This window comes from Ensifer sp. EB106-03-01-XG145 (genome assembly GCF_058792075.1).
Genome location: NZ_JBYTEC010000018.1, coordinates 53,097 through 98,798 on the forward strand (window position 1 = coordinate 53,097; position 45,702 = coordinate 98,798).

Annotated in this window: 53 protein-coding genes and 1 riboswitch; of the genes, 32 read left to right on the plus strand and 21 right to left on the minus strand. The window is 62.6% G+C overall.

Annotation, left to right across the window (positions count from 1 at the left end):
• Positions 1–168 precede the first annotated feature (168 nt).
• Positions 169–384, plus strand: a riboswitch (cobalamin riboswitch).
• Between the two features lie 105 nt (positions 385–489).
• The 9 genes from AC3WWH_RS28265 (at position 490) to AC3WWH_RS28305 (ending at position 10,887) form a co-directional block, all read left to right on the plus strand.
• Positions 490–903 (plus strand): DUF1636 family protein, encoded by a 414-nt coding sequence (locus AC3WWH_RS28265; RefSeq protein ID WP_057254035.1) that lies wholly within the window; start codon positions 490–492, stop codon positions 901–903.
• A 76-nt stretch (positions 904–979) separates the two neighbouring features.
• On the plus strand, positions 980–1,786 hold the full coding sequence (locus tag AC3WWH_RS28270) for an ABC transporter ATP-binding protein (protein WP_058323492.1): 807 nt from the start codon (positions 980–982) through the stop codon (positions 1,784–1,786).
• On the plus strand, positions 1,783–2,736 hold the full coding sequence (locus AC3WWH_RS28275) for an ABC transporter substrate-binding protein (RefSeq protein ID WP_058323459.1): 954 nt from the start codon (positions 1,783–1,785) through the stop codon (positions 2,734–2,736). The genes AC3WWH_RS28270 and AC3WWH_RS28275 overlap by 4 nt, the downstream gene beginning before the upstream one ends.
• Positions 2,737–2,739: 3 nt before the next feature.
• A complete protein-coding gene (locus AC3WWH_RS28280) occupies positions 2,740–3,807 on the plus strand; it encodes a FecCD family ABC transporter permease (protein ID WP_082640982.1) in 1,068 nt (355 codons plus the stop codon).
• Between the two features lie 228 nt (positions 3,808–4,035).
• Positions 4,036–4,596 carry a DUF924 family protein gene (locus AC3WWH_RS28285; RefSeq protein WP_058323460.1) on the plus strand — a complete coding sequence of 187 codons (561 nt, stop codon included), beginning with the start codon at positions 4,036–4,038 and terminating at the stop codon, positions 4,594–4,596.
• Positions 4,597–4,722: 126 nt separating this feature from the next.
• Positions 4,723–7,536 carry a mechanosensitive ion channel family protein gene (locus AC3WWH_RS28290; protein ID WP_373419908.1) on the plus strand — a complete coding sequence of 938 codons (2,814 nt, stop codon included), beginning with the start codon at positions 4,723–4,725 and terminating at the stop codon, positions 7,534–7,536.
• Between the two features lie 167 nt (positions 7,537–7,703).
• Positions 7,704–7,982, plus strand: a complete 279-nt coding sequence (locus AC3WWH_RS28295) for a hypothetical protein (protein WP_057254041.1) — start codon at positions 7,704–7,706, stop codon at positions 7,980–7,982.
• A gap of 396 nt (positions 7,983–8,378) precedes the next feature.
• The gene (locus tag AC3WWH_RS28300) at positions 8,379–9,935 is read left to right on the plus strand and encodes a caspase family protein (protein WP_058323461.1); all 1,557 of its coding nucleotides are present in this window, start codon (positions 8,379–8,381) and stop codon (positions 9,933–9,935) included.
• A gap of 190 nt (positions 9,936–10,125) precedes the next feature.
• On the plus strand, positions 10,126–10,887 hold the full coding sequence (locus AC3WWH_RS28305; protein WP_058323462.1) for an MBL fold metallo-hydrolase: 762 nt from the start codon (positions 10,126–10,128) through the stop codon (positions 10,885–10,887).
• Between the two features lie 234 nt (positions 10,888–11,121).
• Here the strand turns inward: AC3WWH_RS28305 and AC3WWH_RS28310 are convergent, their stop codons facing one another.
• Both AC3WWH_RS28310 and AC3WWH_RS28315 read right to left on the minus strand, forming a co-directional pair.
• A complete protein-coding gene (locus AC3WWH_RS28310; protein ID WP_058323463.1) occupies positions 11,122–12,531 on the minus strand; it encodes an adenylate/guanylate cyclase domain-containing protein in 1,410 nt (469 codons plus the stop codon).
• 156 nt (positions 12,532–12,687) lie between these two features.
• Positions 12,688–13,104 (minus strand): nuclear transport factor 2 family protein, encoded by a 417-nt coding sequence (locus tag AC3WWH_RS28315; RefSeq protein WP_057254051.1) that lies wholly within the window; start codon positions 13,102–13,104, stop codon positions 12,688–12,690.
• A 189-nt stretch (positions 13,105–13,293) separates the two neighbouring features.
• Between AC3WWH_RS28315 and AC3WWH_RS28320 the strand changes: the two genes are divergently transcribed.
• The 6 genes from AC3WWH_RS28320 to AC3WWH_RS28345 all read left to right on the plus strand — a co-directional run bounded on the left by AC3WWH_RS28320 (position 13,294) and on the right by AC3WWH_RS28345 (position 18,762).
• Positions 13,294–13,704 carry a GFA family protein gene (locus tag AC3WWH_RS28320; RefSeq protein WP_058323464.1) on the plus strand — a complete coding sequence of 137 codons (411 nt, stop codon included), beginning with the start codon at positions 13,294–13,296 and terminating at the stop codon, positions 13,702–13,704.
• 141 nt (positions 13,705–13,845) lie between these two features.
• Entirely contained in the window at positions 13,846–14,919 is a 1,074-nt protein-coding gene (locus AC3WWH_RS28325; protein WP_058323465.1) for a cyclic nucleotide-gated ion channel, read from the plus strand.
• Between the two features lie 184 nt (positions 14,920–15,103).
• A complete protein-coding gene (locus AC3WWH_RS28330) occupies positions 15,104–15,949 on the plus strand; it encodes a response regulator (protein WP_057254056.1) in 846 nt (281 codons plus the stop codon).
• Positions 15,950–16,256: 307 nt separating this feature from the next.
• Complete coding sequence (locus AC3WWH_RS28335) at positions 16,257–17,525, plus strand: GGDEF domain-containing response regulator (RefSeq protein WP_063891512.1); 1,269 nt, start codon at positions 16,257–16,259, stop codon at positions 17,523–17,525.
• A gap of 123 nt (positions 17,526–17,648) precedes the next feature.
• Positions 17,649–18,125 (plus strand): VOC family protein, encoded by a 477-nt coding sequence (locus AC3WWH_RS28340; RefSeq protein ID WP_057254061.1) that lies wholly within the window; start codon positions 17,649–17,651, stop codon positions 18,123–18,125.
• Positions 18,126–18,321: 196 nt separating this feature from the next.
• Positions 18,322–18,762 (plus strand): DUF805 domain-containing protein, encoded by a 441-nt coding sequence (locus AC3WWH_RS28345; RefSeq protein WP_063891510.1) that lies wholly within the window; start codon positions 18,322–18,324, stop codon positions 18,760–18,762.
• Positions 18,763–18,792: 30 nt separating this feature from the next.
• On the opposite strand, the gene AC3WWH_RS28350 is transcribed toward AC3WWH_RS28345, so the two are convergent.
• Complete coding sequence (locus AC3WWH_RS28350) at positions 18,793–19,392, minus strand: YdeI/OmpD-associated family protein (protein WP_058323468.1); 600 nt, start codon at positions 19,390–19,392, stop codon at positions 18,793–18,795.
• 150 nt (positions 19,393–19,542) lie between these two features.
• Entirely contained in the window at positions 19,543–20,547 is a 1,005-nt protein-coding gene (locus AC3WWH_RS28355) for a GlxA family transcriptional regulator (RefSeq protein WP_057254457.1), read from the minus strand.
• Positions 20,548–20,625: 78 nt separating this feature from the next.
• Between AC3WWH_RS28355 and AC3WWH_RS28360 the strand changes: the two genes are divergently transcribed.
• Positions 20,626–21,219, plus strand: a complete 594-nt coding sequence (locus AC3WWH_RS28360; protein ID WP_245299210.1) for a hypothetical protein — start codon at positions 20,626–20,628, stop codon at positions 21,217–21,219.
• A gap of 195 nt (positions 21,220–21,414) precedes the next feature.
• Here AC3WWH_RS28360 and AC3WWH_RS28365 read toward each other — a convergent pair whose 3' ends face one another.
• Together AC3WWH_RS28365 and AC3WWH_RS28370 are read right to left on the minus strand one after the other, a co-directional pair.
• Positions 21,415–21,618, minus strand: a complete 204-nt coding sequence (locus AC3WWH_RS28365) for a hypothetical protein (RefSeq protein ID WP_057254070.1) — start codon at positions 21,616–21,618, stop codon at positions 21,415–21,417.
• A gap of 99 nt (positions 21,619–21,717) precedes the next feature.
• A complete protein-coding gene (locus AC3WWH_RS28370; RefSeq protein WP_057254072.1) occupies positions 21,718–21,996 on the minus strand; it encodes a hypothetical protein in 279 nt (92 codons plus the stop codon).
• 112 nt (positions 21,997–22,108) lie between these two features.
• Here AC3WWH_RS28370 and AC3WWH_RS28375 point away from each other — a divergent pair, with 112 nt between their 5' ends.
• From AC3WWH_RS28375 to AC3WWH_RS28390, 4 genes are all read left to right on the plus strand, one after another.
• Positions 22,109–22,999, plus strand: coding sequence for a LysR substrate-binding domain-containing protein (locus tag AC3WWH_RS28375; RefSeq protein ID WP_057254074.1), 891 nt, complete (start codon positions 22,109–22,111; stop codon positions 22,997–22,999).
• A 74-nt stretch (positions 23,000–23,073) separates the two neighbouring features.
• Positions 23,074–23,721, plus strand: a complete 648-nt coding sequence (locus AC3WWH_RS28380; protein WP_058323470.1) for a VIT1/CCC1 transporter family protein — start codon at positions 23,074–23,076, stop codon at positions 23,719–23,721.
• Between the two features lie 164 nt (positions 23,722–23,885).
• The gene (locus AC3WWH_RS28385) at positions 23,886–24,317 is read left to right on the plus strand and encodes a VOC family protein (RefSeq protein WP_058323471.1); all 432 of its coding nucleotides are present in this window, start codon (positions 23,886–23,888) and stop codon (positions 24,315–24,317) included.
• Between the two features lie 719 nt (positions 24,318–25,036).
• On the plus strand, positions 25,037–25,273 hold the full coding sequence (locus AC3WWH_RS28390) for a hypothetical protein (protein ID WP_082640988.1): 237 nt from the start codon (positions 25,037–25,039) through the stop codon (positions 25,271–25,273).
• 212 nt (positions 25,274–25,485) lie between these two features.
• Here AC3WWH_RS28390 and AC3WWH_RS28395 read toward each other — a convergent pair whose 3' ends face one another.
• Positions 25,486–26,142: a GntR family transcriptional regulator gene (locus tag AC3WWH_RS28395; RefSeq protein WP_058323473.1), complete on the minus strand. Its 657-nt coding sequence runs from the start codon at positions 26,140–26,142 to the stop codon at positions 25,486–25,488.
• Between the two features lie 250 nt (positions 26,143–26,392).
• On the opposite strand from AC3WWH_RS28395, the gene AC3WWH_RS28400 reads away from it, so the two are divergent.
• The 8 genes from AC3WWH_RS28400 (at position 26,393) to AC3WWH_RS28435 (ending at position 32,844) form a co-directional block, all read left to right on the plus strand.
• Positions 26,393–27,817, plus strand: a complete 1,425-nt coding sequence (locus AC3WWH_RS28400) for a M20 family metallopeptidase (RefSeq protein ID WP_058323474.1) — start codon at positions 26,393–26,395, stop codon at positions 27,815–27,817.
• A 33-nt stretch (positions 27,818–27,850) separates the two neighbouring features.
• The gene (locus tag AC3WWH_RS28405; RefSeq protein WP_058323475.1) at positions 27,851–28,570 is read left to right on the plus strand and encodes an ABC transporter permease; all 720 of its coding nucleotides are present in this window, start codon (positions 27,851–27,853) and stop codon (positions 28,568–28,570) included.
• The gene (locus AC3WWH_RS28410) at positions 28,570–29,292 is read left to right on the plus strand and encodes an ABC transporter permease (RefSeq protein ID WP_058323476.1); all 723 of its coding nucleotides are present in this window, start codon (positions 28,570–28,572) and stop codon (positions 29,290–29,292) included. Before AC3WWH_RS28405 ends, AC3WWH_RS28410 begins: the two co-directional genes overlap by 1 nt.
• A gap of 2 nt (positions 29,293–29,294) precedes the next feature.
• The gene (locus AC3WWH_RS28415; protein ID WP_058323477.1) at positions 29,295–30,071 is read left to right on the plus strand and encodes an ABC transporter ATP-binding protein; all 777 of its coding nucleotides are present in this window, start codon (positions 29,295–29,297) and stop codon (positions 30,069–30,071) included.
• A 70-nt stretch (positions 30,072–30,141) separates the two neighbouring features.
• Positions 30,142–30,999, plus strand: a complete 858-nt coding sequence (locus AC3WWH_RS28420; RefSeq protein WP_058323478.1) for a transporter substrate-binding domain-containing protein — start codon at positions 30,142–30,144, stop codon at positions 30,997–30,999.
• A 112-nt stretch (positions 31,000–31,111) separates the two neighbouring features.
• Entirely contained in the window at positions 31,112–31,450 is a 339-nt protein-coding gene (locus AC3WWH_RS28425) for an ArsR/SmtB family transcription factor (protein WP_057254095.1), read from the plus strand.
• 64 nt (positions 31,451–31,514) lie between these two features.
• Complete coding sequence (locus tag AC3WWH_RS28430; RefSeq protein WP_058323479.1) at positions 31,515–31,982, plus strand: SRPBCC family protein; 468 nt, start codon at positions 31,515–31,517, stop codon at positions 31,980–31,982.
• A 376-nt stretch (positions 31,983–32,358) separates the two neighbouring features.
• The gene (locus tag AC3WWH_RS28435) at positions 32,359–32,844 is read left to right on the plus strand and encodes a BA14K family protein (protein ID WP_082616076.1); all 486 of its coding nucleotides are present in this window, start codon (positions 32,359–32,361) and stop codon (positions 32,842–32,844) included.
• Positions 32,845–33,061: 217 nt separating this feature from the next.
• Here AC3WWH_RS28435 and AC3WWH_RS28440 read toward each other — a convergent pair whose 3' ends face one another.
• Positions 33,062–33,373, minus strand: coding sequence for a hypothetical protein (locus AC3WWH_RS28440; protein ID WP_057254099.1), 312 nt, complete (start codon positions 33,371–33,373; stop codon positions 33,062–33,064).
• 148 nt (positions 33,374–33,521) lie between these two features.
• Here AC3WWH_RS28440 and AC3WWH_RS28445 point away from each other — a divergent pair, with 148 nt between their 5' ends.
• Entirely contained in the window at positions 33,522–33,977 is a 456-nt protein-coding gene (locus AC3WWH_RS28445; RefSeq protein ID WP_245299211.1) for a hypothetical protein, read from the plus strand.
• 32 nt (positions 33,978–34,009) lie between these two features.
• Here AC3WWH_RS28445 and AC3WWH_RS28450 read toward each other — a convergent pair whose 3' ends face one another.
• From AC3WWH_RS28450 to AC3WWH_RS28485, 8 genes are all read right to left on the minus strand, one after another.
• Positions 34,010–36,082, minus strand: a complete 2,073-nt coding sequence (locus AC3WWH_RS28450) for an ASKHA domain-containing protein (protein ID WP_058323480.1) — start codon at positions 36,080–36,082, stop codon at positions 34,010–34,012.
• A gap of 154 nt (positions 36,083–36,236) precedes the next feature.
• Positions 36,237–36,569: a hypothetical protein gene (locus AC3WWH_RS28455; RefSeq protein WP_057254103.1), complete on the minus strand. Its 333-nt coding sequence runs from the start codon at positions 36,567–36,569 to the stop codon at positions 36,237–36,239.
• Positions 36,570–36,709: 140 nt separating this feature from the next.
• Complete coding sequence (locus AC3WWH_RS28460; protein ID WP_057254106.1) at positions 36,710–37,672, minus strand: methyltetrahydrofolate cobalamin methyltransferase; 963 nt, start codon at positions 37,670–37,672, stop codon at positions 36,710–36,712.
• Positions 37,673–37,772: 100 nt separating this feature from the next.
• A complete protein-coding gene (locus tag AC3WWH_RS28465; protein WP_058323481.1) occupies positions 37,773–38,864 on the minus strand; it encodes a methylenetetrahydrofolate reductase in 1,092 nt (363 codons plus the stop codon).
• Complete coding sequence (locus AC3WWH_RS28470; protein WP_058323482.1) at positions 38,861–39,463, minus strand: methylenetetrahydrofolate reductase C-terminal domain-containing protein; 603 nt, start codon at positions 39,461–39,463, stop codon at positions 38,861–38,863. Before AC3WWH_RS28470 ends, AC3WWH_RS28465 begins: the two co-directional genes overlap by 4 nt.
• Positions 39,456–39,758, minus strand: coding sequence for a virulence factor (locus AC3WWH_RS28475; RefSeq protein ID WP_057254112.1), 303 nt, complete (start codon positions 39,756–39,758; stop codon positions 39,456–39,458). Before AC3WWH_RS28475 ends, AC3WWH_RS28470 begins: the two co-directional genes overlap by 8 nt.
• Positions 39,759–40,098: 340 nt before the next feature.
• The gene (locus AC3WWH_RS28480) at positions 40,099–40,902 is read right to left on the minus strand and encodes a formyl transferase (RefSeq protein ID WP_058323483.1); all 804 of its coding nucleotides are present in this window, start codon (positions 40,900–40,902) and stop codon (positions 40,099–40,101) included.
• A 45-nt stretch (positions 40,903–40,947) separates the two neighbouring features.
• Entirely contained in the window at positions 40,948–41,127 is a 180-nt protein-coding gene (locus tag AC3WWH_RS28485; protein ID WP_058323484.1) for a hypothetical protein, read from the minus strand.
• A gap of 203 nt (positions 41,128–41,330) precedes the next feature.
• On the opposite strand from AC3WWH_RS28485, the gene AC3WWH_RS28490 reads away from it, so the two are divergent.
• Entirely contained in the window at positions 41,331–41,756 is a 426-nt protein-coding gene (locus AC3WWH_RS28490) for a pyridoxamine 5'-phosphate oxidase family protein (RefSeq protein ID WP_058323485.1), read from the plus strand.
• A gap of 16 nt (positions 41,757–41,772) precedes the next feature.
• Here the strand turns inward: AC3WWH_RS28490 and AC3WWH_RS28495 are convergent, their stop codons facing one another.
• The 4 genes from AC3WWH_RS28495 to AC3WWH_RS28510 form a co-directional block, all read right to left on the minus strand.
• Positions 41,773–42,546 (minus strand): pyrroline-5-carboxylate reductase, encoded by a 774-nt coding sequence (locus tag AC3WWH_RS28495; protein WP_058323486.1) that lies wholly within the window; start codon positions 42,544–42,546, stop codon positions 41,773–41,775.
• A 313-nt stretch (positions 42,547–42,859) separates the two neighbouring features.
• A complete protein-coding gene (locus AC3WWH_RS28500) occupies positions 42,860–43,123 on the minus strand; it encodes a DUF1488 family protein (RefSeq protein WP_057254121.1) in 264 nt (87 codons plus the stop codon).
• Positions 43,124–43,215: 92 nt separating this feature from the next.
• Complete coding sequence (locus AC3WWH_RS28505; protein WP_093234627.1) at positions 43,216–43,338, minus strand: hypothetical protein; 123 nt, start codon at positions 43,336–43,338, stop codon at positions 43,216–43,218.
• Positions 43,339–43,383: 45 nt separating this feature from the next.
• The gene (locus AC3WWH_RS28510; RefSeq protein ID WP_058323487.1) at positions 43,384–43,689 is read right to left on the minus strand and encodes a hypothetical protein; all 306 of its coding nucleotides are present in this window, start codon (positions 43,687–43,689) and stop codon (positions 43,384–43,386) included.
• 550 nt (positions 43,690–44,239) lie between these two features.
• Between AC3WWH_RS28510 and AC3WWH_RS28515 the strand changes: the two genes are divergently transcribed.
• Entirely contained in the window at positions 44,240–44,398 is a 159-nt protein-coding gene (locus AC3WWH_RS28515; RefSeq protein ID WP_156414722.1) for a hypothetical protein, read from the plus strand.
• Positions 44,399–44,410: 12 nt separating this feature from the next.
• On the opposite strand, the gene AC3WWH_RS28520 is transcribed toward AC3WWH_RS28515, so the two are convergent.
• Positions 44,411–44,665, minus strand: coding sequence for a hypothetical protein (locus AC3WWH_RS28520; RefSeq protein ID WP_143032969.1), 255 nt, complete (start codon positions 44,663–44,665; stop codon positions 44,411–44,413).
• Positions 44,666–44,799: 134 nt separating this feature from the next.
• On the opposite strand from AC3WWH_RS28520, the gene AC3WWH_RS28525 reads away from it, so the two are divergent.
• Complete coding sequence (locus tag AC3WWH_RS28525; protein ID WP_492377346.1) at positions 44,800–45,171, plus strand: COG4315 family predicted lipoprotein; 372 nt, start codon at positions 44,800–44,802, stop codon at positions 45,169–45,171.
• Positions 45,172–45,702 lie beyond the last annotated feature (531 nt).

Below are 45,702 nucleotides of genomic sequence, written 5' to 3' on the forward strand. Positions count from 1 at the left end.
GTCGCCGTCAGGCGAGGCTCTCGCCCGCAGCGGCCGGCAGGCTGCCTTAGGATCATTTCCTTGTTGATTGTTGTTATGTTATTTTATAACAGTCAGTGCATGACGAAACGCCGCATGTTGATAGATCCCGGCCGCCCGACCCCATCGGTTGTATCCGCTGCCGATTCATGCGAGGAAGAGCGCGATGGTGCTGCGTCCGCGACAATGCGGAAGCGGCTGAAAAGGGAACACGGAACGGACGACCCTGACGGGACCGAAACCGTGGCTGCCCCCGCAACTGTGAGCGGACAGCGCATTCACACCATGTCACTGGCCAAAGGCCGGGAAGACGTGGATGCGCCGCGACCCGCGAGCCAGGAGACCTGCCATCGAACCGATCAACCACAACGGACGGGGTGTTCCGATGGAAAAGAACTGGCTTTCGCGCGACGGTCATCCGTCATCCTGCCGCTTCGCCATCTCTTGCCGTCAGTCCGGCGGAGAGAGAAAATGGCTGAGCCGACTTCCCGACAGCATAAGATAACGGTCTGCACCGATTGCCGTTTTACCGGCGGCCCCTGCATGCCGGGCGCCGAGCTGATAAAGCGTCTTAACCGCAGCATTGCCGCCCTCGGCGCGCCGCTCGATCGTGATTTCTCGATTGCCGGCACGGTCTGCATGGCGGCATGCACGCGCCCCTGCACCATCGCCTTCCAGGCGACGGGCAAGGCGACCTATCTCTTTGGCGACATTTCGCCGGAAGAGGACATCGACGATCTCGTCCGTTTTGCCGCCACCTATGTGGAGCGCGGCGACGGCATGACGCGGGCTGCCGAACGGCCGCGCGGGCTGAAGGGCAAGACGCTCGCCCGCATCCCGGCGGCCATGCTCGTCTCCGAAGACGTTGCGGGCCATTTCCAATGAGCGCGACACGCATGCGCTCAAGCGCGTTTGGTGCGTCGGGGATGGACGCGTGGCGCTGCCGGGGTGGGATCAGACCATGACCTGCACCGCAACAGGAGCCGCCCTTCGCGTTAAGGGGCTTTGCTGGGGGCCGCGCCCGGGGCTGACCCTGGTCGACGACATGGACTTCGCGATCGAGGCGGGCAGCCGGCTTGCGATCCTCGGGCCGAACGGGGCCGGCAAGACCTCGCTCTTACGCTGCCTTTACCGGGCGGTGCAGCCGAATGCGGGCCGCATCGAGGTCGACGGCGTCGACCTGTGGTCGATTTCGGCGCGCGAAGCGGCGAAAACGATCGCCGTCGTGCTTCAGGAAATGCCCGGCGATTTTCCCTTCAGCGTGCGCGACGTGGTGATGATGGGCCGCATCCCGCAGCGGGAGGGGCTCAACGGCTGGACGGACACCGACCGCGAGCGGGTGCAGCATGCACTCTCCCATCTCGATCTCGCCCATCTGGCCGGCCGCCAGTTCTCGACGCTCTCGGGCGGCGAGAAACAGCGGGTGCTGATTGCCCGGGCGCTTGCCCAGGAGCCGCGCATCATCATCCTCGATGAGCCGACCAACCATCTCGACATCCGCCACCAGCTCGAAATCCTCGAGCTGTTGCAGACGTTGAAGCTGACGATCGTATCGACGCTGCACGACATCAATCTCGCCGCCGAATTCGCGACTGACGTGGCGATCGTGACGGCGGGGCGGCTCATCGCCTTTGGCACACCCGACGCGGTGCTGAGCCCGCGGGCGCTGTCCTCCGCCTTCGGTGTCACCGCCACCGCCCACAGCACCGCCGTTGCCGGCACCGCCCGTTTCTCCTTTTCACTTCCTCGACAGGGATCCATTTCATGAAGATCAACATTGCCTCCTCTGCCTTCCTGTTTCTCATCGCCACTGCTGTGCCGGCGCTCGCCTATCCGGTTACCGTCAAGAGCTGCAACCGCGAGGTGACCTTCGATGCTGCGCCGAAGCGGGCGATCGCCAACGACGTCAATCTGATCGAGATGATGCTGGCGCTGAAGCTGCAGGACCACATGGTCGGCTACACCGGCGTTTCCGGCTGGAAGACGCTGGATGAAAAGCTGCGCGAAGGTGTGAAGGAACTGCCGGAGCTTGCGGAAAAATATCCGACCAAGGAAGTGCTCCTCAACGCCGACGCCGATTTCTTCTTCGCCGGCTGGAACTACGGCATGAAGGTCGGCGGCGAGGTGACGCCCGAGACCTTGGCGCCGTTCAAGATCGGCGTCTATGAGCTGACCGAGTCCTGCATCCACGTCATGGCCAAAGAGAAGCCGACTATGGACGATACGTTCGTCGATCTTCTCAATCTCGGTCGCATCTTCGGCGTCGAGGATCGCGCCGAGGCGCTGGTCGACGGCTACCGCCGGCAACTGGCCGAAATCACCGAGGCAAATGCCGGCCGCGAAAAGCCGACCCGCGTCTTCGTCTATGATTCCGGCGAGGAAAAGCCTTTCACATCAGGCCGCTTCGGCATCCCGACGGCGATGATCGAGGCGGCCGGTGGCGCCAACATCATGGACGACGTCGACAAGAGCTGGGTGGAGGTCTCCTGGGAGCCGGTGATCGATCGCAATCCGGAGGTCGTGGTGATCGTCAACTACGGCGAGGTGAAAGCCGAGGACAAGATCGCCTTCATGAAGAACAATCCGGCCTTCGCCACTATCGATGCGGTGAAAAACGACCGCTTCGTGGTGCTCGATTATGTCGAGGCGACGCCGGGGCCGCGCAACATCGACGCCATCGCCCGGCTCGCCAAGGTCTTTCACGGCGAGGGCCTGTAACCGATGCTGGCTGAGGATACGTCGCCTGGTCCCGCTGCCGTTTCGCGGGTTGTTCCCGTTCGGGTGATCCGCGGCGGGGTCGGGGTGTTTGCGGCGTTGCTGCTGCTTCTCCTGACCGTGACCGCGGGCGTGTCGCTCGGCTCGGCGCCGATCCCGGTCACCACCGTCTGGTCGATCGTCGCAAGCAAGCTCGCGCCCGGCAGCGTCGAGGCCTTCTGGTCGGCGGGGCGCGAAAGCATCGTCTGGGACGTGCGCCTGCCGCGGGTCATGCTGGCGGGGCTTGTCGGCGCCGGATTGGCGCTGACAGGCGCCGTGCTGCAATCGGTCACGCGCAATCCGCTTGCCGATCCGCATCTGCTCGGCGTCTCCTCGGGCGGCGCGCTCGGGGCGATCGTCGCACTGCTCCACACCGGAATGATCCTCGGTCTTCTCACGGTGCCGCTCTTTGCCTTTGGCGGCGCGCTGCTGGCAACCGTGCTGGTCGCTTTCGTTTCCCGCGCTCTAGGCACCAGTGCCGATCGCCTGGTGCTTGCCGGCGTCGCCGTCGCCTTCGTGCTGACGTCGATCGGCAATCTCATGATCTTCCTGGGGGATCCGCGGGCGACGCACACGGTGATCTTCTGGATGCTCGGCGGCCTTGGCCTGGCGCAATGGCCGCATCTCATCTATCCGGCGCTCGTGCTGTCAGTCTCGCTCGGCTGGCTGGTCGTCCGATCGCGGGAAATCAACGCGCTTGCCATGGGCGACGAGACGGCGATGACGCTCGGCATTCCCGTGCGCCGCTTCCGTCTGACGCTCTTCGTCGTCACCGCGCTCCTGACCGGGGTCATGGTGGCCTTTTCCGGAGCGATCGGCTTCGTCGGGCTGATGGTGCCGCATTTCGTGCGGCTTTTCGCCGGCAGCGACAATGTCCGGGTCATCCCGCTCTCGGCCTTCTTTGGCGCCTTGACGCTGATCCTGGCCGACCTCGTGGCCCGCGTCATCATGGCGCCGGAGGACATGCCGATCGGCGTCGTTACCGGCATTGTCGGCGGCATCGCCTTTGTTGCCATCCTGACGCGGCGCGCGTAAGGCGAGCATCGAATTGTGCATGCATGGAAATGGGCCGGTCCGCGCCTATGTCTTAGCGCATGTCTCCTTGAATCGAACTCGATTTAAGGACAAAGACATGCAGAAAATCAAAGTGCTACAGCGACCTTTGCGCGTCTGATAAGACGCGCGGCGCTGTAGCGCATGCATGGCTGCCCGATCAGGCCTCGAAAGGGGCAGGACCGGCAGAAGAGTGGCACGAGGGAGCAAATGACGAACGAAGTTGAAATCTGCACGCCGGATGACGTTTTGAATTTCTGGTTCGGCGAGCTCACCTATGACGACTGGTTCACGATGAGCGGCGAACTGGATAAGGCCTGCATTCGTCGTTTCCAGGCATCACATCTGGCGCTTGCCCGCGGGGTCAGCGAGATCTGGCGGGCAACGCCAGAGAACCGGCTGGCGGCGATCATCCTGCTCGACCAGATGCCGCGCAATATGTATCGCGGCACCCCGCTTGCCTTCGCGACCGATTGCCTGGCACTGCACGAGGCGAAGCTTGCCGTCGGCATCGGTGCCGACATGGCGATCAAGCCGGAAGCGCGCGCCTTCGTCTATCTGCCGTTCGAGCATTCGGAAAACCTGACCGACCAGACCATGTCGGTGAAGCTTTTCACCGAACTCGGCGATGCCGACTATCTCGACTATGCCATCCGCCACCGCGAGGTGATCGAACAATTCGGCCGCTTCCCGCACCGAAATGCCCTCCTGGCCCGCGTCTCGACAGACGCCGAGCTTGCCTATCTGGCACAGCCCGGCGCCGGTTTCTGACGAAAAATCCGGCGGTGGAGCGCAATTGGCGGCGTCTTTTGCATCTTTCCGCCGTCTTTCGTATTCACACCGCATTGTGACGACCACTGACGCGATTCCGCACCATGGTCTCAACCTGCAAGGATCATGAAATTGCGTTCTGTCGGAAGATTGCCTGCCATTCTCGTCTGCCTGCTGGCGCTTGCCGCCGCCGGCCCGGTCATGGCGCAAGGCACGACGCAACCGGCACAAGGTACGACCCAGAGCGCAGCGCAGCCAGAGCAGAAGGCGACGCCGGCTCAGCCGGCCCAGACCGCAACGCAACCAGCTGGGAAAGCGGCGGCACCCGCGCAGGATGGTGCGCAGCCCGCTGACAAGGGCGCGGCACCCGGCGGCGCGACACCCGGCGCAGCCACCCAGCCGGCCGCGACGGCCACCCAACCGGCGCAGACGGCAACACCGCCGGCCGGCGAGGCGGTGCCGGCGGATGCCACGCCGCCGGCCCAGAGCCAGGCGGCCGATCAGCTTTCCAAGGCCGCCGAGGATCTCAAGCGGCTGACGGACCTCGTCGACAAGGCCAAGGACGACGACATCGTGCTTGCCGACCTCAAGGTTCAGGTCGACGCGCTCGCCAAGCAAATCATCGGCGTGTCGGTCTCGACCCGGCCGCGCCTCGACGAAATCAAGGGGCGGCTCACCGAACTCGGCGATCCGCCGGCCGAGGGACAGCCGCCCGAAGCCGACATCGTGACCGCAGAGCGCAAACGGCTGATGGCCGAGCGCGGCGCCATCAACGCGCTCACCGGCGAGGCCGAGGGTCTTTCGATCCAGGCGACGAAGCTTTCCAACACCATTACCGCGACAAGGCGGGCGCTGTTTTCCAACACGCTGCTGAAGAACACCGAAGTCTCGACCGGCATGTTCGACGACGCTCTGACGGCGACGGCGGACGAAACCCGCGTGCTCTCGCGCAGTGTCGGGAGCTGGCTGAGTTTTGCCTGGAACTACAAGCGCGTGCCGCTTTTGACGGCGCTGTTCCTGTCGCTGCTGGCGGCGCTCGTGTTCCTTGCCGGCAGCCGCAGGCTCTTTCGCCCGCTGATCCAGCATGACATTACCGATGAGGAGCCGAGCTACTTCCGCCGCCTGTCGGTCGCCTTCTGGTCCACGCTGATCCCGACGATCGCCTCGGCCGCCTTCGCGATTTCAAGCTTCCTGTTCCTGCGTGGCTTCAACGTGCTGCGCTCCGACATCGCACCGATCATTGCCATTACGCTCGGCGTCGCGGTGGTTGTGTTCTTCGTGACAAGGCTCGCCCAGGCGGTGTTGTCGCCGCGCGATGCGCGCTGGCGGCTCGTCAGGGTTTCCGATCGCGGCGCCAGGATGCTGATGATCGCGATCTTCGCCATGGCGCTGGTCAACGGTCTTGATTACCTGTTCGGCGGCGTCAGCGAGGCGCTCGGCTCGCCGGTGGTCCTCACCGTCGTCAAGAGCTACATCGCCTCCATCGTCATCGGCCTCATCATCATGGCGTCGGCCTGGATCAAGCCGACGCTCAGAAAGGACGAGTCCTTCGATGCTCATGGCCGCGCCTGGCCGCGGCTGGTGTCGTTTGCGCTGCTTGCGACCGGGGCCTTGCTGATCATTGCGGCCGTCTCCGGCTATGTCGGTCTCGCCCGCTTCATCGCCACGCAGATCATCATCACCGGCGCGATCCTGGTGACGATGTATATCGGCATTCTCACCGGCCGGGCCGTGGCCAAGCAGGGTGCGTTTGCCGAGACGGCGGCCGGGCGCTATCTCGAGCGCCGCTACAATCTGGAACAGGTGGCGCTCGACCAGATCGGTCTTGCCGCGGGCCTCAGCATCTATGCCCTGGTCGTGATGGTCTTCATCCCGCTGATCCTCTTGCAGTGGGGCTTCCAGGTCGCCGACATCGAGTCCTGGGCCTACCGGATGGTGACCGAGATCAGGATCGGCTCGATCACCATCTCGCTGGTCGGCATCCTCGCGGGCGTCCTGTTCTTCGCGCTCGGTTTTGCGGTCACCCGCTTCGTGCAGCGCTGGATCGACGGCAACATCATGGCGAGAAGCCGGGTCGATGCCGGCGTGCGCAACTCGATCCGCACCGGCATCGGCTATACCGGCGTCGGCCTTGCGTGCCTCATCGGCCTCTCGGCAGCGGGCATCGATCTCTCGAACCTCGCGCTCGTCGCCGGTGCTCTCTCGCTCGGCGTCGGTTTCGGTCTGCAGAACATCGTTTCGAATTTCGTCTCGGGCCTGATCCTGCTCGTCGAGCGGCCGTTCAAGGTGGGCGACTGGATCGTCAGTGGCACGACGGAAGGCTTCGTCAAGCGCATCTCGGTACGCGCGACCGAGATCGAAACCTTCCAGCATCAGTCGATCATGATGCCGAACTCGCTGCTGATCAACGCCTCGGTCGGCAACTGGACGCACCGCAACAAGCTCGGCCGCTCCGAAATCGCCGTCACCGTCACCTATGCCAGCGATCCGCGCCGGATCATGGAACTGCTGTCCGAGATCGCCGCCGCCCATCCGATGGTCTTGAAGAACCCTTCGCCGACCGTCGGTTTTACCGCCTTTGGCGACGAGCGCATGACCTTCGAGCTCCGGATTTACGTCGCCGACGTCTTGACCGGCGGCGGCGTGCGCAACGACCTGCGCGTGTCGATCTACGAGCGTTTCCGCGACGAGCGGATCGGCGAGCCGTTCCCGGTCAAGATTGAGGACGTGCCGGTCGAGGACCAGACCGGCATCGAAAGCCACCACCCGGAAGAGGTGGGCGAACCGAAGGGCGCCACCTCCGCCGAGGCAAGAGCGTCGGCCAAGGCGACGGCTTCAGGCAAACCGGCTGCTTCCGCAGCGCCGCTCAACGAGGAACGCGAGGCAGAAGAAACGGGCAGTCGCCGAACCGCCAGCCGCCGCGCAAACCCGAACCGCTGATAAACGGAGCGTTCAGCCGCTATTCAGCCGGCGTGCCATAAAAAGCATGCAATTCTTCTGGTGACCGATTACGTTGTCATCGGCTGAAGAGGTGGCCGGCGCAGCGTCGCGAAACCGACGGGGCGGCCGGCTCGGCGAGAGGGCGGCGCTTCGGGCGCCGATGGGCAATGAAGAAATCTGTGATTGCTTTGCTTTCCGGCGTACTGGTGGCCTACGTGCCTATGGCAGGCGCGGCCAGTGCCGCGACGGTCACGAACAAGGACAGCGAGACCGCCGTCCTGGTCGTCGTCGAGGGCGAAAGCCGCATGGAAGTGGCGATCGCCGCAGGCGCCACGGAGATGATCTGCCCGAGCGGCTGTTTCGTGACGGCGCCGAGCGGCGACCGCATCGGCCTGCAGGGCGACGAGAATGTCGAGATCGTCAACGGCAATGTCGTGGTGAAGTAACCGGAAACCAGCCACTGAAGGGCGCGGACTCTTCCGCGCCCCTAGAGCGCCGTGCGTTCAGACGAACGCGCAAAGGACGCTCTATAGCGCCGCAGTTTCAGACGAACGCACAAAAGACGCTCTGGCTCTTGAAGTCGAGAGCAGCTTTCCGCTCTCACTGTTTCCACTTGAGAGCGGAATGCATTGGCACCCACAGCTAATCACGGCGCGCTAATTCCATTGGATGGCGAATGAACCGGCTCTCCCGCCCGTCACTACGACGAGAGACAGGGTGGTCCGGCGAATGCCTTTGCCATCCCTTCGAAGCGCATTGACACGACCCATGCCCGGTAGCACGCTCGGCTGTTCGGCCGACGTTGCTCGCCACGGTCGTTCGCGCATTGCGGGAGGGGAACCATGCCATTCCTTCGCATCGCCTTGGCCGTCCTATTGGTGTTTTGCGCCTCGGAGGCGGTTGCCGAGAAGCGCGTGGCGCTGGTCATCGGCAATTCCGCCTATCAGCATGTGGCGGCGTTACCCAATCCTGGCAATGACGCTGCCGACATGGCGGCCAAGCTCGAAGGGCTCGGCTTCGAGGTGGTGACCGGTGTGGATCTCGATCTCTCGGGCGTGCGGCGCGTATTGCGCGCTTTCGTCGGCCGTCTCGATGGCGCCGATCTGGCGCTGTTCTACTATGCCGGCCACGGCCTTCAGGTGGATGGCGAGAACTACCTTGCCCCTGTCGACGCCAAGCTCGCCTCCCATGTCGATCTCGATTTCGAGGCGGTGCCGATGAACCTGATCCTGTCGGCGATGGAGCGCAGCACCAGGGTCAATGTCGTGCTGCTTGATGCGTGTCGCGACAATCCGCTTGCGGTCAATCTCGCCCGCTCCATGGGCACCCGATCGGCCTCGGTCGGCCGCGGGCTTGCCAAGGTCGGCACCGGCATCGGCACGCTGATCGCCTTTGCCACCCAGCCCGGCAATGTCGCGCTCGACGGCAGCGGGCGAAACTCGCCCTTTACGTCGGCGCTACTCCGGCATCTCGGCCAGCCGGGACGCGACATCACCCGCGAGCTGATCGAGGTGCGCCGCGACGTTCTTTCGGCAACCGGCGGCAAGCAGGTGCCCTGGGACAATTCCTCGCTGACCGGCGAGGTGGTGCTGAAGCCTGCCGATGGCGGCCAACCGGCGTCGGTCAAAGAGCCGGCGACGGATCAGACCGCCGAGCTTGCCTATTGGGACACGATCAAGGATGGGACGGACCGCGATCTGTTCGACGCCTATCTGCAACAATATCCCGATGGCGCTTTCGCATCCCTGGCGAGGGCCAAGATCCGCATCATCGAGCGGGTCTCTGCCCCGGCAACCGAGGGCGTGACCGAGGTGCCCGCCGGCCAGGCCGTGGCGGCCGTCGATCCGGCCGCAGCCGCTGCGGGCACCGACGATCGCGCCTTGACCCGATCGATCCAGCAGCAGCTGAACCGGCTCGGCTGTCAGGCCGGCAGCGAGGATGGGCTGTGGGGCGCCGGCAGCCGCAAGGCGCTGGAGGCATTTGCCAGGCACAGCAAGGCTGAACTCGCAACGCTCGAACCTTCCAGCGACGTGCTCGAGCGCCTGAAGGCCGAGAAGGCGCGGATCTGCCCGCTTGCCTGCGCGCGAAACCAGGAGGCAAAAGACGGCCGTTGCGTGACGATCCGGCGCGAGGCCAAACTGCCCGAGCCGAGCGCGACCCAGGGCACCGCCAAGACACCGGCGAAGAGCACCGGCACGCGAGCGATCAGCCCGCCGGCCGAGCTGAAAAAGAAGAGCTTTGCCGGCTGCCCCGACAATGCGGACGTCGCCTTCCGGCAGATGTTTTCCCGCGGCTCTGGCCGCGGCAGGACGACGATAGCCGCCACGCACTCCTGCGGTCGTGCCTTCGCCTGTCACCGGGCGGCAAGGGGCCAGCCGTGGGATTGCGGCTGGCGGTGAGGCTGCGTGTGGCAAGCGGCGATCCGGGCGCTGCGGCGTTAGCTGGAGCGTCTCAGGTCCGCCGGCCGAAAGCCGTCGCGCGCCTTTTGGCGGCGTGGCAGAGGGCAAATTTCGGCTCTTGATTTTACCGCCGCCTCAGCAAGGATCACGGCGACATCCGTCACCGCTTTCCGGCAAGGGAGGACTCCCCATGAAACTCCAGCTTATCCGCAACGCCACGCTCAAGCTCGACTATGCCGGCCATACCGTGCTCATCGATCCCTTTCTCGGGCCGAAAGACAGCCTGCCGTCCTTTGCCGGGCGCTCGCCCAATCCGACGGTCGAGCTGCCGGTCGATATCGACACCATCCTGGCCGGTGTCGAACTCGTCATCATCTCGCATCTGCATGAGGACCACTTCGACGACACCGCCAAGGAGCGGGTGCCGAAGGGGCTGCCGATCCTCTGCCAGCCGGGCGACGAGGAGGCGATCCGTGCCGCCGGCTTTCGCGACGTCACGCCGCTTTCCGACAAGGCCAGCTGGCAGGGGCTGACGCTGACCCGGCGTGACGGCAGCCATGGGCTCGGTCCGGTCGTCCAGGACATGGGGCCTGTCATCGGCTTCAGCCTTGAGGCGAAGGGCGAGCCGACGGTCTACTGGGCAGGCGACACGGTCTTCTATCCGGCGATCGAGAAGACGATCCGCGAAACGAAGCCTGACATCATCGTCACCCATTCCTGCGGCGCGAAGTGGAATGGCGATCTCATCGTCATGGATGCCGAGCAGACGATCAAGGTCTGCGAGACGGCGAAAAACAGCACCGTCATTGCAACGCACATGGAGGCGCTGGATCACGCGACGGTCAGCCGAAGCGAGCTGCGGGCCGCCGCCGATGCCCATGGCATACCCTTGACGAAGCTGGTGATCCCCGATGACGGCGACGTGCTGACGCTGATACCGCCGGTGGTCTAAGCAATTCCAGGAAAAGTGCGAAGCGGTTTTGCGTCCGGAATTGCGGAGATACCAAGCAATTCCAGGAAAAGTGTGAAGCGGTTTTCCGTCCGGAATTGCGGCGATTCCAAGCAATTCCAGGAAAAGTGTGAAACGGTTTTCCGTCCGGAGTTGCGGCGATTCCAAGCAAATTCCAGGAAAAGTGTGAAGCGGTTTTCCGTCCGGAATTGCGGCGATCCAGAAGGCCGGACGAGCTTACGGGATCGAGAAGATACTGATCTCGTTGGTGATGCCGCGCAGAGCGACATTGTGCGACTGCGGATTGAGGCCGCGGTCGCTGAGCAGGCCGGAGGTGCGCGGGTCGTCGAGCACGGAGCTGGTGGCGAAGATCTCGCGCGAACTCGCGAGATGCTGGACGCGCGAGGCGATATTGACCGTCTGGCCGAAATAATCCTGGCGCTCGTTGAGGTTGACGGCGATGCACGGCCCCTCGTGGATGCCGATCTTCAACAGCAGATCCTCGGAGCCCCGGTCCTCGTTGAGCTGTCGCATCGCCTCGCGCATGCGCATGGCCGCGGCAACCGCGCGATCCGGCGTCGGGAAGGTTGCCATGACCGCGTCGCCGATCGTCTTGACTACGGCGCCGGCCTCGGCGGCAACGATCTCGTTGACGGCGCTGAAATGGGTCTTCACCAGATCGAAGGCTGCGAGATCGCCGACCCGTTCGTAAAGCTCGGTCGAGCCGCGCAGATCCGAGAAGAGGAAGGTGAGGCTGGTGATCTTCAGCCGCTGGTCTACGTCGATCGTGTCGGTGCGGTAGATATCGCGGAAGGTCTGGTTGGACAGCAGCCGCTTGGCGGTGAGGAACGGGCGCCGACGGCCGAGAATATCGTGCAGGGTGTCATTGGCGATACAGACCGAGGGCAGGGTGCGCACATCCGTATGGTTTTCCACCTGGATGCGCAGCGGACCCGGCTGCATGGTCAACGCCTCGTCGTGGCGATGGCCGCGATCGAAGACGAGCGACAGCGTCCGCCGCTCCTTGGTCGGCTCGCCCTTGACGTCGATGAATTGCGCGGCATGGGTCACCGGCTCGAAGACGATGATGAATTCCGCCGGCATCTGCAGCGAGATCACCGCCTTTTCGCCGGGCGGCAGTTCGAGCGCCTCGATCATGAAATCGTCGACCTGGGCCTCGTAGTCGTCCTCCGGCAAATCTATGCCGGAGCCCCAGTAGATCTGGCGGAAATATTCGAGCGGCGGCAGCTCGTGCGGGTTGTGGGCCTCGATGTGGCGTACCCGCGGGTTAACGGTGAAGGTCACTTCCACCATCTCGTCGAGCGTCGGCTCATAGCCGGCGGCGCAGAGCGAGCAGGTATAGGTGTCGCTCTGCACGGTCTTCAGCGAGGTATTGGAATCAAGCACACCGCCGCAGCCGGGGCAGAGCACATTCCACGACAGCTCGAAGAGCCCGAGGCGTGAGGCATGCAGGAAGGCGGCGATGACCTTTTCTTCGTCGAGCCGATGCTCGGCGGCAAAGGCGAGCGCATTGACGCGGCAGAGCTTGCGGTCCGGCGCTTCCCGGACAAATCGCTCCAATACGCCGGCGATGTCAGGCTGCACGTTTTGGCGCAGCATGTCGAAGAGAGGCTGAGCGTCACTCATGATTGCATCCTACACCGAAAAGAACCGGCGGGGCAGCCAGTTTGTCGGTGAGGGTTCGCGTGCCGGAGATTGGCCCTGGCCGGCTTTCCCGCCACTTTAATCCGCCTTGGCGACGAGGCTGAAATAGCCTCGCCGCACATGGGTCGATCGCGTGCTCTACGCCGCCTTGCGGTCGCGGCCGAAGGGATCGCCGAGCACCGATTCCGTGTGCAAGGAGGCCAGCCATCCACCGTCCTTGCGGATCCAGGTGGTGGCGTCGGCCGCCTTTATCGTCAAAGGCTCTCCCTCGACTTCCATCTCTTCCGTCACCGTGTAGGCGATGACGGCGACGTCCTCGCGCGGAAAGATGACGCTGACGTCGTCGAGGCGAAACGCATTGAGCTTCCAGGAACCTTCGGCCTGGTCGGCCATCCTGCGATAGTCATCGCGGGTAAGAATGGCCGCCCCTTGCGCCCCCACGACGATCGACCGTTCGGGTAGCATGGCCACGGACGCCTCGGTATCCTTCTCCAGGATGGTTCGCCAGAATTCCTGTTCGAGATCGATGATCTCCTGTTCGTCGGCATGTGCCATGGTTTGATTCCTCCGTTTACAATTTGCAGAAGCCATGGGACGGACAAAGGTTCCGACCAAAAAGACCTCGCCGCATAGCGCGCATTTTTTGCGCGACCGCGTGAGATCGAAGCCGAACCGCCCCGCGGGAACCCAACACCCGCCTCTGTCGTTTTCCGGATCCAGCAGTTGCGAAGCAGGATGAGACACATGAGGATCTTCTCGGGAAAATGCCTCTGCGGCCAGGTGCAAGTATCGCTTCGTGGCGAACCTCTGCGCGTCGGTATCTGCCATTGCATGGATTGCCGGAAGGAAAGCGGTTCGGCCTTCACCTTCTATGGCATCTGGCGCGCAGACCAGTTTGAACGTACCGGCGATACGTCGGAGTTTCAGGGACGGTGTTTCTGTCCCGGTTGCGGGTCGCGGGTTTTTTCGGTCGATGCGCGTGAGGCGGAGGTCAAGCTCGGTATCCTGTCCGACGCGCCGACCTCGCTTAAGCCGAGCTACGAGCTCTGGATCAAGCGGCGCGAGCCATGGCTGAGGCCCGTCGAGGGCGCCGAGCAGTACCAGCAGGATCGCGAACGGGCAGCCGACGAAGGGCCGGTCGACACGCGCTACTAGAGCGCGCGTCACCGTCAAACTGCCATCCCTTAATTAAGCGTCGATTCATCAATGGAATTGTGCTTAAGATCAAAGCGTTACTGCGCTGCTGGCATGTCGGGCCGAGGTATCGCCTGAGAGCGCGGGTCGCTGGGGGAGTGAATGTCGGCACGGCCTTTCCTGAAAATCTCCGCGCCGCTCAACGGGCTTTTGGCGGCGGCGGGGCTTATTACGGTCGCGGCGCTGACGGCGCGGGATATTGGCCTGACGGCCAAGCTGTCGCTGGAGCTTGTGCTGGCCGGTATCTGGGCCATCTATGTTCTGCAACTGGCCGATACGGTGATGCGGCAGCGGGCGAAGGACGATCGCGGGCGGACGCCCGAACTCATCATCGATCTGCTTGCCGTCGTGGTTCCGCTTGCCGGATTTCTTCTCGCTGGCCCGCGTGACCAGAGCCTTTATTGCGGTATCTGGCTGTTGAAGCCGCTGCGTCATTTCACCTTCTTCCGCCTGCTTGGCCGGGTGGTGGCGCGGGCGGCACCCAATCTCGTCGGTGTCACCTCGGTCTTCGGCATCGTTCTCTTCGGCGCATCGCTTTTTGCCTATCTCATCGAGCGCGATATCCAGCCCGACAAGTTCGGCAGCATTCCCCAGGCCATGTGGTGGGCGGTGGTGACACTTTCGACCACGGGCTATGGCGACGAGATTCCGATGAGCTTTGCCGGTCGGGTGCTGGCGGGCCTCGTCATGATGTGCGGCATTGGCATCTTCGCGCTGTGGGCCGGCATTCTTGCCACCGGCTTCTTCGAGGAGGTGCGCCGCCAGGATTTTGTGCGCAACTGGCAGCTGGTTGCGGCCGTGCCGTTGTTCCAGAAGCTCGGCTCGGCCGCCTTCGTCGAGATCGTGCGGGCACTGCGCCCGCGGGTGGTTCCGGCCGGTGCCATCATCTGCCGCAAGGGCGAGGCGGGCGACCAGATGTTCTTCATCGTCGAGGGCCGCGTCAGTATTACGACCCCTTCGCCGACACCCATCGAACTCGGCCCCGGCAGCTTCTTCGGCGAAATGGCACTGATCACGGGCGAGCCGCGCTCGGCGACCGTCAGCGCAGCCACGGAGGTCTCGCTGCTGTCGCTCTATGCGGAGGATTTCCAGATGCTGTCGAGCAGCAATCCGGAGATCGCCGAAGTCATCCGCAAGACGGCGGAGGCGCGGCGTGGCGGGACGTCCAGGGATTGACGGGATGGTGGGATCCGGCGGCCCTCGTGTCGTGCCGGCACGCGACCTCGTCATTTCGTCGGTTGCTCATTAACACGAGAGAAAGCCTTTCTCCTCTAGCATGACGGCTGCAAGTTACAGTGACTTTGCGGGCACGAAGAACGCTTGGGCGCTGTAGGGGGACACTCTTTTACATAGGCGTTCAATGTCGTTTTTTGGCATTTCCGGAATGTATTATTCCGGCGAATCCCTTGCCCAGCACCGTATCGTGCTTGCCGAGGACTCCAACCTCTTCTCGTCGATGGTTTCGAAGCGGCTGAAAGAGCTGTTCGACATCGATGTCATCGTCTGCCGCGACTATGACGATTTGCAGTTCGCGGTCGAAAACGCGACTTTTCCGGCGTCGCTCGCCATCTCCAACATCAACCTGCCGGGGGCGGAGAACGGCGAGGCGCTCAACTATCTGATCGACATGAGCGTGCCGACCGTCGTCTTTACCGGCTCGTTCCAGGAGTCGACGCGCGAAAAGATCCTCGCCAAGGAGATCGTCGACTACGTTATCAAGGATAGCGTCTTTGCCGTCGACATGTTGGCGGAATCGGTCTGCCGCTTCCTCACCAACCACAAGCACCACGTGCTGATCGTCGACGACAGCCCGACGGCGCGCGCACTTCTGACGACGCAGCTCAAGCGCTACAATTTCCGCACCAGCTCGGCCGACAGCGGCGCAGCCGCGCTCGAACTTCTCAAGAGCAATCCCGATATCGGCCTCGTCATCACCGACTACAACATGCCCGATATCGACGGATTCGAGCTGACGCGGCGCATCCGCGGTTCCTACGGGCCGCATCAGCTGCGCATCATCGGCGTCTCGTCCTCCACCAACCGGCTTTTGTCGGCGCGTTTCCTGAAAGCGGGCGGCAACGACTTCATCGTCCGCCCCTTCGTCAATGAGGAATTCTACTGCCGCGTCAACCAGAACCTGGACACGCTGACCAAGATCCGCACCCTCAGCGAAAAGGTTAGGGTTCCGGCGCAAGCTTCGGCCTGATACGAGAAATAATCCCCAAAATTCTGTGGCAATCTGCGCGAAATCCCGCGCGCAGGTTGCTCCATTAACGAAATTGCAATCCGATCGGTCTTCAATCCGCCCCAGCAGGAGCGGGGAGCCCGGTCACACCAGACCACGCCGGCCAATGGGTCGGTGCGGTCAGTGGCAGGGTCTATTCATATATTCGGAGCCAGCGTCACCCCCTTCAAGGGAAGCACGCCTGCGGCTCGAGAGGGGTTGCAGGGACGTGAGATTGCGCCGCACGCCAGGCCGGCTGAATTCTGTGCAAAAGCACAGCGACAAGCGCATGCTCCTTGTCGAAGATTCCCGGATGTTCGCGACGGCGCTGAAGTACGGGCTCGAGTCCGTCCACGGCATCCGCGTCACCCATTGCAGCTCGCTTGCGGCGCTCAGGGAAACGCTGGAGCAGGCACCGGAAAGCTTCTCGCTCGCGGTGCTCGACCTCAACCTGCCGGACGCGCCCAATTGCGAGGCGCTCGAATTCGTCCTCGACAATCAGGTGCCGGCCGTCGTCTTCACCGCAGCCTTCAACGACCAAACGCGCGAAGAGATCCTCGGGCGCGGCGTGCTCGATTGCGTCATCAAGCATCAGCCTGAATCGATCAACCTCCTGATCGGCGCCGTCGACCGTGCGCTTACCAATGGCAAGACGACGGTGCTGCTTGCCGATTCCGATGCCGCCTCGCGCAGCGAGCTTGCCGGTATCCTGAGAAGGCAGCGGATCTCCGTCTGCGAGGTCGCGTCCGCTGCCGATGCGCTGCAGGTGCTCGACAGCGGCGAGGCGGTCGATCTGGTCGTCACCGATCTCGATCTCGCCGACATGACCGGTGCCGCGCTGCTAGCCGAAGTGGAACGCCGGCAGGGCGATGGCGCATTGCCGGTGATCGGCCTTTCCGACAGCGGCGACCGAAGGGCCGGCGCCCGCTTTCTCGAAGCAGGCGGCACCGACTTCATCCAGAAACCGTTCCTCGAAGCGGAGTTCAACGGCCGCATCGCGCAAGCCGCCAGCATCCAGAAGCGCCTGCAGACGCTGCAGCGGCAGGCGGCCAGCGACTATCTCACCGATCTCTACAACCGCCGCCATTTCTTTCTTGCCGGCCCGCGCCTGGTGGAGCAGTGCCTGAGGCGCGGCGAGCCGACGGCGATCGCCATACTCGATATCGACCATTTCAAGCGGCTCAACGACACCTACGGCCACGAGATCGGCGATATCGTGCTGAGACACGTGGCCAAGCGCCTGGCGGTGCTGGTGGGCGAGGAGCACCTGCTTGCCCGCCTGGGCGGCGAGGAGTTCGGCATCCTCTTCAACGGCTGCGATGTGCGCCGCGCCTTCGCCTTCTGCGATGCGCTCAGGCTGGAGCTGGCGAAATCGCGGATCGTCGCCGACGACGAGGAACTGACGATCACCGTGTCGATCGGCCTTGCCACCATCGAGACGTCGGAAGCTTTCGAAAACTACCTGCACGCTGCCGACCAGTTTCTCTATATGGCCAAGCACGCTGGCCGGAACCGGGTGATCTCGGAATTGGCACTGCTCGACGCGCTGGCGTCGTAAGCTCCCGGGCCGAGCCGCAGGCCTGCCTTCAGAAAAAAGATGCGCCACGTGTCGGCTTGGAACGAAGTCGAACGTCCTTTGGTTACCCGCACATGATCAAGCGGTACGAAGAGGAGCCGACAGATGACGAATGTTGTTTCAAATCTCTGGTTTGCGAAGGAAGCGCGCGAGGCGGTCGACTTCTATATTTCCCTCGTTCCCAACTCGGCGATCACGCGCATCACCACCTTGCCGGCGGAAAGCCCGAGCGGACCGCCCGGCAGCGTTCAGGTCATCGAGTTCATGCTTGGCAATCAGCAGTTCATGGCCCTCGAAGCCGGGCCGCTCGACCCGTTCAACCATGCCTTCTCGATCATGATCCAGTGCGACAGCCAGGAGGAAATCGACCGGCTGTGGAGCGGGATCCTCGATAACGGCGGAGAGCCCGAGCAATGCGGCTGGATCCGGGATCGCTGGGGCCTCTGCTGGCAGATCGCGCCACGGGTGCTTGGCGACATGGTCGCCCATTCGGACCGCGAGCGCGCCAAGCGGGCGACGGAGGCGATGCTGGGCATGATCAAACTCGACATCGCCGAACTGGAGCGCGCCTTCCACGGTTAGGGTCGCACTCGTTTGTGGGGCTGGTCCTTGAGCGGAGGGAATGGAGAGCGAGGCGCCTCCAACGGCTCCGGAGGGCAGTTCCGAGGCGACTTTTTTGCGCAACCATGAAGCGCCTTCTGTCGCCATGACATCTACGCGTTTATTAGCGAATCTTCTATATGAGGGGAAGGGCCGGCCAGCGCGGAGGCGCGCCTGGATGCGGAGAAGCCGATGGGGGGTCTACGCGAATTCGCAGACTTTTACGAGTTTTGATGGTCGTATCGGACGCCAGACCTGGTGGTTGGCGCAGATTGTTGTCTGGATTGCGACGGCGGCGGCAATGTTCGCCGGAGCGGCGCTGTTGGCGCTTTCGGGCGTCGATAACTATGCGGCGGGCTTCAGCCTCATGCATTTGCTTGTCTTCATCATCCTCATCGCAAACCTCTATTTCAGTTTCACCGTCAACACCAAGCGCTGGCACGACCACGGTCGTTCCGGATGGTGGAACCTTGCGCTGTTTGTCCCGGTCGTCGGGCCGCTCCTGGGCCTCGTGATGCTGGGCTTCCTTGCGGGAGAAGAGGGCGACAACCGCTTCGGTCCGCCGGCGGTCACGGGCGCCGAAGAGCCGAGCCAGCGGTTCGGGCGCGCCCAACCGTAGCGTGAAGTTGGCAGGTGCGGTGAGGCCAGACTATTTCCGCCCCTGCGGGTAGATCGTCTCGCCGCGCTTCAGCATCTCGACGAAGGTCTCGATCTTCTTTTTCCGCCCCGCCTCGGTCTTCATGTTGTGGGTGCGGAAGGCGAGCGCGAAGCGGTTCTGGGCGCTGAGCTTGGCGAGCATGTCGCGGGCAGCGGGTTCCGCGTCGATCGCGGCCTGCAGGTCGTCGGGGATTTGCATGTCCTTGCCGCTGGCATAGGCACGATCCCAGCGGCCATCAGCCTTGGCTGCTTCCACCTGGCGCAGGCCAAACTCGGTCATACGGCCTTCTTCGATCAGCCGCGCGACATTGTCGACGTTGATCTTGCTCCAGATGCTCTTCTTGCCGCGCGGCGAATAGCGCTGCAGGAAGCTCTTGTCGTCCAGCCCCTTGCGCACGCCATCGATCCAGCCCCAGCAAAGCACCACATCGATCGCTTCCTTGGGCGTGATCGAGGCTAGCCCGGAGTTCACCTTGTGCGTCTTGATCCAGACCTCGTCCTCGCTCTGATGATGGGCGCCGAGCCAGTCGTAGAAGCACTGCAAATCCCTGAATTCGTGGACTTTGGCAGGATTGATTTCGACGGGTGCCATAGGAAGCATTGCCTCTTGTTCTGAAACGCCAGCCATTCAACCCAAAAAGAAGGAGCGTGCAAGCGGCGCGACGACGCAAGCCAAACGTGTCACAGGCAAAACGAAAAAGGGCGGATCGCTCCGCCCTTCGACTGGTCTTTATGTCGGTCTTTACCGCGCCATTTGCAGCGTCAGCTTGCGGTCGGCGCGCTCTTGCTGCGGCGAGCGGTTGTAGAGTTCGCGATAACACTTGGAGAAATGCGAGGCGGAGACGAAGCCGCAGGCCACAGCCACTTCGACGACCGGCATCGACGATTGGATGAGCAGGTGCCGGGCGCGGTCGAGGCGGATCTCCAGGTAGTAGCGGGCCGGCGAGCGGCCCATCTCCTGGCGGAAAAGACGTTCGATCTGGCGGCGCGAGAGATCGGCTCCCTCGGCGATTTCGAGCAGCGACAGCGGCTCGGCGAGATTTGCCTCCATCAGCTCGATGATCGACAGCACCTTGGCGTTCTGCACGCCGAGGCGGGCGCGCAGCGGCAGGCGCTGGCGGTCATGCGGCCCGCGCACGCGGTCGGTCAGCGCCTGCTCGCAGACGCGGTTGACGAGGTTCTCGCCGAAATCCTGGTCGATCAGGTTCAGCATCATGTCGAGCGAGGCGGTGCCGCCGGCGCAGGTGTAGATGTTGCTGTCGATCTCGTAGAGGTCGGCATAGACGTCGACCTGCGGGAAGCTTTCGGAAAAGCCCGGAAGGTTTTCCCAATGGATGGCGCAGCGCTTGCCCGTCAAAAGGCCGGCAGACGCCAGCACATGGGCGCCGGTACAGAGGCTGCCGACGGCGACGCCGCGGTTATAGACCTCGCGCAGCCAGGCGTTGACCGACTTGTTGTTGAAATCCTCGACATAGATGCCGGAACAGACCAGCACCATCGACGGGCGATTCTCGCCGCCGAGAAACTTGCGCTCGTCGGCGAGCGACGAGTTGACCTCGAGCGCAATCCCGCTCGACGACAGGACCTTTTCGCCGTCGCTCGAAGCGAGGCGCCAAGTATAGGCCTCGTAGCCGAGCATGCGGTTGGCGATGCGGAGCGTTTCGATCGCCGCCGAAAAGGGCAGCATGGAAAAGTTCGGCACCAGGAAGAAGACGAGAGAACGCTTTTTGGTCAGTGGCTTGTTCATGAGGCTTCCCATGCTTGGCGATGGCGTATATTCGTCGCTTGGAAGATACTCTTCGGCTTGTCTGTTTGCGACATTGGCATGGAAAGCAGCGACCGCAAAGAGATTTCGCATTGCGACATCGCACGGCAAAAGGCGATTCCGCCGGTCTTTCAGGCTTTTGTAAGGAAAGCGACAGTTTTTCCAGCGCGGCTGACGTTATCTGACAAGAACTGCCAGAGATACGCAACATTCACAATGGACCCGTCAAGGTTGTGTTTGCCGATTGCGACGTTTTCGGCGGCTGCGGCGGGTGTCGGTAAAAGACAAGTGACGCTCGTACTGCCCCACGGCGCAAGGCTGCCGGGTCCCTATGCATTCGCGGCAAGGGTGCAAGGCGGGTTGGATGCGCACTTTGGTTGGCGGTATGCGTGCTCCAAACTACATACAAAGCGCCCAACACATCGGAAAGGCGATTTTTGCATGAGACAGGATCCACCAACAGCTGTGCATCGCGTTGTCTGGCTGATGAAGGTTCTTTGGGCCGTTTCGATCATCACGGCAACGACCGCCATCGGTGCCTACAGCGGGTGGGTAGGCCACGGCATCGTGGGAGCGTTGGCGCTCGGGTTCGTGGGGTTCGTTGCAGGGTGCTTTGTCTGGCGGCCGTCGATGATCATGCAACTGCTGACTTAAGTCTCGCGCGCGTTTTTCGAGGCGCGCCTTTGCTGTGCCGTGCTCCCGTTGCCTGAGATCAGAAAAAGGGCGCGGTAGGTTCCTGCACGGCATGGCGGGGGACTATCCGCGTAAAGAAAAAGGGCACCGCCTTCTCGGCAATGCCCTTCATCGTATCCGGCTGATTCGACCCGCCGAGGCAGGTCAAGCCGTCATTCATTGTTCCGTCTTATGCACCGCATCGTCCACCGACGGGAAGCCGATATCCTTCAGGGTGTCATAGGACAGATTTTCCAGTGCCCGTTCCTGGCGGTGGCGCTTCCACGCTGCCCAGGCACGGACGCGCAGGTTGAAGAGACCCGGAAGGGACGAGTGGGAGGATGCCCGTTCCGAGGCCGATGAAAACTGAATGTTGGACATTTCATGGCTCCTTCTGAGTGTCTCAGCAGGTCGCGACCATAATCGTATATATGGCGCAACCCGATCTATCATTCCAACGAATATGTTTGATGCTTTCCATCAAACTTGGTGATTGATTAGCGGGTCCGCAAACATCACGTCGTCGCGGACTCTCTTCGGCAGTTTTGCCAGTTCGCGCCGGGCTTCCACCCGATTTCGTGCGATCTGCTTTTCGCGTCTCTGCCGGACAACGCCGTCGAGTACGGCGATCACTTGGGTAAGGGTGTTGAGGACCATGTCGTTGCTCCTTCGATCCTGAATCTGTACCACTACCTGCGACGCGGGGCTGTTACACAGGGAACTCTTCGAAGCGGCGATAACAAGCGCGGCGGCGGACATGGGCTTCTCCTTCCTTCGTCGTCCTTGAGCTTGACTATCGGTCATTGCTGATATTCAATCAAACGAAATGAAGTGAACTTATCTTTCAGTTTTTCTGATCGAGGATGCCGCCATGAACATGATGATGCGCCACGCGCTCCCGCTTCTTGAAATGGACGTGCTGAAGACCTTTGTCGCCATCGCCGAGACCGGCAATTTCACCACCGCTGCCGAAACCGTCTATCGCACCCCGTCTGCCGTCTCGATGCAGATCAAGAAGCTCGAGGAAATGCTCGGCAGCACGCTCTTCCTGCGTGACGCGCGCTCGGTGACGCTGACGCCGAAAGGGGAAATGCTGCTCGGCTTTGCCCGCCGGCTGCTGTCGCTCAACAATGAAACGGTGTCGCGCTTCCTGCTGCCGGACATGAATGGCGTCGTGCGTGTCGGTGCGCCCGAGGATGTCGGCGAACGCATCCTGCCCGAAGTGCTGAAGCGTTTTGCGGAGTCCTATCCCAACGTGACGATCGACGTGTCGATCGGCATGAGCAATGCCATGCGCAAGAAGGTCGACGAGCACCGGCTCGACATTGCCATCTTCAACAGCCTCACCGAGGGAACGCCGAGAAACGGCGAAATCCTGATGCAGGAGAAGCTCGTCTGGGCCGGCGCCAAGTGCGGCAACGCGCATCTGAAGGATCCGCTGCCGGTATCGATGTGGGAGGATGGCTGTGTCTGGCGGGCCGATGCGGTGGAGAAGCTGTCGCGCGCGGGCCGCAAGTTCCGCATCGCTTTCTTGAGCGCCTATACGACCGGCCAGCGCGCCGCCGTTCTCGCCGGCCTCGCGATCGCGCCGCTGCCGCGCTACCTCGTCCAGGGCGAAATGGTGCAACTCGGCGAGCGCGACGGCCTGCCGGATCTCGGCCACTACAATATCGGCCTGCAGGTGATCACTGACGCGCCGGCGCCGGTGCTGGCGGTTGCCGATCACGTGCGTGACGCCTTCGCCGACCTGCAGATGCAATAGGGAGGCTGCATGCGGTTCGCCGCCTTCCGCCCCCTGTCTTCCACCCTTCGGTTCTTCTCGCGGGACGAACTACCTTGAGCGACCAAACGCGTCCCGTTCTCGATCCGATCGATCGCCTCTCGGAGATCATCTTCGGGCTGCTGATGGCGCTTTCCTTCACGGGAACGATGAGCACGGTTACGGGCGGCGAGGGTGGGGTCAATGCCGTGCTCGTCGCCGCCCTCGGCTGCAACATCGCCTGGGGTATCGTCGATGGCGTCATGTATGTGCTGACGACGGCTGTCGAGCGGGTGCGCCGCCGCGGCTTCCTTGACGCCCTCCGGCGCGAGCCGCTTGCCCGCGCCCGCGAAATGTTTCTCGAAAGCCTCCCGGATGACGTGCGCCGCGTGTCCTCGCCAAAGGAGACCGAGGCGCTGCTTCTCAGGGTGAGGGCGCTTGCCGCCGATCCCAGGCACAGGGCGGTAACGGGGCATGACCTGAAGGCGGCCTTCGCCATCTTCCTGCTCGTCGTCACCTCGACGCTGCCGCCCAGCATTCCCTTCCTGTTGATTGGCAATGTCGCGCTGGCGATGCGCGTTTCGAACGGTATTGCGCTCGCCATGCTCTTCATTGTCGGTGCGCGGCTTGGGCAATATATGGGACGCAGCCCCTGGCCGATGGCCTTTGCGATGACGGCGATCGGCGCGGTACTGGTGGCGGTGACGATCCTGTTTGGCGGTTAGCTTTCGCCGCGCTCCGGTCACTCGCAACCGGCGTTCCAATTCATGGAGTCCTATACTCCGTGGGTGTGCGTGCCCAGCGTGCCCAAGGACCACAGTCGGCCGACCGCAGCCCCTTCTGCTTTCCCGACCAATCTGTACGATTGCCTCCTCACCAGGATAGCCGCATGAAGCTCGCACACATCAACTTGGTCGCCCGCGACGCGGATGCGCTCGCCGCGTTTTACATGAACGTCTTGAAATGCGAGCCCCTTCGCGAACCCAGGATGTTGTCCGGAGAAAAAGTGTCGAGAGGCAATGGGATTGAGAACTCCGAGATCTACTCGATCTGGCTCAAATTCCCCGCACTCGACCGCCCTTTCCTGGAAATTCATGAGCACAAGGTCATGCATGATCGGGGCCAGCCAAGGGTGAACGAGCCTGGCCTTGGGCACCTGTCATTCCAGATGGGCGATATTCGCGCCGTACTGTCAGAGATCATTCAGGCAGGTGGAAGCCAGATTGGCGACATCACGGACTTTGGGATGAAGGATAAGCCGTATCTCATCGTCTATGCACGCGATCCCGAGGGGAACATTCTTGAGCTTGAGCAGGCCTGAAATGGCCGAGCAGATGACCGCTTGTGGCGCGAAGCGGACGTTGGTCACCCGCTGGGCAATGGTTGGCGCATAGCCGGGCTCTGGCATGAACTTGTCTACAGGCAAATTCCGCCATATTCGGCTTTCAGATTAGACACTGAACCACCGTCAGCCTCCCAGAAAACCCGCCAACTCAGCCTGCAAGGTAACCCCGCCTTTTCAAACACGGCTCGTCGACCTGCAGAATCGACCGTGAAGCCTTCCTTTTCCAGGTGCGTCACAAGCTCTGCTTCAGTGGTTGCCCCCGAGAACATGACTGCAACTCTTCTTTGAAACGCCCTCTCACCGTCGGAAAATCTGCTAGGTAGACCCCTTGCGATCTCTGGTAGCAATGGAAGAGGTGGAAACAAAATCAGGTATCCACCTCCAACTACGACGATCGACGATATGAAACCAATCAGAAAGATTATTCGAAGCATCGGCAATCGCTCGCAACCGCGCGCTCCCCCTTGCGAGCAATCACGATAACACTCAGCGTAGTTTTTCAACAGTATCGGCGCGAAGCGGCCGTGGCGTCTCGACCGAAAGGGGCCGGTTCCTGGTCTGCTTCCGGTGCCGCATTTTCGAAAGCGGATGCGATGCTCCAATCCATCGTCACCCATTGACGTGGGCATTTTTCTTCACAATAGGGTCAAGCCGACGAATGTGGCAAACGCCAGCCACACAGCAACAGGAGTGTAATCGTGAGCGAACCGACCGTAGCAGATGCAACAAACCGCATTTATGAATCGCTCCAGGCGGACAATGCCGACATCGATGTGCATATTGCGGCCCTCAAGGCAGCGTTGGCGCGGGCGGGGTTGAAGGAAGCCGTATTCGACCCGGCCAGGCTCGTGCAGAACAACCGTTCCGGCAGGAAGCTGATGCAGGCATACTTTCGCCAGCGCGGCGTGACGGTGAAATTCGCGGCTGAGTGAAGCCTACGCATGACATCAAACGGGGCCAATGCCGATGGTCCCGGGACCTGCCTGCTTGAGCAGGACCGCTATGGAAGCCGCGCAATCACGCGGCTTCAAAATCCGGCAGCCTGAAGCTCGAGTTGTTTAAGGCCTCCCCCTTGGCGCACAGTTGCCGTCGGCGGGGCGGCGAACCGGTCGCCTGACCGGCGAAGCGCCGAAAGGCCAGACGCTCAGGTCCTGATCGGCGCCTGGCGGATGTGGATCTCGATCAGACGTTTCAGTTCAGCCAGATCCCGGGCTTCCAGCGCATCGACCATCAGGTGGTGCTCGCGCGCCGATTGCTCGATGCGGGCCCGCGTGCGCCATTGCGAAACCGGGGCCGATACCGTTCGCTGGCGGATTTCGGCGACGACGTCGACGAGCTCGGAATTGCCGGCAAGAAGCAGAAGCGCGCGGTGAAAGGCGAGGTTGGCGTCGTAGTGCTCCATGATGGAGCCTCGGAACGACATTTCGTCGAACCGACGGGCGAGCCCGCGCAGTTCGGCAATGGCCGCTAGCGTGACGTTGGCGATCATCCGGTCGGCGACGCCGGTCTCCAGGATCACGCGGATATCGCTGATCTCCCGCGTGCGCTGGTCGTCAAGTTCGTAGACCTGGTAGCCGCGGTTGGGATTGTGCTGCACCAGCCGGCGCTGCGACAGCCGGTCGAGTGCCCGGCGCACCTCCGGCCGGGTGCAATCGTAGCGGCGCTCCAGGTCGATCTGCTTCAGCCAGGTGCCCGCCGGCAATGTCCCGGTCAGGATGTCGTGCAGCAACAGGTCGGTGACGTCCTTCTTCTCCTCGGGCTTTTCCTCGGCCGCCAGCATTTCCGTCAGATCGTCGCTCATTCCTGCCTTACACTCTCTTGCCGCGCGGCACCTGCCGCGTGCCGCACATCGCCGCGGCGAAATTGGCTCCATTTTTGGAGAAACTATGATGCTGCCCTGGACAATTCAATGCGCCAGAACGGCTTTCCTTGTCCGCCTTTCGCTGTTGTGCACATCGGTGGAAATATTTCATGACCCTCTTGTGTATCCAAAAATGTTATCATAAATTGGCGCCAATTCTGGTTACTATTGTTGCGGAAGTTAATAAACGATGAAAAATGCCGATGCCGTCTGGGACCTCCTTGAAGCCAAGCGCGAGCGGTTTTTCGTGCTCAGCGACCGGGTCTGGGATACGCCGGAAACCAACTACGAGGAGTTTCGCTCGTCGGCCGAGCATGCGCGCCTCCTGGAGGCCGAGGGTTTCCGCGTGTCGCGTGGCATTGCCGGCATGCCGACGGCGGTCATGGGCGAGGCGGGCGAGGGCGGACCGGTCATCGCCATTCTCGGCGAGTTCGATGCGTTGCCGGGCCTGAGCCAGGAGGCAGGTGTTGCCGAGGAACGGCCGCTCAGCGAAGGCGGCAATGGCCACGGCTGCGGCCACAACTTGCTCGGCGCCGGTTCGCTGATGGCGGCCACCGCCGTCAAGGATTACCTCGCCGCCAACGGCATCAAGGGGCGGGTCCGCTATTACGGCTGCCCGGCGGAAGAGGGCGGCTCGTCCAAGGGCTTCATGGTGCGTGCCGGCGTGTTCGACGATGTCGACATCGCCATTTCCTGGCATCCGGCACCCTTTGCCGGTGTCAACAACCCGATCTCGCTTGCCTGCAACGAGCTCGACTTCCGCTTCAGCGGTCGGGCGTCGCATGCGTCGGCAGCACCGCATCTCGGCCGCAGTGCGCTCGATGCGCTTGAACTGATGAATGTCGGGGTCAACTATCTGCGTGAGCACATGCCGTCGTCGGCGCGGATCCACTATGCGGTGACGGATACGGGCGGCAATGCGCCCAACGTGGTCCAGGCCCGCGCGAAGGCGCGCTATCTCGTTCGCGCCCGCAGCCTGCCGGAGCTACTTGACCTCGTCGAACGCGTCCGCAGCGTGGCGAAGGGTGCGGCGCTGATGACGGGAACGACGGTCACGGACGAGATCGTCAGCGGTGACGCCAACCTGATCGGCAACACGCCGCTCGAGGCGCTGATGCATCGCCAGCTCGAGCATCTGGGGCCGCCTGAGTTCGATGAGGACGACCGCAGGATGGCGGCAAAATTCCAGGAGACCTTTACCGGCGAGGATATCGCCTCTGCCTTCGAGCGGTTCGGCCTGAGGCTACGCCGCGGCATTTCCCTCTGCGACACGATCTTCCCGCCGGAAAACGGCGCCGGAACCCTCGTCGGCTCCACCGATGTCGGAACGGTCAGCTGGGTGGTGCCGACGGTGCAGATGCGCGGCGCAACTTACGCGATCGGCACGCCCGGCCACTCCTGGCAGCTGGTCGCGCAAGGCAAGCTTCCGGCCGCCCACAAGGGCATGGAGCATGCGGCAAAGGTGATGGCGAGCACGGCGATCGAGCTGATCCTCGATCCGGCGCTCATCGCCGCCGCCAAGGCCGACCACGCGGCACGGCTGGAGGGCACGCCCTTCGTCAATCCCATCCCTGATGATGTCGACCCGCCGATCCCCGGAGTGAGCCATGGTTAAGTCATCGGTCGACAAGCGAAGGGAGGCGCTGCGATGACTGGGCCCGGTTTCCTTGACATCATTAGCTTCGGGCCTGACGGCTGGGGGCCGGCGCTGGCGGCCGGCGCGTGGATGACGATCCTGATCGCGATCGCAGGTTTTGCGATCGGCGGCGTCATCGGCACCTTCGGTGCCTGGGCGAAAATTTCAGGTGGTCCGCTGCTTCGCTCACTTGCCGAAGCCTACACAACCATCCTGCGCGGCATTCCCGACCTGCTGGTCATCTATCTCTTCTATTTCGGCGGCAGTGCCGTGGTGACGGCCGTCGGTCAATTGTTCGGAGCGGAGGGTTTCGTCAGTTTCCCGGGCTTCATCGCTGGCGCGCTTGCGGTCGGCATCACCTCGGGCGCGCAGCAGACCGAGGTCTATCGCGGCGCCTTTCGCGCCGTGCATCCGGGCGAACTGGAGGCGGCAACCGCCTGCGGCATGGGGCGGCTCCTCAAGTTCCGCCGCATCACCGCGCCGCTGACGCTGCGTTATGCGCTGCCCGGGCTTGGCAATGTCTGGCAGGTGGTGCTGAAGGAATCGGCGCTGGTCTCGGTCACGGGCGTCGTCGAACTGCTGCGCCAGGCGCAGATCGGCGCCGGATCGACCAGCCGCCCGTTCGATTTCTTCTTTATCGCGGCGATGATCTATCTCGCCATTTCCACGGTCTCGGGCCTCGTTCTTCAGGTCACCGAACGCCGGTTCTCGCGCGGCGTCAGGAGGGGCTGATGGATATCAAATTTGCCCTCGAAACCTTCTGGAGCTTGGCGGCGGCGCTGCCACTGACGCTGGAGCTTGCCGTCACGTCGATCGTGCTCGGCTCGGTATTGGCCCTGGGGCTGGCGCTTGCGCGTCTGTCCGGCATTCTCGCGCTCGATCTCTTTGCCCGCGTCTATGTGTTCCTGTTTCGCGGAACGCCGCTGCTCGTGCAGATCTTCCTGATCTATTACGGTCTCAGCCAGTTTCCGGCCGTGCGCCACAGCATTTTCTGGCCGATCCTCCGTGAACCCTACTGGTGCGCGGTGCTGGCGCTGATGCTGAACACGGCCGCCTATGCCAGCGAGATCATCCGCGGCGGGCTGCTTTCGGTCCCGCACGGCCAGGTCGAGGCGGCGCGGGCCTGTGGCATGGGGCGCTTCATGATCTTCCGCCGCATCGTCATGCCGCAAGCGCTTCGCCAGGCGCTGCCCGGCTACGGCAACGAGATGATCTCCATGGTCAAGGCGACCTCGCTCGCCTCGATCATCACGCTGATGGAAATCACTGGCGTCGCCGCCAAGCTCATTTCGGAGAGCTACCGGGTGATCGAGGTCTTCGTCGTCGCGGGGGTCATCTATCTCGCCATCAATTTCGCGCTGACCCGGCTCGTCGCTTTCGCCGAGCACCGGCTGAACCCACAACTGCGCGCGCCGTTGGCGATCTCTGCCGAACTCAAGGGAGAAGCCCATTGAACATGTCCGCCGCCGTCACCGCACCGGTCGCCATCCGCGTGCACGATCTTCACAAGAGCTTCGGCCCGGTCGAGGTCCTGAAAGGCGTGTCGCTCGATGCACGCGAGGGCGAAGTGATTTCCATTCTCGGATCGTCCGGCTCCGGCAAGTCGACGCTGCTTCGTTGCATCAACATGCTGGAGGTGCCGAATTCGGGCACGATCGAGGTCGCCGGCGAGGCGATCCGGCTGAAGACGCTGAGCGACGGGCGCAGCCGTCCGGCCGATCAGAAGCAGGTGGACCGCATCCGCTCCGAACTCGGCATGGTGTTTCAGAGCTTCAATCTCTGGTCCCACAAGACCGTGCTCGAAAACGTCATCGAGGCGCCGGTGCACGTGTTGAAGCGCCCGCGAGCGGAAGCGATCGAGGAAGCCGAAGCGCTGCTTGCCAAGGTCGGCATCGCCGACAAGCGCAACCACTATCCCTCGCATCTCTCCGGCGGCCAGCAGCAGCGCGCCGCGATCGCCCGCGCACTCGCCATGCGCCCGAAGGCGATGCTGTTCGACGAACCCACCTCGGCGCTCGACCCGGAACTGGTGGGCGAGGTGCTGCGCGTCATGCGGGGGCTCGCCGAGGAAGGGCGGACCATGCTGGTGGTGACCCACGAGATGGGCTTTGCCCGCGACGTCTCGAGCCGCGTCGTGTTCGTGCACAAGGGAACGATCGAGGAGGAGGGACCGCCGCACGAGGTCTTCACCCGTTCGAAGTCCGAACGCTTCCGCCAGTTCATCAAGAATTGAAGTCTGCCGTTACCGGCGGACCGAGAGAACAACCAAACCAATCAACATCCACAAAAAGGGGAATGCTGTAATGAAAAAGATGACCGCAATCATGGCTTCGGCGCTTGCCGTTGCCGCGGGGCTGATGTCCATGCCGGCTCAGGCCGAAGACAAGAAGTGGACCAAGATCACGATCGCCACCGAAGGCGCCTTTCCGCCCTATAACCTGACCAAGGCGGACGGCACGCTCGACGGCTACGAGATCGAGCTCAGCAAATATCTCTGCGACCACATGAAGGTCGAATGCACCGTCATCGCCCAATCCTTCGACGGCCTGATCCCGGCGCTCAACGCCGGCAAGTTCGACGCGATCATGGCCGGCATGTCGGCGACCGAAAAGCGCAAGGAAGTCATCGACTTCTCGATGTCCTACGGCAGCACCGGCCAGGCCTTTGCCACGCTGAAGGGCGGCGAGCTGGAAACGCTGCCGATGAAGGGCGAACTGTTCTCGCTCGCCTCCAACGAGGCCGGCGCGCGCAAGGCGGTCGATGAATTGAAGCCGCTGGTCGAAGGCAAGACCGTCGGCGTCCAGACCGCCTCGATCGCCGCGCGCTTCATCGACGAATACCTGAAGGACGTCGTCGAGGTGCGCGAATACAAGACGACCGAGCAGCACGACCTCGATCTCGTCGCCGGCCGCGTCGACCTCGTCATGGCATCGATGGGCTATCTGAAGACCGCGGTCGAAAAGCCCGCCAACAGCGACATGGTCATCGTCGGCCCCCGTTTCCAGGGCGGCTTCCTCGGCGCCGGCAGCTCCGTCGGTCTGCGCAAGAGCGATACCGAGCTGAAGGCGCTGTTTGACGACGCCATCGCCGCAGCCAAGGCCGACGGCACCATCAAGCGCCTGTCGGAAAAGTGGTTCGGCTTCGACCTGACGCCGCAATAAGGCGGTCCGCCACCGCTCTCAACCCAAGCGCCGCGTGTTCCGTCGGACGCGCGGCGCTTTTGCGTGGCGGCGCTAGCGGTTGACTCTCATAAGTAGTGCCTTATGATAAGTCATGGCTTATGAAGGAAAAGTGCTCACTGCGCTCGCAGACCCGACGCGCCGGGCGATCTTCGAGAAGCTTGCCAAGGGACGTTCCTCGGTTGCTGATGTCGCCCGGTCCTTGCCGGTCTCGCAGCCGGCGATCTCGCAGCATCTGAAGGTGCTGAAGGAGGCGGGGCTGGTCACCGACGAGCCTCAGGGCCAGAGGCGCATCTATTCGATCGATCCGGCGGGCCTCGGGCCGCTCAGGCAATGGTTGGACCGCTTCTGGGAGGATCAGCTGGCCGCCTTCAAGGCGCTGGCCGACAGCGACGAGGCTTCGGGAACTGAGCCGAGGGAACCGGAGCGATAGGGGGCGGAAGCCCTACGGTCGACACGCCTCCGCCGCGACCACGTCAGCAATGGGAGGAAAGGATATGCATATGATCGAGCCGGCGCCGGTGCGCAAATCCGTAACCGTCAGCGCTCCTCCGGAGCGCGCCTTCGAGATCTTCGTCGCGCGCATGGGCGACTGGTGGCTGACGACCCACAGCCTGACGGCGAGCGGCCAGAGGGCTGTTATCGTCGAGCCCGCCGCCGGCGGCCGTTGGTATGAGGTGGGCACCTCGGGCGAGGAAGAGGACTGGGGCCGGGTGCTCGCTTACGAGCCGCCGAAGCGGATCCTCTTCGCCTGGCAGCTCAATGCCGAATGGACCTTCGATGCCGATTTCGAGACCGAGGTGGAGGTGACCTTCGAACCGACGCCGGAAGGCGGCACCACCGTGCGGCTCGAACATCGCGACCTCGCCAACTACGGCGCGAAGGCGGAGGTAGCCCGTGCCTCGCTTGATTCCGACGGTGGCTGGGCAGGGCTGCTCGCAGCGTTTGCGGCGAAGGTGGGGTGAAGCGTCGAGCCCGGTTGGTTTGGCGTCGCATCGAAGGCGGCGCGCTTCCAACCTTGTTTCGAACACAATCGCCCCGTATACACCCGGCCATCGGCATTGCTTATGAGCGCTGAAAATTCTCGCCGCTCGCAATCGCCGCGTCGCATTAGACTTTTGACCACGGATGTACTGGCACTGGTGTAAGAGCGATGATGAGGAAGGTCGGTGCGGTTTCGCCCCGGCCTTTTTTGTTGGCCCCACTACGGAATGATGATCTTCATCTGGTCATGGGCTCCCGCTGCTTTGAGGTTCGACGCTGCGCCAAGCTGCGCACGTTCATCTGAGGTTCATGACGGGTGCCGGAAAATGACCCGACGAACAACAGTTGGACGATGCCATGAAAAGAATAGGTGCAGTACTCGTAGCCGCGGCTACGGCACTGTCGGCGGTCTCGGCGCAGGCCGTGCCCATGTCTCCCGTTTCGGTGGGGCAGTCAGTTTCCCAGCCTGTCGAGTTGATCCACCACAAGCCAGGTCATTACGGCGGACCGCCGCACAAACGCGGGTATAACGGCTACCGTTACGGCGGCAACCGTTACAATGCGGCTCCACGATACGGCTATTACAATGGCTACGAGGGCTACCGCTACCGTCGCGACGGTTACCGTCGGCACAGTGACGGATGGTGGTATCCTCTGGCGGCATTCGGGGCAGGAGTGGTTATCGGTGGCGCGATCGCGCAGCCACCTCGCAGGGTCTATTCCAACGCGCCGTCTGCGCATGTCGAATGGTGCTATGACCGCTACCGCTCGTACAACGCCTACGACAACACTTTCCAGCCCTATTACGGGCCGCGCCAGGAATGCGTGTCGCCGTATTACTGATCAGCACGCCTGCTTGACGGTGGCCATGGGTTCGAAGCCTTGATGGCCATCGATGCCCCGTGGCCGCCTTCGTCCGCCGCCAGTTTGCCCTTTGGCAATGACGGCGGCCGAAAGCTTCGGGACGGCCGTCGTCTCCACCTTCCGACCAGTCTGGTGGGTTGCCCGATTTCGCGCGAGGAGCGGCAGGGTTGGCGGCCGAGAGCGTTGCGGCGAACCTTTATTTTGTTGGTGTCGGCCGCACCAGCGTGACGACGCGTGGCTTTGATGGCGCATCCAGCCATTCGATCCACTTGTCCCGTTCCTCGATCGTGTCGAAGAACCGCCAGAGCTTGTAATCTTCTTCGGTCGTCTGCAGCATCTCGCCGAGCGAGACGAGCTCCATCGGCAGCTCCACCTCGTTGCCGTCGTAGCGAATGAAATAGATGCCTTCGGCGGCGAGACGGACCACCTGGCCGGTGCCATAGGTGCCATCGGGATCGTCGACGGTGAAGTACATGCCGGTCAGGGTATCGAGAATCTTGTCGTTCATGGGTTTTGGATGCCAGTTCAAAGAATACGATTCATCAGACCGTCGCCCGCCGCCGGAATTAAGGCAAGCCGAAATATCGAGTGTCCACGTCTGGTGAAGAGGTCAGGCAGCGTTCCAGACGGTGCGAGACGGCAGAAGAGTTGACAAAGTGGCGGCTGACCGGAACCATCTCGTCGTCAACAGAAACAGTGCCCACAATCAAATCATGCAGATATCGATACCGCAGGAGGCTTTTCCCGCGTTGGGAACTGTCGCAAATCCCGCTGTGCTCTACGATGGGCTCAGCGCTTTTGTCTGTTATGAAGCTGCTCCGAGCGCTGGCGGCGGTAATGTCGTTCTCAAGTTCGGCGACGTTATCGATTTCCGGATTACGCCGATGAATGTCGATGGCCTGCCGGAGTGCAGGTACCCAATCCGTCCATGGGCGTTCAATGAAGTCGTGGACGGTGACGAAGCGGCCAAATGGAAAGTCCTCAATCCGCGTTTCTGGCTCATATCCTTTAACGACGTAACGATCGAGGTTCTGTTCGAGACGGTCTCGCTCGAGCTTCATGACGAGCGAGGCGGGCCGCTGCCCAGGACGCTGATGAGCGCCTTGAGATGACGGTCTGAAGACGGCAGCTTAGCCGACTCACTCTACTCCCGGCTTCTTCTCCGCCGACGACCGCCACCCTCGCCATCATCGCCCGTCACCTTGCGCTCCGGCAAAGTCACGACTGCAGAAAGCTTCGGGAAGGCGTCGACCTTGTTCGGCATCGCCATGGCGTTGACGAAGTGCTCCTGAAACTTTGATTCAAGCGCCGTCTCTATCTTCTCGATTTTGCTGACGGTTTGCTCGATCTCGCGACGGTGGCCGCGGTTAAGCAGCGCCATCAGCGCGCCGGTGCCGGCGGCGTTGCCGACGGCCTTGACCTCGTCGAGGTCGCAGTCCGGAATGAGGCCCAGGACCATCGCGTATTTCGGGTCGATGAAGGAGCCGAAGGCGCCGGCAAAGCGGATGGTGTCGACATGCTCGATATCGAGCTTCTCCATCAACAGCTTGATGCCGGCATAGAGGGCAGCTTTCGCAAGCTGGATGGCGCGGATGTCGTTCTGCGTCACGGTAATGCGCTGTTCGCCCTCGTGCAGCAGATAGGAGAAGGTGCGGCCGTTGGGGATGATGCGCGGGCTCTTCGCCGCCATCGCGCCATCGACGACGCCATCCTGCGAGATGATGCCGGAAAGGTACATCTCGGCGACGATCTCGATGATCGCCGAGCCGCAGATGCCGGTCACGCCGACGCTGGCCGCAGCTTCGGCAAAACCTTCCTCGTCCGACCACTTGTCGACGCCGATCACCCGGAAGCGCGGTTCCAGCGTTTCGGGGTCGATACGCACGCGCTCGATGGCGCCGGGGGCGGCGCGCTGGCCCGAGGAGATTTCAGCACCCTCGAAGGCTGGGCCTGTCGGTGACGAGGCGGCGACGACGCGGTCCTTGTTGCCGAGCACGATCTCGGCATTGGTGCCGACATCGACGAGCAGCATCATCTTGTCCTGGCGATAGGGACCTTCGGCGAGAGTGGCACCCGCCGCATCGGCGCCGACGTGGCCGGCGATGCAGGGCAGCATATAGAGCCGCGCGCCGCGGTTGACGTCGATGTCGATCTCGTGCGCCCAATATTGCAGCGCGCCGGAGACGGCGAGCGCAAACGGCGCCTGGCCGAGTTCCGTCGGGTCGATGCCGAGGAACAGGTGGTGCATGATCGGGTTGCCAACGAAGACCATGTCGAGAATGTCGTGGCGGTCGACCTCACCCTCGGCGCAGACCTTGCCGATGAGGCCGTTGACCGCTTCGCGCACCGCCTTGGTCATGGCTTCCCGGCCGTCCGGGTTCATCATCACATAGGAGACGCGGCTCATCAGGTCTTCGCCGAAGCGGATCTGCGGATTGGAGGCGCCAGAGGAGCCGACGATGCGGCCCGAGAGCAGCGACACCAGATGCATCGCGATGGTGGTCGAGCCGATGTCGCAGGCAACGCCATAGGCCTCGTTCTTCAGGCCCGGCCACAGGCCGACGATGAAGGGGCGGGACGAATCCATGTCGCGGTGGATGGCGGCGGTGACGGCCCAGTTGCCCTTGCGCAGAATGGTCTGCACCTGCGGGATCAGGTGCGGCGCAATCAGGAGATCCTTCCAGCCCCAGTCCTTTTCCAGCATCACCTTCAGCCGGTCGAGGTCGCCGAGCGGCTTGTGCATGTCGGGCTCGTCCACCTCGACATAGCAGAGCTGGACGGCGGCATTGCGCTCGATCACCCGATCGGTCGCGGCCTTGCGCACGACCTGCGCGTTGATGACGGTATCCTGCGGCACGTCGATGACGAGGTCGCCGAGGATCTGGGCGGAACAGGACAGCCGACGGCCATCGGGCAGGCCGCGAATCTTTTCGTAGCGATCTTCCTTGGCGCCCTTTTCCGAGATGTGCTCGTTGGAGGAAACGATCTTGTGCTTGGCGAAGTTACCTTCCTGCACCACGATCTGACAGCGCCCGCAGGTGGCGCGGCCGCCGCACACACTCTCGACATAGACGCCGAGCTTGCGGGCGGCATCGAGAACCGGGGTGCCGACCGGGAAGCGGCCGCGTTTGCCCGAAGGCATGAACAGCACCAGAGGTTCCTTTTGCGCGGCTTCGGTCATGTTGGTCTCGATCTCGGAAGTGCCTTCGATGCGCATGCTCTAGTCTTTCGTCAGGTCCGCTTCAACAGGTGAGCGAAGCACGGCTAAACGGTTTCAGACTGCACCGGAACGCCGCCCGATAGTTGTCCAATCCCGACATGGAAGCATCTGTTTCAAACAGTTAAGGCGTGAGGCTTGGCGGCCGGTCAGGCTACTTGCGCGACAGACGCCGGGCGTTGCTGCGCACCCGCTTGCCATAGGGCCTGAGCGCTGCGGACGCAATCGCCGTTCCGTGGCCGGAGGCCGTGCCGCCGGCCATCAGCCGCAGCGTGTTGTCGAAGGCAGCTTTCCAAAGGGCCATGTTCACGGCCATGACGCTTTCCGCTGAGGCCGCGATCTTCTCGGAGATCATGCGGTGAAGCTCGGTTACGTCGTGGGACTTGCCCGTAAGCGCCGCCATCTGCATTTCCTGCAGCCGGACGGCGATGACGAAGGGTGCTTCAAACCAGAGGGTCGCGGCATCGAGTCGAAGGCGGCGTGTCATGGGTGATCCCTTGTGCTGCGAGGTTGGGTGCCGAAGTCGGTGTTATAGCGCTCCCGTTTGTATCACCGCGAATGCGACGGGAGGAGGGCGGCGACGAGACGCGGATGGCTTCTCATGCCGTTCCCCTCCCAAGACGTAACCTACTCGCTCGCTGCCGCACCGCCGGTGCGGGCCGCGCGACCGCCGCGGCGTCCACCGCTGGCGGCTGCCGGTGCGGCCGCAACGACGTGGCCGCCTTCGGCCGGCTTGTGGTCGCGATAGGTCTTGATCCAGTGGGTGCAGTTCGGATCGGTGCCGTTCAGAACGTTGGCGGCGCGCACGGCCTCCATTTCCTGCGGGCGGCAGGGGTTCATGATCGCCGAAGTCATGCCGGCGCCGATGACCATCGGGATGAAGCCGGCATTGATGCCGTGGCGGTGCGGCAGGCCGAAGGAGATGTTGGAGAGGCCGCAGGTGGTGTTGACCTTGAGCTCCTCGCGGAGCCGCCGCAGCAGCGCGAAGACCTGCCGGCCAGCGTCGCCCAGGGCGCCGATCGGCATGACCAGCGGATCGACAACGATGTCGTGCGGCTTGATGCCGTGATCCAGGGCGCGCTCGACGATCTTCTTGGCGACGGCGAAGCGCACGTCCGGGTCCATCGAGATTCCGGTTTCATCGTTGGAGATAGCCACCACCGGTACGTCGTATTTCTTGACGAGCGGCAGGATCGCTTCGAGCTTCTCCTCTTCGCCGGTGACGGAATTGACCAGCGGGCGGCCCTTGGCAACGCGCAGTGCCGCCTCGATCGCGGCAGTGACGGAGCTGTCGATCGCCAGCGGTACATCGACGAGGCCCTGGACGATTTCGAGCGTCTTGACGAGCAGCGGCGGCTCGGTCTCGTTCGGGTTGACGGCGGTGACCCCGGCGTTGACGTCGAGCATTGTCGCGCCCGCTGCCACCTGCTCCAGCGCATCCTTGATCACCGTGTCGAAGTTGCCCTCGATCATTTCGGCGGCGAGTTTCTTGCGGCCGGTCGGGTTGATGCGTTCGCCGATGACGCAGAACGGCTGGTCGAAGCCGATGATGATCTCGCGGGTGGCGGAAGCGACGATGGTCCGGGTCATGCAGGGTCCTTTGTCATTTGGCGTCGGGCTATTGTAATCACGCCCATGAAGTCGATGATAGGCGCCTTCTGATCGGCGCCGGTTTTGTCTGCGGTCTGGGTCAGTGCGGATGATGGGCTGCGGCTTCGGCCATCTGCTGCTGGTTTTCTTCCTTGCCTTCGCGAATATGCTCCAGCCGCTCGGCAACGAGCGCATCCTCGGGCAGCGTCTCGTGCTTCCAAGGTCTGCGGCCCTTCAGCACGCCCGATTCATGCACGATCTCTGCGACGTATTCTTCCTGGCGATAGGCCATCACGTGGATGCCGGAGACACCTTCGATCTCCTTCACCTCGTTGATGATGTCGATGCAGAGCTGCTTGCCTTCCTTCTTCTGATCCTGCGCGCCTTCGAGCCGGGTGATGATGCTGTCGGGGATGTGGATGCCCGGCACGTTGGAGCGGATCCAGCGGGCGGTCTTGGCCGATGCCATCGGCCCGACGCCGACGAGGATATAGCACTTCTCGTGCAAACCGAGGTCGCGCACCTTCTTCATGTATTCGCGGAACATCGGCACGTCGAAGCAGTACTGGCTCTGCACGAACTGGGCACCGGCCTCGATCTTCTTGGCCAGACGATAGGGGCGGAAATCGTAGGGCGGCGCAAAGGGGTTGATGGCGGCGCCCAGGAACACCTGCGGCGGCGTCGTCAGCTTGCGGCCGGAAAGGAACTTCGAGTTGTCGCGCATGATGCGCACGGTTTCGAGCAGCGACATGCAATCAAGGTCGAAAACCGGCTTGGCGCCCGGCTGGTCGCCGGCCTGCACGCCGTCGCCGGTCAGGCACATGATGTTCTGCACGCCCATGGCGGAGGCGCCGAGCACGTCGCCCTGGATGGCGATGCGATTCTTGTCGCGGCAGGCGATCTGCATGATCGGCGCATAGCCCATGCGGGTCAAAAGCGCGCAGATGCCGACCGAGGACATGTGGCAGTTGGCGCCGGATGCATCCACCGCGTTGATGCCGTCGACCCAGCCGTCGAAGACCGCAGCGCGTTCGTAGACGTCCTGCGGGTTGGCGCTGTCGGGCGGGTTGAGCTCGGCGGTGACGGCAAATTCGCCGCGACGCAGAACACGCTCCAGACGGCCGCGGGAGGAATGGCCGGGCAGGGGCTCAAGCGGCGCGCCGGGATCGAAGGGATTGATATCGGGGCTCATGCCTGGCCTTCCTTGGATGCCGCTTCACGCTGCGCTGCGGCTTCCGCCGTCACGCGCAGCCAGGACGAAGTTTCGCGCAGCGACTGGTTGACCGGCTTCTGCACGTTCATGATCGCATTGCCCTTCTCCATGTTCTGCGAGCCCTTCCAGGCCTGCACCCAGACGCAGGGCATATCCGGCTCGACCTCGCAATTGCCGTTGGCGCGCACGCCGCCGCAGGGGCCATTGCGCAGCTGCTTCGGACAGTTCATCGGGCAGGACATGCCAGTTGAAGACAGCGCGCACTGGCCGCACATGCGACAGTCGAAGAGGAAACCCTTGACGTGACGCTCGACGAAGGTGATCGGTCGCTCGACCCGGCCGTAGCCGAGGGCGTTCCAGAGCGGATGCAAGAGCAGGAATACATCGGCGAAGCGGTTGTAGAACCACTCGAGGAAACGGGAGTTGCGCACGGCCCAGAGGCGAACCGTATATTTGTGGCGCGACCGGCGGCTCGGAGAAACCCCAGTCGGGGTATAGGCGCCGGTCGCAGCCTTTGCCCCAGGTGCTGCGTTGCCCTTCATGATCTTCTGTTCGCCTGCAGGTTTGGCATCAGCCATTGTCGCGGCCTCCGGCCTTGACCAGTGCGACGAGCCGCTCGCGGTCATAGGCGGCTTCGAGTTCGGCGGCAGCGCTGTCGGCTTCCGCTTCCAGATCGTCGGACACCGGCACCGGATCGGCCTTGCGCCATTCTGCGAGATAGTCGTCGGTTTCGGCGGCACCGGTGCGCATCGCGCACATGTCGATCGCCTCGGTGAAACGCAGCGACAGCTCGCGCTTCGCCGTCGTGCGGCCCTTCTTGATGATGATCTGGGCCGGAATGTCGCGCCAGTAGACGATAATGCGATCTGCCATCGGGTGTCGTTCTCCTCCCCTGCATGTTTCCTTTAATCGGAGCCGATTAAGGATCAAAAACATGCAGCACTCTAAAGCGCTACAGCGACCTTTGCGCGCCTGATACGACGCGCGGCGCTGTAGGTGCGACAATGCGCATGTACAGGCGTCCGGGCTCATCTCGCCACGACGTCGGATATGTCCAAAAACGACGCTGGGCGACGAGCCGCCGCGGGCGCGCTTCAGGAGACGCGCGAGCGTCGGCCGGGTGGTCCGGCGCGTCAATGCCGTTCGGAGCGGATTGCCCACAGTTTCAGGCTTTTAGCGCGCATGCGACAGGACCGATAACCCTTTGCACCGCCTACCAGATACGACGTGTGAGCCCGTTCCACACCCAGGTCCAGATCGGGGGGTGGTACCATTGCCGTGACGGGCCTGCGACATCGGTGGGTCGTAAGTTTCCCTCAAGCGCGTCCTCGACGGCAGTGATCGCGATTTCAGTGGAAGCAGCCGTCTGCAGCAGCGGATAGGTGTGCATCGTGTCGCTTTGGCTCGGCCTTTGGCGGGAATGGTAGAGCACGCCGCCGGTGTCGACGCCGGCATCGACCAGATGCACGGTCGCGCCGAAGTTCTCCGCATCGTCGTTGACCAGCGCCCAGTAGCCGCCCATCAGGCCGCGATAGGTGGGGTTGATGCCGGCATGGAAATTGAGGACCGGGCAGGGGATCGCGGCAAGCGTTTCGGCCTTCAGCAAGCGGCAGCTGATGAGGAAGATGACGCCGGGTTTCAGCGCGCGGATTTGCTTGATGGCGTCGGCGTCGTTGATCGAAGCCACGGATTTGATCGGGATCGACGAATCGAGTTTTCCCGAGACCTTGTAGGTGGCGAAGATTTCTTCCGCGCGGCGGCGGGTGAAGCGCTTGCCGAAGCGCGAGGCGATCATGGTGGCAAGCTGCCCCAGCGCCGTCGGCCAGCCGAGCTTGCGGGCGCGGCGGCGCAGGAACACAGCTTTCGATTCCGGCTGTTCCTCGATGACGGTGATGTCGGAAAAGCGCGCGGCGAGCGCATTGATCATGATCCACGGGTTCTCACCGCCCGCCGTGACCACGACGATACGGCCCGGGCGCTTGCCTGCGGCTTGATTCGGACTGGCGATGTTGGTCATGGCGGCCCCGCGGATGAACAGGGCCGAGTTATGAAGGCTTGCCCGTTAGCGGCGGCTTAACTTGTTCCAGTACCATTCGGCCACACCGCCGCCGAGCACGACCAATGCCACGGACTCGAGCAGCGCTACGTCTTCCGTCAGGTTGCAGACCGCACCGATCAGCAGAGCCAGAAGCAGGCCGGCCGCACATCCAAGCGCATAGGGCAGATATTCGAGGAATTTCACTGCTGTCTCCTCCGACAGGCGTGGCGATCTTCTTCAATATGGCCTCACGGCAAGGGCGCCGCGCTGCTGATGGTTCGCCGCATGGTTGCCGATGGCTATGAGATCACCTTGACTCCCTCCATTGCCTTGTCAAGCTGCGCTTGGCAGGAAAGCCTGAATTCGTTCCGCCGGCAACGCACCCAGCCATCCAGGACGATGAAGCAATGGGCGACATTCAATCCAGACGCATGATCCTCGACTTCTTGAGGCAGCACACCTTGGCCGTGATCGCGACCTGCGGCCGGGATGGCAGGCCTGAAGCGGCGGCTATCGATTTCTCGGTGCGAGACGACCTGGAAATCGTGTTCGACACGTTCGAACATACCCGCAAGTTCGCAAACCTCTTGGAGCAGAGCCGCATCGCGCTCGTCATCGGCTGGGACAACAACATCACCGTTCAATATGAGGGCGACGCGACGAAGGTCTCCGCCGATGATCTCGAGCGATACCAGGAAGCGCATGTGAAAAGCGTTCCGGCCGAAAGAGAGTTTGTCGAGAAGGGTGCCGTGGTGTTCCGGGTCGAACCGCGCTGGATTCGCTACTCCGATTACAGCAAGACTCCTCCCGACGTGATCGAGCTCGGCTTCTGAAGTTTGGACCTTGCCGTCATGAAGCCGCGGTGATGCGGCGGTGAATACCGCCGAGACTTTCCTTGAACCGCTCGAACGTCCCGTGCTCCGTCAGCTCTCGCAGCACCTGTTCGTTGATGCCGCCGCGTGTCGCGTAATCCTCGGCGAGATGCGCGAAGCTGGCATCCGGTGTCGTTGCCGGTGCCTGACCCAAAGCCCCAAACAGCGAGGCCACATAGTCGCGGCCCTTGGCGTCCTCCACGCCGTTGTCTTTCAGCCAGCCATGGATCGTTTCGAGATATTTGAAGTAGCTGGCATAGGTGGCCGTCGCCACGCTCAGCACATCGAACTCGCTCTCGCTTTCAACCTCGATCGCCTTGCCGAGCCTGCCGAAAAACGCTGCCATTTCCGGATCCGGCGGGAAAATGATCGTCGGCCCCTGGCGGATCGCGATCATCGGCATCGGCAATGCCTTGGTCACCCGCTTCACCGGGCCGACCATGGCGGCGATCTCATTGCAGGAGAAGGTCGCGATCAGGCTGACGACATGGTGATCCGGCCGGAAGCGCAACAGCGGCAGCACTTCGCGGGCGATCTGTGGCCGGACGGCAAGCATGACCGTGTCGCAATCGTCCAGGACCGCCTGATTGTCGGCCGCCACCCGCACATCGGGAAACCGCGCGGCAAGGCCCGCCGCGATCTCTTCGTTGCGTGGCGACAGCACGACCGGCGTGGTTTCGCCCGGAAGCGATTTGAGCCCGGTGACGATCGCAGACGAGAGTGCGCCGGTGCCGATGAAGCCGAGTTTCATGAGAAGTCCTGTCGCTTGGTGATTTCAGCAGATCCGTGAAACTGCCGGGTGCCGCATGCACGGGTCCTGGTTTGTGGTTCGCGGAACAATAATACCAAAGGCGCTGGCGACAAGCGGTCGCGACAGCGTCGCCCACAGGGTAGCGGGACGCATTTCAACAACGGAGTTGAGGTTGCCACACCCTGTCGCCGCCTGCGGGGAGAGGGGACGTGGACAGTGATGTCGCCGAACAGGGCGGCGATCCTGTGAGACCAAGGGGTGTTGGGCGCGAGCGGGTGCCGCGGGTTTCCTTCCGAGATCTAGCGGCCGAGATCTAGCGGAAGTCCGCGGCTGTGAGGATATAGATTGTCCGGCGCCCGTTGGCATAGGCTGCCCTTGCGACTTCGTAGATCGAGTTGCGTGCGGCGTCGAATGCCTGGAGGCAGGCCGCCTCGGTCGTCCGGGTGGGCGCGCCACGGGCCAGAGCCGCCGCCTCGACATAGAAGGGCACTTCGAACATGCCGTCGTGGCCAAGGAAGCGAACGGCGTTCCTCGCACCATCGAAGCTTCGGGATTGGTTTGGGAAGCTCAGTGGCATGGTGTGATCCTTCTAGCGGTAAGCCAAGTTGGCCAGCGGTGGGTCGGCCGGGTAGACGCGTGAAGACGTGCATTCATCTTCGCGCCGCGCCATCACAAGATCCGCCCGAAGAGGATTGTGGTAACGACGACGGCGATCGCGAGCGAAAGGGCAATCCAGGCAAGCAGACCACGATAGTCGAAGAGATAGATCTGAGCCGGTATGTGGTACTTCATGATCGCCTCCTGTGGCTGATCTGTTCGGACCGCTTGGCTTGGTGTTTACAAGATGTGTGCAGTTCTGAACGCCCGTTCGGCCCGTGCGATCGCGTCGTTGCCGGCATTGACGAGTTCGAGATTGCCTTCATCGGTTACCCGCTCGTGGCATTCGCCGTTGCTGCGTATGCGGTACTGGAGCGCATTGTCGCGGATCGGCAGCGTCGCGGTAATGCGATATGTTTCTCCGACAATTGACTCCCTCGTCAGCGCCCCTCTGGAGCGAACGAGCTGGCCAACGTGAAAACGGTGGACAGGCGACTGGTCGCGCGGACTGCGGATGATGCGTTTGGTGAACGTTAGCGTGTTCATGATGGTCTCAGTCCTCTAAAAATGTGCTTGGGCACGGTCGGCCGGACAGCTGCTCAAAGATGGCTTGGCGCGGGCGAACAGATGTCCCGAAGCGAGATGTGCTTCGAGACGAAGCGTTGGCCCAAGCACTGGAACCGAAGCTTGCGTATCTGTCGAAAATTTAGGAGATCGGGGCGGTTCGAAGTTCTGATACCGCGAAAGCCACATCGGCCAAATCTACTTGGCTTAATATAGCGCGTCGATTGAGTTTCAATTGAGGCGGTTGTGTCTGCTGGCGGGGATGCGCGCTCCTGTTGGCGGGCTTGCCGGAGGTTCTCCGGATGTCGGGGCTCATCAACCGTCACTCCCTCACGGTTTTCCGTTGTCCGCTCGATAAAGCCCCGCGTCAATTGCGGATGTGGTAAGCTCATCGTTTGGAATTGGAGACTGCGATCGAAGGGGCCCTGAACCGAACGGCTGCCGACACCTTGCAAAAGGCGCTTGCACGTTTCCTTACTCAAGCCTGATGACGCCCGGCCGCGATGATCTCATTCGAAGAAGGAGAGGCGCAATGTCCTCCCGTTTGGTCTTCTGCCTGCTTCTGGTTGCCCTGTCGGTTGTCCTTGTCTGGGCCTTCAGACCGCCTCAGGGCAACGCCGATGGTCGCTCAGCCATGCCGCATCTGGCGGATCAGGGCCAGGTCGTGAACCCCGATTGTGGACTGGGCTGAACCATGGCAACGCTACGGTACGGTCTCAAGGTCGAAGCCAACAATGTCTGGGCGGTGGTCGATGTCTTCACCGGGCAGCCGGTCGTTCTTCACGGCTCTCTGCTGTCGAACTTGCCGCGCGATGAAGCGGATGATCTTCTGGATATTCTCAATCTCAAAGACGGCATACGCAGGGGCACGATAAAGGTTCCGCCCCGCCCGCCGGAAGATGAGAGCTAGTTCCGCCGCACCAAGGCAGCCGCCACGGCGGTTGACGTTGTCGGTCAAGGTTCCGCTCTTGTCCGAGCCGATAGACGCCTCCAACTTCGCGTTCATGGAACCGCAATCGAAGCGACACGTTTGCATGTGTTAGACTTCGGGGCACTACTGGCATTCCGCCGGCATCCCCGATGGGAAAAATCATGAAAACCTTTCTGATCGCATTGGGCGTGGCTGCCGTTACGTCATGGACGGCCTTTGCCGCAGAACCAGGCAAGATGGTCGACACGAAGATGGGCAAGGTCATGGCCACGGATACAGGCATGACCCTCTACACGTTCGACAAGGACACCAAGGGCAAGTCGAACTGCGACGCCGATTGCCTGAAGAAATGGCCGGCCTTCCACGCCGCAGCGAATGCAAAGGCAGATGGCGAGTGGTCGTTGGTCAAGGACACCGCCGGCAAGCAGATGTGGGCCTACGACGGAAAGCCCCTTTACACCTATGCCGAAGACACGAAGGCTGGCGACGTCAAGGGTGACGGCGTCAACGGCGTCTGGCACCGCGCCAAATAACACCCCAAACGACGGCGGGCGGCTTTATGGCCGCCCGCCTCTGGGCGCCGGAACGAAGGCACATCTGGCGCGTTACATCCTACGTTGGAGTACAGCAAAAAATAGCATCGTCCATCATCTTGATCGACGATAACCAGGGTACTCCCAGGAGACCCAAATGGATATCACCACACTACTCATCATCGTTCTCATCGTTCTCTTGCTCGGCGGCGGCGGCTGGTACGGTCGCGGTCGCTGGTATTGAGCCATTCGTCCACGGACGGACACATAGGCCCTTTCTGAATGGATCGGGTTGTCCGAGGGAGACCTCGCAAGGCGGGCAATTGCCCGACATTGCGTCGTATGAGTTCGTGAGCGAGCCACGTTGCGGTCACTCAAATATCTAGCCTCGTCGGACCTGCGCCGGCAGTCCATCGGATGCCGGCCTAGGCTCGTCGTCTGCTCGATCCGGCGGGTGTGTCGTCTGTGAAAATGTGCCCCTGGAGGAGGCGGATCGGGCAATGTCAGGTTCTCGCAGATGGATAGGGCCTG

Excerpts from the sequence above, each read along its gene's own strand:
- AC3WWH_RS28285 (WP_058323460.1), top strand. The coding sequence starts at position 4,036 with ATGACGAACGAAGTTGAAATCTGCACGCCGGATGACGTTTTGAATTTC.
- AC3WWH_RS28395 (WP_058323473.1), bottom strand. The coding sequence starts at position 26,142 with ATGAGCGACGATCTGACGGAAATGCTGGCGGCCGAGGAAAAGCCCGAG.
- AC3WWH_RS28480 (WP_058323483.1), bottom strand. The coding sequence starts at position 40,902 with ATGACCAACATCGCCAGTCCGAATCAAGCCGCAGGCAAGCGCCCGGGC.
- AC3WWH_RS28500 (WP_057254121.1), bottom strand. The coding sequence starts at position 43,123 with ATGCCACTGAGCTTCCCAAACCAATCCCGAAGCTTCGATGGTGCGAGG.
- AC3WWH_RS28475 (WP_057254112.1), bottom strand. The coding sequence starts at position 39,758 with ATGGCAGATCGCATTATCGTCTACTGGCGCGACATTCCGGCCCAGATC.
- AC3WWH_RS28405 (WP_058323475.1), top strand. The coding sequence starts at position 27,851 with ATGACTGGGCCCGGTTTCCTTGACATCATTAGCTTCGGGCCTGACGGC.
- AC3WWH_RS28350 (WP_058323468.1), bottom strand. The coding sequence starts at position 19,392 with ATGGCACCCGTCGAAATCAATCCTGCCAAAGTCCACGAATTCAGGGAT.
- AC3WWH_RS28465 (WP_058323481.1), bottom strand. The coding sequence starts at position 38,864 with ATGAGCCCCGATATCAATCCCTTCGATCCCGGCGCGCCGCTTGAGCCC.
- AC3WWH_RS28470 (WP_058323482.1), bottom strand. The coding sequence starts at position 39,463 with ATGGCTGATGCCAAACCTGCAGGCGAACAGAAGATCATGAAGGGCAAC.
- AC3WWH_RS28320 (WP_058323464.1), top strand. The coding sequence starts at position 13,294 with ATGAGGATCTTCTCGGGAAAATGCCTCTGCGGCCAGGTGCAAGTATCG.
- AC3WWH_RS28370 (WP_057254072.1), bottom strand. The coding sequence starts at position 21,996 with ATGTCCGCCGCCGCGCTTGTTATCGCCGCTTCGAAGAGTTCCCTGTGT.
- AC3WWH_RS28295 (WP_057254041.1), top strand. The coding sequence starts at position 7,704 with ATGAAGAAATCTGTGATTGCTTTGCTTTCCGGCGTACTGGTGGCCTAC.
- AC3WWH_RS28340 (WP_057254061.1), top strand. The coding sequence starts at position 17,649 with ATGACGAATGTTGTTTCAAATCTCTGGTTTGCGAAGGAAGCGCGCGAG.
- AC3WWH_RS28460 (WP_057254106.1), bottom strand. The coding sequence starts at position 37,672 with ATGACCCGGACCATCGTCGCTTCCGCCACCCGCGAGATCATCATCGGC.
- AC3WWH_RS28510 (WP_058323487.1), bottom strand. The coding sequence starts at position 43,689 with ATGAACACGCTAACGTTCACCAAACGCATCATCCGCAGTCCGCGCGAC.
- AC3WWH_RS28355 (WP_057254457.1), bottom strand. The coding sequence starts at position 20,547 with ATGAACAAGCCACTGACCAAAAAGCGTTCTCTCGTCTTCTTCCTGGTG.
- AC3WWH_RS28450 (WP_058323480.1), bottom strand. The coding sequence starts at position 36,082 with ATGCGCATCGAAGGCACTTCCGAGATCGAGACCAACATGACCGAAGCC.
- AC3WWH_RS28310 (WP_058323463.1), bottom strand. The coding sequence starts at position 12,531 with ATGAGTGACGCTCAGCCTCTCTTCGACATGCTGCGCCAAAACGTGCAG.
- AC3WWH_RS28335 (WP_063891512.1), top strand. The coding sequence starts at position 16,257 with ATGCTCCTTGTCGAAGATTCCCGGATGTTCGCGACGGCGCTGAAGTAC.
- AC3WWH_RS28415 (WP_058323477.1), top strand. The coding sequence starts at position 29,295 with ATGTCCGCCGCCGTCACCGCACCGGTCGCCATCCGCGTGCACGATCTT.
- AC3WWH_RS28325 (WP_058323465.1), top strand. The coding sequence starts at position 13,846 with ATGTCGGCACGGCCTTTCCTGAAAATCTCCGCGCCGCTCAACGGGCTT.
- AC3WWH_RS28400 (WP_058323474.1), top strand. The coding sequence starts at position 26,393 with ATGAAAAATGCCGATGCCGTCTGGGACCTCCTTGAAGCCAAGCGCGAG.
- AC3WWH_RS28420 (WP_058323478.1), top strand. The coding sequence starts at position 30,142 with ATGAAAAAGATGACCGCAATCATGGCTTCGGCGCTTGCCGTTGCCGCG.
- AC3WWH_RS28505 (WP_093234627.1), bottom strand. The coding sequence starts at position 43,338 with ATGAAGTACCACATACCGGCTCAGATCTATCTCTTCGACTATCGTGGT.
- AC3WWH_RS28525 (WP_492377346.1), top strand. The coding sequence starts at position 44,800 with ATGAAAACCTTTCTGATCGCATTGGGCGTGGCTGCCGTTACGTCATGG.
- AC3WWH_RS28300 (WP_058323461.1), top strand. The coding sequence starts at position 8,379 with ATGCCATTCCTTCGCATCGCCTTGGCCGTCCTATTGGTGTTTTGCGCC.
- AC3WWH_RS28270 (WP_058323492.1), top strand. The coding sequence starts at position 980 with ATGACCTGCACCGCAACAGGAGCCGCCCTTCGCGTTAAGGGGCTTTGC.
- AC3WWH_RS28385 (WP_058323471.1), top strand. The coding sequence starts at position 23,886 with ATGAAGCTCGCACACATCAACTTGGTCGCCCGCGACGCGGATGCGCTC.
- AC3WWH_RS28330 (WP_057254056.1), top strand. The coding sequence starts at position 15,104 with ATGTCGTTTTTTGGCATTTCCGGAATGTATTATTCCGGCGAATCCCTT.
- AC3WWH_RS28375 (WP_057254074.1), top strand. The coding sequence starts at position 22,109 with ATGAACATGATGATGCGCCACGCGCTCCCGCTTCTTGAAATGGACGTG.
- AC3WWH_RS28515 (WP_156414722.1), top strand. The coding sequence starts at position 44,240 with ATGTCCTCCCGTTTGGTCTTCTGCCTGCTTCTGGTTGCCCTGTCGGTT.
- AC3WWH_RS28345 (WP_063891510.1), top strand. The coding sequence starts at position 18,322 with ATGCGGAGAAGCCGATGGGGGGTCTACGCGAATTCGCAGACTTTTACG.
- AC3WWH_RS28430 (WP_058323479.1), top strand. The coding sequence starts at position 31,515 with ATGCATATGATCGAGCCGGCGCCGGTGCGCAAATCCGTAACCGTCAGC.
- AC3WWH_RS28435 (WP_082616076.1), top strand. The coding sequence starts at position 32,359 with ATGAAAAGAATAGGTGCAGTACTCGTAGCCGCGGCTACGGCACTGTCG.
- AC3WWH_RS28280 (WP_082640982.1), top strand. The coding sequence starts at position 2,740 with ATGCTGGCTGAGGATACGTCGCCTGGTCCCGCTGCCGTTTCGCGGGTT.
- AC3WWH_RS28365 (WP_057254070.1), bottom strand. The coding sequence starts at position 21,618 with ATGTCCAACATTCAGTTTTCATCGGCCTCGGAACGGGCATCCTCCCAC.
- AC3WWH_RS28360 (WP_245299210.1), top strand. The coding sequence starts at position 20,626 with ATGGAAAGCAGCGACCGCAAAGAGATTTCGCATTGCGACATCGCACGG.
- AC3WWH_RS28410 (WP_058323476.1), top strand. The coding sequence starts at position 28,570 with ATGGATATCAAATTTGCCCTCGAAACCTTCTGGAGCTTGGCGGCGGCG.
- AC3WWH_RS28490 (WP_058323485.1), top strand. The coding sequence starts at position 41,331 with ATGGGCGACATTCAATCCAGACGCATGATCCTCGACTTCTTGAGGCAG.
- AC3WWH_RS28315 (WP_057254051.1), bottom strand. The coding sequence starts at position 13,104 with ATGGCACATGCCGACGAACAGGAGATCATCGATCTCGAACAGGAATTC.
- AC3WWH_RS28495 (WP_058323486.1), bottom strand. The coding sequence starts at position 42,546 with ATGAAACTCGGCTTCATCGGCACCGGCGCACTCTCGTCTGCGATCGTC.
- AC3WWH_RS28425 (WP_057254095.1), top strand. The coding sequence starts at position 31,112 with ATGGCTTATGAAGGAAAAGTGCTCACTGCGCTCGCAGACCCGACGCGC.
- AC3WWH_RS28265 (WP_057254035.1), top strand. The coding sequence starts at position 490 with ATGGCTGAGCCGACTTCCCGACAGCATAAGATAACGGTCTGCACCGAT.
- AC3WWH_RS28305 (WP_058323462.1), top strand. The coding sequence starts at position 10,126 with ATGAAACTCCAGCTTATCCGCAACGCCACGCTCAAGCTCGACTATGCC.
- AC3WWH_RS28290 (WP_373419908.1), top strand. The coding sequence starts at position 4,723 with ATGAAATTGCGTTCTGTCGGAAGATTGCCTGCCATTCTCGTCTGCCTG.
- AC3WWH_RS28440 (WP_057254099.1), bottom strand. The coding sequence starts at position 33,373 with ATGAACGACAAGATTCTCGATACCCTGACCGGCATGTACTTCACCGTC.
- AC3WWH_RS28455 (WP_057254103.1), bottom strand. The coding sequence starts at position 36,569 with ATGACACGCCGCCTTCGACTCGATGCCGCGACCCTCTGGTTTGAAGCA.
- AC3WWH_RS28275 (WP_058323459.1), top strand. The coding sequence starts at position 1,783 with ATGAAGATCAACATTGCCTCCTCTGCCTTCCTGTTTCTCATCGCCACT.